General features: G+C 35.1%; 47 protein-coding genes and 3 pseudogenes (2 of these 50 cut by a window edge). 7 read left to right on the top strand and 43 right to left on the bottom strand.

Annotated elements, in window-relative coordinates; all coding sequences use genetic code 11:
- From ACYTR8_RS01530 to ACYTR8_RS01515, 4 genes are all read right to left on the bottom strand, one after another.
- On the bottom strand, window positions 1–764 hold the 5' portion of the coding sequence (locus tag ACYTR8_RS01530) for a nucleoside phosphorylase (RefSeq protein ID WP_443597492.1). It extends 31 nt beyond the left edge of the window; the window shows 764 of its 795 coding nt (coding positions 1–764); the start codon lies at window positions 762–764; its stop codon lies off the left edge, out of view.
- A gap of 146 nt (window positions 765–910) precedes the next feature.
- A complete protein-coding gene (locus ACYTR8_RS01525; protein WP_269760505.1) occupies window positions 911–1,750 on the bottom strand; it encodes a MetQ/NlpA family ABC transporter substrate-binding protein in 840 nt (279 codons plus the stop codon).
- 750 nt (window positions 1,751–2,500) lie between these two features.
- A complete protein-coding gene (locus ACYTR8_RS01520) occupies window positions 2,501–2,962 on the bottom strand; it encodes a hypothetical protein (protein ID WP_479641553.1) in 462 nt (153 codons plus the stop codon).
- A gap of 178 nt (window positions 2,963–3,140) precedes the next feature.
- Window positions 3,141–4,913, bottom strand: a complete 1,773-nt coding sequence (locus tag ACYTR8_RS01515) for a recombinase family protein (protein ID WP_479641552.1) — start codon at window positions 4,911–4,913, stop codon at window positions 3,141–3,143.
- A 234-nt stretch (window positions 4,914–5,147) separates the two neighbouring features.
- Here ACYTR8_RS01515 and ACYTR8_RS01510 point away from each other — a divergent pair, with 234 nt between their 5' ends.
- Entirely contained in the window at window positions 5,148–5,306 is a 159-nt protein-coding gene (locus ACYTR8_RS01510) for a hypothetical protein (RefSeq protein ID WP_158185283.1), read from the top strand.
- A gap of 67 nt (window positions 5,307–5,373) precedes the next feature.
- On the opposite strand, the gene ACYTR8_RS01505 is transcribed toward ACYTR8_RS01510, so the two are convergent.
- The 24 genes and pseudogenes from ACYTR8_RS01505 to ACYTR8_RS01390 all read right to left on the bottom strand — a co-directional run bounded on the left by ACYTR8_RS01505 (window position 5,374) and on the right by ACYTR8_RS01390 (window position 28,919).
- Complete coding sequence (locus ACYTR8_RS01505; protein WP_268734249.1) at window positions 5,374–5,598, bottom strand: helix-turn-helix domain-containing protein; 225 nt, start codon at window positions 5,596–5,598, stop codon at window positions 5,374–5,376.
- Window positions 5,599–5,845: 247 nt separating this feature from the next.
- Window positions 5,846–6,725: pseudogene (locus ACYTR8_RS01500) on the bottom strand (aldose epimerase family protein).
- Window positions 6,726–6,804: 79 nt separating this feature from the next.
- A pseudogene (locus ACYTR8_RS01495) lies at window positions 6,805–7,888 on the bottom strand (family 1 glycosylhydrolase); the annotation flags it as partial.
- Between the two features lie 50 nt (window positions 7,889–7,938).
- The gene (locus tag ACYTR8_RS01490; protein WP_479641551.1) at window positions 7,939–8,724 is read right to left on the bottom strand and encodes an ABC transporter permease; all 786 of its coding nucleotides are present in this window, start codon (window positions 8,722–8,724) and stop codon (window positions 7,939–7,941) included.
- A 1-nt stretch (window position 8,725) separates the two neighbouring features.
- Window positions 8,726–9,544, bottom strand: a complete 819-nt coding sequence (locus ACYTR8_RS01485; RefSeq protein WP_479641550.1) for an ABC transporter permease — start codon at window positions 9,542–9,544, stop codon at window positions 8,726–8,728.
- A gap of 1 nt (window position 9,545) precedes the next feature.
- The gene (locus tag ACYTR8_RS01480; protein WP_136119234.1) at window positions 9,546–10,538 is read right to left on the bottom strand and encodes an ABC transporter ATP-binding protein; all 993 of its coding nucleotides are present in this window, start codon (window positions 10,536–10,538) and stop codon (window positions 9,546–9,548) included.
- Window positions 10,539–10,945: 407 nt separating this feature from the next.
- Complete coding sequence (locus tag ACYTR8_RS01475) at window positions 10,946–12,316, bottom strand: hypothetical protein (protein ID WP_479641549.1); 1,371 nt, start codon at window positions 12,314–12,316, stop codon at window positions 10,946–10,948.
- Between the two features lie 236 nt (window positions 12,317–12,552).
- Window positions 12,553–12,792: a phosphopantetheine-binding protein gene (locus tag ACYTR8_RS01470; RefSeq protein ID WP_000872900.1), complete on the bottom strand. Its 240-nt coding sequence runs from the start codon at window positions 12,790–12,792 to the stop codon at window positions 12,553–12,555.
- Between the two features lie 126 nt (window positions 12,793–12,918).
- Window positions 12,919–13,968: a nucleotidyltransferase family protein gene (locus ACYTR8_RS01465; RefSeq protein ID WP_479641548.1), complete on the bottom strand. Its 1,050-nt coding sequence runs from the start codon at window positions 13,966–13,968 to the stop codon at window positions 12,919–12,921.
- Window positions 13,968–14,759: an aminoacyl--tRNA ligase-related protein gene (locus ACYTR8_RS01460; RefSeq protein WP_479641547.1), complete on the bottom strand. Its 792-nt coding sequence runs from the start codon at window positions 14,757–14,759 to the stop codon at window positions 13,968–13,970. Before ACYTR8_RS01460 ends, ACYTR8_RS01465 begins: the two co-directional genes overlap by 1 nt.
- Window position 14,760: 1 nt before the next feature.
- On the bottom strand, window positions 14,761–15,858 hold the full coding sequence (locus ACYTR8_RS01455) for a thiamine pyrophosphate-dependent enzyme (RefSeq protein WP_479641546.1): 1,098 nt from the start codon (window positions 15,856–15,858) through the stop codon (window positions 14,761–14,763).
- Entirely contained in the window at window positions 15,848–16,723 is an 876-nt protein-coding gene (locus tag ACYTR8_RS01450) for an isocitrate lyase/phosphoenolpyruvate mutase family protein (RefSeq protein WP_227874937.1), read from the bottom strand. Before ACYTR8_RS01450 ends, ACYTR8_RS01455 begins: the two co-directional genes overlap by 11 nt.
- Before the next feature lie 58 nt (window positions 16,724–16,781).
- The gene (locus tag ACYTR8_RS01445; RefSeq protein WP_479641545.1) at window positions 16,782–18,143 is read right to left on the bottom strand and encodes a hypothetical protein; all 1,362 of its coding nucleotides are present in this window, start codon (window positions 18,141–18,143) and stop codon (window positions 16,782–16,784) included.
- Window positions 18,103–19,287, bottom strand: a complete 1,185-nt coding sequence (locus tag ACYTR8_RS01440; RefSeq protein WP_479641544.1) for a histone-lysine N-methyltransferase — start codon at window positions 19,285–19,287, stop codon at window positions 18,103–18,105. The genes ACYTR8_RS01445 and ACYTR8_RS01440 overlap by 41 nt, the downstream gene beginning before the upstream one ends.
- 2 nt (window positions 19,288–19,289) lie before the next feature.
- Window positions 19,290–20,084: a nucleoside-diphosphate kinase gene (locus tag ACYTR8_RS01435; protein WP_479641543.1), complete on the bottom strand. Its 795-nt coding sequence runs from the start codon at window positions 20,082–20,084 to the stop codon at window positions 19,290–19,292.
- Window positions 20,074–21,282: an aminotransferase class III-fold pyridoxal phosphate-dependent enzyme gene (locus ACYTR8_RS01430; protein ID WP_479641542.1), complete on the bottom strand. Its 1,209-nt coding sequence runs from the start codon at window positions 21,280–21,282 to the stop codon at window positions 20,074–20,076. Before ACYTR8_RS01430 ends, ACYTR8_RS01435 begins: the two co-directional genes overlap by 11 nt.
- On the bottom strand, window positions 21,254–22,165 hold the full coding sequence (locus ACYTR8_RS01425; protein ID WP_479641541.1) for a transketolase family protein: 912 nt from the start codon (window positions 22,163–22,165) through the stop codon (window positions 21,254–21,256). Before ACYTR8_RS01425 ends, ACYTR8_RS01430 begins: the two co-directional genes overlap by 29 nt.
- Window positions 22,162–22,974 (bottom strand): 1-deoxy-D-xylulose-5-phosphate synthase N-terminal domain-containing protein, encoded by an 813-nt coding sequence (locus tag ACYTR8_RS01420; RefSeq protein WP_268734238.1) that lies wholly within the window; start codon window positions 22,972–22,974, stop codon window positions 22,162–22,164. Before ACYTR8_RS01420 ends, ACYTR8_RS01425 begins: the two co-directional genes overlap by 4 nt.
- The gene (locus ACYTR8_RS01415; RefSeq protein WP_479641540.1) at window positions 22,971–23,864 is read right to left on the bottom strand and encodes an aminotransferase class IV; all 894 of its coding nucleotides are present in this window, start codon (window positions 23,862–23,864) and stop codon (window positions 22,971–22,973) included. The genes ACYTR8_RS01420 and ACYTR8_RS01415 overlap by 4 nt, the downstream gene beginning before the upstream one ends.
- Entirely contained in the window at window positions 23,857–25,065 is a 1,209-nt protein-coding gene (locus tag ACYTR8_RS01410; protein WP_479641539.1) for an enolase-like domain-containing protein, read from the bottom strand. The genes ACYTR8_RS01415 and ACYTR8_RS01410 overlap by 8 nt, the downstream gene beginning before the upstream one ends.
- Before the next feature lie 64 nt (window positions 25,066–25,129).
- Window positions 25,130–26,095 (bottom strand): D-alanine--D-alanine ligase family protein, encoded by a 966-nt coding sequence (locus tag ACYTR8_RS01405; protein WP_479641538.1) that lies wholly within the window; start codon window positions 26,093–26,095, stop codon window positions 25,130–25,132.
- Window positions 26,096–26,347: 252 nt separating this feature from the next.
- Window positions 26,348–28,198, bottom strand: coding sequence for an SAG1250 family conjugative relaxase (locus ACYTR8_RS01400; RefSeq protein WP_479641537.1), 1,851 nt, complete (start codon window positions 28,196–28,198; stop codon window positions 26,348–26,350).
- Entirely contained in the window at window positions 28,185–28,550 is a 366-nt protein-coding gene (gene mobC / locus ACYTR8_RS01395; protein WP_479641536.1) for a plasmid mobilization relaxosome protein MobC, read from the bottom strand. Before mobC ends, ACYTR8_RS01400 begins: the two co-directional genes overlap by 14 nt.
- Before the next feature lie 9 nt (window positions 28,551–28,559).
- Window positions 28,560–28,919 (bottom strand): SAG1252 family conjugative relaxosome accessory protein, encoded by a 360-nt coding sequence (locus ACYTR8_RS01390; protein WP_449449129.1) that lies wholly within the window; start codon window positions 28,917–28,919, stop codon window positions 28,560–28,562.
- Between the two features lie 326 nt (window positions 28,920–29,245).
- Between ACYTR8_RS01390 and ACYTR8_RS01385 the strand changes: the two genes are divergently transcribed.
- The 6 genes from ACYTR8_RS01385 to ACYTR8_RS01360 all read left to right on the top strand — a co-directional run bounded on the left by ACYTR8_RS01385 (window position 29,246) and on the right by ACYTR8_RS01360 (window position 34,081).
- Entirely contained in the window at window positions 29,246–31,003 is a 1,758-nt protein-coding gene (locus tag ACYTR8_RS01385; RefSeq protein WP_479641535.1) for a hypothetical protein, read from the top strand.
- 177 nt (window positions 31,004–31,180) lie between these two features.
- Entirely contained in the window at window positions 31,181–31,873 is a 693-nt protein-coding gene (locus ACYTR8_RS01380; RefSeq protein ID WP_479641534.1) for a helix-turn-helix domain-containing protein, read from the top strand.
- A 2-nt stretch (window positions 31,874–31,875) separates the two neighbouring features.
- Complete coding sequence (locus tag ACYTR8_RS01375) at window positions 31,876–32,010, top strand: hypothetical protein (protein WP_479641533.1); 135 nt, start codon at window positions 31,876–31,878, stop codon at window positions 32,008–32,010.
- Between the two features lie 4 nt (window positions 32,011–32,014).
- The gene (locus ACYTR8_RS01370) at window positions 32,015–33,430 is read left to right on the top strand and encodes a Y-family DNA polymerase (RefSeq protein ID WP_479641560.1); all 1,416 of its coding nucleotides are present in this window, start codon (window positions 32,015–32,017) and stop codon (window positions 33,428–33,430) included.
- Window positions 33,427–33,795, top strand: a complete 369-nt coding sequence (locus ACYTR8_RS01365; RefSeq protein WP_479641532.1) for a hypothetical protein — start codon at window positions 33,427–33,429, stop codon at window positions 33,793–33,795. The genes ACYTR8_RS01370 and ACYTR8_RS01365 overlap by 4 nt, the downstream gene beginning before the upstream one ends.
- On the top strand, window positions 33,782–34,081 hold the full coding sequence (locus ACYTR8_RS01360) for a DUF5960 family protein (protein ID WP_001072431.1): 300 nt from the start codon (window positions 33,782–33,784) through the stop codon (window positions 34,079–34,081). The genes ACYTR8_RS01365 and ACYTR8_RS01360 overlap by 14 nt, the downstream gene beginning before the upstream one ends.
- Window positions 34,082–34,107: 26 nt before the next feature.
- On the opposite strand, the gene ACYTR8_RS01355 is transcribed toward ACYTR8_RS01360, so the two are convergent.
- The 15 genes and pseudogenes from ACYTR8_RS01355 to ACYTR8_RS01285 form a co-directional block, all read right to left on the bottom strand.
- The gene (locus ACYTR8_RS01355) at window positions 34,108–34,395 is read right to left on the bottom strand and encodes a hypothetical protein (RefSeq protein WP_479641531.1); all 288 of its coding nucleotides are present in this window, start codon (window positions 34,393–34,395) and stop codon (window positions 34,108–34,110) included.
- A 44-nt stretch (window positions 34,396–34,439) separates the two neighbouring features.
- Window positions 34,440–34,835, bottom strand: coding sequence for a DUF5945 family protein (locus ACYTR8_RS01350; protein WP_479641530.1), 396 nt, complete (start codon window positions 34,833–34,835; stop codon window positions 34,440–34,442).
- A gap of 3 nt (window positions 34,836–34,838) precedes the next feature.
- Window positions 34,839–35,066, bottom strand: coding sequence for a DUF5965 family protein (locus tag ACYTR8_RS01345; protein ID WP_010730311.1), 228 nt, complete (start codon window positions 35,064–35,066; stop codon window positions 34,839–34,841).
- 53 nt (window positions 35,067–35,119) lie between these two features.
- The gene (locus ACYTR8_RS01340; RefSeq protein ID WP_479641529.1) at window positions 35,120–36,208 is read right to left on the bottom strand and encodes a DNA primase; all 1,089 of its coding nucleotides are present in this window, start codon (window positions 36,206–36,208) and stop codon (window positions 35,120–35,122) included.
- Between the two features lie 39 nt (window positions 36,209–36,247).
- Window positions 36,248–36,886 carry a peptidylprolyl isomerase gene (locus ACYTR8_RS01335; RefSeq protein WP_439944076.1) on the bottom strand — a complete coding sequence of 213 codons (639 nt, stop codon included), beginning with the start codon at window positions 36,884–36,886 and terminating at the stop codon, window positions 36,248–36,250.
- A gap of 139 nt (window positions 36,887–37,025) precedes the next feature.
- Entirely contained in the window at window positions 37,026–39,701 is a 2,676-nt protein-coding gene (locus tag ACYTR8_RS01330) for a hypothetical protein (RefSeq protein ID WP_479641528.1), read from the bottom strand.
- Between the two features lie 124 nt (window positions 39,702–39,825).
- Entirely contained in the window at window positions 39,826–40,116 is a 291-nt protein-coding gene (locus ACYTR8_RS01325; RefSeq protein WP_479641527.1) for a DUF5966 family protein, read from the bottom strand.
- A gap of 14 nt (window positions 40,117–40,130) precedes the next feature.
- A complete protein-coding gene (locus ACYTR8_RS01320; protein WP_479641526.1) occupies window positions 40,131–40,430 on the bottom strand; it encodes a DUF5962 family protein in 300 nt (99 codons plus the stop codon).
- A gap of 69 nt (window positions 40,431–40,499) precedes the next feature.
- On the bottom strand, window positions 40,500–47,321 hold the full coding sequence (locus tag ACYTR8_RS01315; protein ID WP_479641525.1) for a DEAD/DEAH box helicase family protein: 6,822 nt from the start codon (window positions 47,319–47,321) through the stop codon (window positions 40,500–40,502).
- A gap of 50 nt (window positions 47,322–47,371) precedes the next feature.
- Window positions 47,372–47,921: pseudogene (locus ACYTR8_RS01310) on the bottom strand (hypothetical protein).
- Complete coding sequence (locus tag ACYTR8_RS01305) at window positions 47,905–48,096, bottom strand: calcium-binding protein (RefSeq protein ID WP_479641524.1); 192 nt, start codon at window positions 48,094–48,096, stop codon at window positions 47,905–47,907. Before ACYTR8_RS01305 ends, ACYTR8_RS01310 begins: the two are co-directional and overlap by 17 nt.
- On the bottom strand, window positions 48,097–53,001 hold the full coding sequence (locus ACYTR8_RS01300) for an SspB-related isopeptide-forming adhesin (protein WP_479641523.1): 4,905 nt from the start codon (window positions 52,999–53,001) through the stop codon (window positions 48,097–48,099).
- A gap of 159 nt (window positions 53,002–53,160) precedes the next feature.
- Entirely contained in the window at window positions 53,161–53,796 is a 636-nt protein-coding gene (locus tag ACYTR8_RS01295; protein WP_039692574.1) for a hypothetical protein, read from the bottom strand.
- A gap of 342 nt (window positions 53,797–54,138) precedes the next feature.
- Window positions 54,139–56,943: a phage tail tip lysozyme gene (locus ACYTR8_RS01290; protein WP_479641522.1), complete on the bottom strand. Its 2,805-nt coding sequence runs from the start codon at window positions 56,941–56,943 to the stop codon at window positions 54,139–54,141.
- A protein-coding gene (locus ACYTR8_RS01285; RefSeq protein WP_479641521.1) for a VirB4-like conjugal transfer ATPase, CD1110 family crosses the window boundary here: on the bottom strand, window positions 56,940–57,671 show its 3' portion. It continues 1,620 nt past the right edge of the window; 732 of the gene's 2,352 nt are visible here — the last part of the coding sequence; its start codon lies beyond the right edge, outside the window; its stop codon occupies window positions 56,940–56,942. The genes ACYTR8_RS01290 and ACYTR8_RS01285 overlap by 4 nt, the downstream gene beginning before the upstream one ends.

Below are 57,671 nucleotides of genomic sequence, written 5' to 3'. Positions count from 1 at the left end.
AGTGTATGGAGTACCTCTAAACATAAATTGAGGGCAAAGGTAAAGGAATCTGCTCCCCAGTTGCGTTGATCGTATGCTTCGATATCTGCTAGTGTATCTGCTGTAAATAAGAGTTGCCCCCAAAGAACCTTCCTGAGCTGAGCTACTGCTGCTAGGGCAGAACATTCCATCTCAACAACCGAACAACCTTCTTCCCGGCGATAAGCCACTTTCTCTTTTGTCTCCCGGTAAAAACCGTCCGTTGACCAAGCGATGACCTCTTGGTAGGCTAGTCCATTTGCTAAAAGAGTTTGCTCAATCAGACGGAGCATAATAGGATTGATGGCTATATAACGCGATGGTGCCACATAATGATAACTTGTTCCTTCATCTCGTAAAGCCTTAGTTGGTACTAAAAAACGATTTTCCTCGATAGGCACCAAAACACCACAAGTTCCTGTACTCATGATTTCTTTGACCCCATAACCAATCAGCCAGTCCATAAATTGCGCGGCAGGAGCCGATCCAACAGGAGCCTGAGCTAAACAGATATCTTGGTCTTTATAAGTTAACAGATAAACAGGGTAAACCTTAGTAGCTGAAACGAATTCTGCGATTTTTTTCCCTTGATGATCTAACGCAAAGGCTTCAATCTCGTCTTCTAAGAAAGCATAGACACACTTAGGTGGAAGCTGAATATCTAGTCCTTCATGGGTAGGCATAATGACGGCTGATGGATCACTGTCAAATTCTAAAAGAGGAATCTCGTGTTTGGTAATAGGCATACGGCTCTCCTTACTGTTATCATGTTCTAGGCATACGGCTAGTTCTTTTTATTGTAACAGCTTATCTTCAAAAAGCAAGGACTCTCTATCACAAAAACTCTTCTAACACATGGCTAGAAGAGTTTTTGACAGTTTATTGGTATGATTTAGAAAGCAACCTTGGCATGACCGTTTAACTTATCCTCGATAAAGGCTTTAATTTCCTTGCTTGTCAATGCTTGTTGAACGGCTTTAACAGCTTTGCTATCTTTGTTGTCTTCACGCGCAACAAGTGACACGGCAAAGAAATGATCCTTACCTTCTTCAACTAATACACCATCTTTTTCTGGTGTTAAATTGAGCTTGGCAATATAAGTTGGGTAGTTGAAAATCATGTCTTTTTCCTTGTATGCTTCATTGAGATTAAGTAATGACACTGGTGAAAAAATGAGATTTTTTGGATTTTCTGTAATGTCTTCAACAGTTACTGACATACTCTTTGGATCACGCAGGCTAATCACCTTATGCTCTGCTAATAAGCGGAGGGCACGAGTCATATTGGTTGGATCATTTGGAATGGCAACATCCGCTCCTTCTTTAAGGTCCTTGATGTCTTTAAGGTCTTTCCCATAGAAAGACACAATTGCATCGTAGATTGGCTGTACTTGAACAAGATTGGCGTCATTTCCTTTATTGAACATTTCCATGAATGGCTTATGCTGGAAAAAATTAGCATCAACTTCTTTATTTTTTAAAGCGACATTAGCCTGAATATTATCAGTAACAGTGACCACTTCAAGCTTATAGCCTTCTTTAGCTAAATTATCTTTTACTGCTTCAAGCATATCCGTCATAGGGCTTGTGTGAGCAGCTACTTTAACAACGGTCATATCCTTTGCTTTCGTAGATGATGATGTTTCAGAATCACCTTGCTTTGCTTGTGACCCACAAGCCACCAAACTAAAACCAGCTAAAAGCGTCAGAACAAGTGACAACAGTTTTTTCATTAGAAGAATCTCCTTTTCTCAATCAATCAGTTACAAAACTGACAACAACGACAACTCCCTAGCCTGACCAATGACTTCTAAACCAGAAAAACACTAGTAACCACGCTAATCATTTTTTCATTTCAAAGAAACCTCAGGCGCCTATAACAGTTCTCTCAGAAAGACAATCTCATTGTAACAGAACACCCTTAAGAAAATCAAACCATGTGACTCATAAAAAACAAAAAAGCATTAAACCATATTGTTTAGCGCTTTCTTGAAATGTTAAATATTAACTGATACAGTTATTAAAGAAAATACGACTGTACCATTTTTGATGCCATCAAAGTAGTTAGGATAGGTTCCGCCTTACTCGTTAGCTCCCTGAGAAGCTTAGTTGATTAAAAAAACCTAATCCGTTAAAGTGGTAAAAAACAATTATCTTTTTGCTAATCAGTAAAAATATTTCATATACCAAATAGCCCTGCACAATAACTAAGGCATAATTCCTGAGGTATCCTTTACTTTTTAGCTAGTAAAAGCAAAGTCCTGCCTTATATTAATAACATTTATCTTGTTACTTCAAACTCCACCATGTGATGGAAGAAGAGATAGGTAACAGCAAGCCTATCTTTCAAAAAAGAATAAACTAGAACGGTCCTCTCTTCAAAACATTAGATTCTTATCCAAGCACTACAGTTGGCAAAGAGGCTGAATGCTCATATAGATTGGTTTCATTTGCTATTTTTTTACTCAACCAAATCTTAAAAATTAAATCTCTTCCATAATATCTTCCACAGAAATCTCTGTGAAATGTCTACGATTAGTACTATCAACAATGAAGAAATAGAGTTTGTTCAGCTTTTTTTCGCCGATTAAATTACGGATAGTTTGTCGCATTACTTCTGATTCAACTTCTAAAATGATACTCTCATTTGGCCTTAGTACACTGGCATAACTAGCAGCTAAATTTTTTTCATTGAAAGTCCAATCCAATACACCATCAAATTCAGTTTCTGGATTAAAGAGGTTCCAATTAAATCGAGAAATCCCCTCATAAATCAGCCTTGTTGGAACTTTACCAACATTAATAATCTCAAAAATATACTTTACTGCCCCACTTTCTTGTGAATAACCAATACATGAATGGAGATAAAGGTTAGTTTTTTCAGTACGACTTGCTAGCCATAGGGAGACTATCACAGCTCCAACTGTACCTAATGCGGATAACATTTCCCAAAAATTGCCAAAAATTGCCAAAATCAATGGTAATTGTCATACATTAATTCCATTTCTCCAATAAACTCACACACTCCACGTGATGCGTCTGCGGGAGTCAAAAGGTCCAGTGGACCTTTTGAGCGTCTCATCTTGAAATAATAGAGTGAGACGGACTCTTTAACTACCTTTCTCAAGTAAACTCACACACTCCACATGTGTTGTCTGTCCCTTGAGAATACAATTTTTTGTCCTCGTCACAGTTTTGAGGACACAATTTATCTGGTTCTAGTTTAGCATTTTTACGTTTACTTTTAAATTGTTTACCGTCCTTATTTTGAGTTTCTCCTGTTTTGAAAATTATGGTTAACATTGCAGGATCAATTTCACCATCGCTACTAACACCACCTACAATAATTTTCTCAACGATGCTCTCAAAAACTGTACGATCAAACTCAGTAAGCATTTTCTGTGAAGATAGTAATTGTTTAAACTCAGTTAGTCTTTTTTTAACATCAATTTCTGACTTCAATGTTGTTTCAACATTTACTTTTTCTTCTGCAAGATATTCTTTTTCTAAGGAGAGCTCATTATATTTTTCATTATAAATAGAATCACTTATTTTCCCTTCTAGTTTTAAATTTACAAGATTCTCCTCTTTTTTTAGTAAAGTGCGAAGCTTATTAGTAATCTTTTTTAGTTCCTTATTGAGGCTATTGTCATTTAATTCAGATTCAATCGTTTCAAGTAAATCTGACACTATATTTTCATTCGAATGATAGAGTTGTCTGTAAGCTTCCATGAAAGCTCCCTCAATAGCCAGTTCCTCTAATCCTTTACTATGTTTACAGTATTTTTTCCCTTTTTTTATCGAAGTAACACAATGCCACACAACTTTTCGATAATCTGAACGACAGTGCCAACTTCTCCTAGACAATAATGAACCACAAAAGCCACATTCTAACATACTACTAAAAGCATACATTTTTGAATAGCGTTCACGTTTTCCATTTACATTCGCAACTGTCTTTTTATTTCCTGCCCTACGCAACCTAATCTCCTGAGCTTTCTCAAAGTCTTCTTTAGATATTATAGGTTCATGGTTATCTTTGATGTAGTACTTATCTTCTTCACCAAAATTACTTAAACGTCTCTTGCTTATTGGATCCACTGTAAAAGTTTTTCCCATTAGAATATCGCCTTTATATTTTTCATTCTTTATGATTCCTAAGACTGTTGTATCATTCCAATGATCTAATCCTCTCGGAGATTTGTAACCTAGTTCATCAAGTTCCCTTGCTATAACTTTCCCTCCAATACCTTCTAAGTACCTTTCAAAGATATAACGGACTATTTTTGCTTCTTTTTTATTGATAGAAAGTTGTTTGGTTTCTACATCATAGTCATACCCCAAGCACCCTTGAAACCCTATCAGTTCACCACGTTGCATCTTCATTTTTAATCCCTTTTTCACATGTGCAGATGTATTTTCTACTTCTTGCTGTGCAACAGAGCTAAGAATGGTTAGAAGTAATTCTCCATCCATAGTAAGGGTATCAATGTTCTCTTCCTCAAAATAAACTCCAATTTGCATATCCTTTAACATTCTGACATACTTCAAAGTATCTAAGGTGTTTCTTGCAAATCTAGCAATTGCTTTTGTTACAATATAATCAATTTCGCCATTTACACAATCATTGATTAAGCGTTGAAAACCCTGTCTCTTTCCTGCTTGAGTTCCTGAAATCCCCTCATCTGCATAGATATCAGCGAGTTCCCAATCTGAACGCTGAGAAATGTAATCTTTATAATGTCTCACCTGAGATTCATAACTGTTCTTCTGATCCTCACTATCAGAACTCACTCGGCAATAAGCAGCAACCTTTTTTAAATGTCTTTCAACATTGACACCTCTACGTCGAACTAAAGAATCAGCTTTTATTATTTCAACATTATTTGTTTTCATAACTGAAATTCCTCCTTTTGATTCTATATTACCGCGTTCAAATAAAAAGGTCAGCTATTTTGTGTACTTAATACGCAGTCTATTTCTGATTTTTTCGTATTCATTTTTAGACAACAGTTCTTTAGAATATAAAAAATTAAGCATTGATAACTGCAGACTATATTTTACAACTGTTTGTTCCAATATTTTTCCTCCTGATAACGTGCTATTCTATAATTTCCTCAGTAGGTATGATTGGTTAAATCATTCATGGGCATTTCACCCGCTGTCCTTTTACGATGGCAACCTGAACGTTCAGAAGTATCATTGTCCTTATTTGTGGTCATGGCAGATAGAGAACCACTCTATTTTATAGCTAATAATTTTCGCTCCTATCACGGCGTATCTCACTAAATTGCTCGACAAATAAGAAAGTCCCACCTCGGTTTATTCAATTGTCAATGAACAAATCAAGGAGAGACTATTTTATTTTACGTTTTATCCTATCTGGACAATCTGTTAGTCCTAATAAGTAATCCGTACTAACGTCATAGAGTTTAGAAAGCTGCACAAGAACATCTGCCGTTAAGGCAACCTCTCCTCTCTCAATTTTTGCATAGTTTGTATGAGAAAAGGAAAGTAAATTTGCAACAAACTTTTGAGTGAGATCATGATCTTCCCTCAAATCTCTTATCCGTTGGTACATCTAGCTTTCTCCTAAGAAAAGTATATGTCACTTTCAGAAAAAAGCTGGGAAATTGTCATAATATGACAGTAATTATTGTTTAGTTAAAACCAACAATTATTTTTGTAAATATTTCAATACTATTTTGAATATATTCTAGATTGACTACTACTTCAGACCACCTTACATTAGATTATACAAATTTTATATTGGATTTTTGTAAATTTCTAAAGTCCCTATCTTTAGATTCCGTTCAGCTAACTTTAATTTACAAAATAGTAATATCGAATGATTTAATGCTAGTTTGACTCGGTTCTACAAATGTAACCCCCTGCTTCTCTTCCAATATATCTGATTCCTCTAATGATGTTGATAATCCACTCCATGGCTCTAAGGCTATAAATGGACTTTGATTAGTGGTAGACCTAATAATTAAATGTGGAAAATCTTTAAAATCCACCTTAATTCCCTTATTACTTTTTTAGACTTCGAACTGACACTACATGACTTTGGTTGATCTAGGGTAATAGCATCGTGTGAAAACAAAGAATAATCCCAATCTAATTCATTTTGATTTTCAAGAAAAGGGGTTCTATCTTGTAAATCAAGTAATCCAGTATCTGGGAAACTCTTTGGAATGCTATATATTAAATATTCAGAAAATTCTAAATGATAATCTTCGTATTTATAGTTATTTTCTAAAGGGCAATTAAATCCTGGGTGACCTCCATAAAGTAAGGAATAGAACGTTCAACTTCGCTAAACGTTACCTGATATTCCGTAGTTTTTGTAGAATCATACAAGCGATAAATTATATTCAAAACTAAGTGATATGGAAATTCTTGAAGAGTCTGCACGTTAGATTTATAGCTAAAAGAAATTGACGATTCACCTATCTTCTTATATGTAAAATTTTATTTTCTTACTAATCCACGTACAGTAATATTCCTATATTCCCCTTCTACGAGAACTTAATCATCTCTTACACTTACACAAATTGGAAATAGGGCTTGTGCTTGGCTACCCCAATATTCTGGATTACCTTGCCATAGGTATTCTACACCATCCTTATCTTTAATAGATGATAAGGCACCGTCAAACTACGAAAACTGCACTGTCAATCGCTCATGTTTTAATTCAATAACTATTTGATTTTTCCTCCCCGATACCAAACAAGAGCGTCCGTCTTAAACCCACACTCTTATCTTATGTTAGAAATTATATATACTATTCAATAAGTTGAGATTCTGCTACTTGGTTGTACTAGTAGGCACTCTTTCTTAGAGTAATATTCTTGTGTCTCAAAGTCCAGATAGAAGAGACTATAACATTTTTCTTAGCCATTTGGACATAAGAAAACATCCATCAACGACCAAATAAACTCCCCTTTAATATTTGCACCATCTGCAATCGCATCTGAAATCACTTCTAAGTGTTTCTTCACATAATCATAATCGATACGACCATCATCATAAACAGTATTATCAACAAATTCATCTTTATATCCCAAACTATTTTCAGTGATATAAATTTGATAATTTGGATAATCCCGTTTTACACGCATGATTTAATCATATGGACCTTGAGGATAAATAATCCAGTCCCAATCTGTCTTAGGTACATAAACTGGTACTTCACAACGTCCAGCTCCATTAATTTGATATTTAGAGCTATCTTTCTCACCTTTACCGTTATGAATAAATTCTGTTGATCCATCAAAGGCTTGCATCCAGTCACTCATTTAATAGCTAATACCAAGGAAGTCATTCAAAGCTTTAGCTACTTCTAACACTTAACAATTTCTCTGAGTAACCACCTAGATAAGTTATCAAAAATGAATTTATTATGGATGAGGCCTTCAAGTTCTACTGTATGAACATCATCAGGGTTATTTTTATCAAATGGTTATTTTGTCTGAAGAGCATGAACCACACTAATCTCACCCTTGTGACTACCACCTTTAAACAGTTTAATAGCACGAGTTTAGTAAATCATCATGCTATGGTGTGATTGAAAAACTTTTACAAGATCATATTTGATACCTGATGGAAATTTACTAACAAGATATTGTCCATCACCGATTAGACCAATTTCATTGAAAGTTGTCTAATAATTAACTTCTGTAAATTCTTTAAAACAGAACTCAGCATAGTGAACAACATGGCCAATATTTCCCGATTAAGGAAATCACCGTTTTAATGCAATGCTTCGAGAGTATCAAAATGATGAAGTATTACAAATGATTCAACGCCACGATTATAACACTCTGAAAAAAATTATGATAAAATTCAACTCCTTTTTCATTGACTTTTTGCAATATCCATAGCAATTATAATCTATAGATATTGAAATCTTTAGGAGCTATGATCCAGCACTTTCATATGCATCCAAACCTTTGTTCCATAATTTTAATGATATGGTGAAAAATATTAATGAAATAAGGATTAATCCACCAATATTAAACAATCCATCCTTATCTTTCAAGAAATAGCTAGCTGGGTAGTAGGCTGTAAAAGCAAAAGGAATAATAAAACTTATCAACCAACGTAAAAATGAATTGTAGATGACAACCGGATATTTTGCAAAATCATTGAACATATAAAAAATGTAAATCACTGCCCCAGATTGTTTGGTCCAGAAAGCTATGCTGGCTGTTGCAATTTTTAAGGAAGTATAAATCAAGGTGGCAAAAGGTATACTAATTAAAAATATAAAAACCTTCGTCCAAGTCCAAGTCAAGCTGGTTACCGTTGCTGATAGTAATGAAATACCTACTAACAATTCACCTAAAGCATCAATTTGAAAAGTTTCTACTAGAATATGAAATAAAGGATTAATGGGTCTTATCAGGTATTTATCAAATTCGCCCTTACGAACCAGGCGTTGCCCTAGAGCCCATAAATTATCAAAAAAGAGATGATCAATTCCCTTGGGAATTAGGGAAAAGCCATAGATAAAGGCAATCTGCTGAAAACTCCACCCATCCAGCGATGGGATGTTTTGAAATATAATATTAAGGAATAACAGGTTTAACCCTTGCGTTAAAAAAACGCCTAAAACGCCAACAACGAAATCAACCTTATACTCCACAATTTGCTTGAGGTATTGTCTGATAAAAATCAAGTGCATACGTTGATATTTCTTCATACTAACCTCCTTGAATAGTAATGTGGGACTGTACACGTTTCCAAATAATTTGGGACAAAGCAATCATAACAAGCAACCAAAATAATTGTAGCAAGACAGCTTGAATCATTTGACTAATGTTATACTTTCCTACAATAATCATCACTGGCGTATAAATTAAAGATGAAAATGGAAAAAAAGATAATATATCCGCAATGATTTTTGGAAAAAAAGACAAAGGAATCAAACTACCAGACATAAAGGCAACCAAAGAATTCTTTAGAAGATTTGACCCCCACAAATTTTTAAAAACAAAAGCGGAAAACCCAAAACAAATATTAAAGAAAAAATTAATCAAAAAAGCCAATATTAAGCTAAAAAGATAGGTCAAGGCCATTAGAGAAATTTGCAAGATAGGTTGTCCGGATAAGAGTTTTAAGCCTATAATTATGATTAAAAACGGCAAGCCAACACTAACAAAGACTAACCACCTAAATCCAATCTCTGTGAAAAGATAAGAAGCTGCAAAATGAACCGGACGAAGCAACCGCATAATAATTGAGCCGTCCTTTACTTCCTCGCCAATCATAAATGAGCTATCCGATTTTGTCAGCAAGTTAGTCACAAAACTCATGATGATATAAAAAGTCATATCAGATAAGCTAAATCCTCGAATCAAAGATTGATGCGACGAACTGAAAACGGCTCTCCATAAGTAAAAAGCAACAAATGCTCCCATAACATCCCCAATTCGGTAAAGAAAAAAATTGACACGATAAGTAATCAATTCCTGCATCCCAGCACTAATAAATAGTTTGTAGCGTTTCCATAATTTAACCATCTTAAAGCTCCTTTCGGTAGAAACGACGGATAATATCTTCAATATTTACATCGGTCATCTTTAAATCTCGAATGGCAAAATCAGAGAAGGTTTTTTGGATAATATCAGCTGTTTGATAACGCGAGCTATCATATTGAATATTTAGTAGCAACTCTTTTCGCGTAATATGAATATCCGAAATCCCTACAAACTGAGAGACAACATGATTTTGACCTGGACGTAGTTCAAAAGTAAGGGTCTTCATCTTTCCAAAAGTTTCTTTCAGTTGATTTACAGTGCCGTCAAAAATCTCTTGTCCTTTATCAATCATAAAAATACGATCACATAATTGTTCAATATCACTCAAATCATGAGTGGTTAAGAGTATTGTCGTCTCTTCTTCTTGATTTATCTGTGTGATCGCTCGTCGAATATTATCCTTGACAGAAACATCTAAACCAATGGTGGGCTCATCTAAAAAAAGGACTTTGGGATTATGCAATAAAGAAGCCGCAATATCAGCTCTCATACGTTGACCTAGCGATAGTGTCCGAACAGGATCCTTAATAAACTCTTTCAAGTCTAAAACATCATTTAAAAAATCCATGCGTTTTTGAAAGACTGCATCAGGGACATCATAAATTTCTTTTAAAACTGAGTATGTCTCTTGTAAAGCCAAATCCCACCAAAGCTGGGTGCGTTGCCCAAAAACAACACCAATATCCTTAACATAATCCTGACGATTTTCTTGAGGAATCTTCCCATTAATGCGACAAAAACCAGATGTCGGTTTTAAAATCCCTGTCAACATTTTAATAGTTGTTGACTTACCTGCCCCATTAGCACCAATAAAACCTAAAATTTGTCCCTTTGGAACCTCAAACGATAAATCCTTAACCGCTTCAAAAATTTGTTTTTCGGGATGGATAAAAGAACGTATGGCTCCTTTTAAGCCAGGTTCTTTAATTATCTTAACAAAATCTTTCCGAAGACAAGATACTTCAATCATTGCCATACTTTACTCTCCTTTTATCTATTTATATGGTAATCAGTGTTCAAATCCAAGTTTTTGTCCACTATAAAGCTATTTTAATCTTAATTATTAGAACACTTAAAACAATAACCTCACAATGTTGTTTTGCATCCACAGAAAATAAACTACTAAAATTTTTTTAAGGGGCCTTTACATATTTCAGTTATAAAAACAGTAAAAAATTGGTCTAAATGGATATAAATTTACTTTTTAAAGTTACCTAGAACGATAGCCAAGTTATAAAAGGTATCACTTTTTTAAATTTCACCATAATGGATAATTGTACATAAAAGAATATTTATACTAAGTATACCCCAACTTCTTATTCCTAGAATACACAAGTACTAGCTTTTCTGTTATAGAAAAGCTAGATAATTACCATTAAAAAGTTACCCAATTAAAAGATCCTCAAAATCTATACATAATGGCGTTGGCTTTGAGTAGGTTTTGCAACCAATTCCACAAGAAAAATGACAAGAACGAAGGTCTAAACTCGTTGCATAAAAATATGTAATTCCATCAACTGAATAGGAAAATTTACAACTATCCTCCTGTCTAGATATTTTTAAATAAACTTCCGAAGTCTCAAGTCGCTTTCTAAAAATTTCAGGATTTTTTCCCATTAAATCTAGGTTTATAAAATAATTTGAGTCCAAACCAAAATAATATAAATTATCATCGATAAAACAATATAGACCTGCAACAAATTTAGAATCCTTTTCTTTATGAATTACATTTATTTTCACTATAAGATAGTTTAAGTCTTGATTGATTCTTACCTTTGGACTATCATCATTAAACCATGAATTGTAAATTTTATCTCCGATAAAACTAAACCTAAATTTTCTGGAATTATCCTCAGTAATTGTAATAATTTTCCCACTATTTTGTATGCACTCAAATACTTCATTGTATCTATTTGAATTTGATGAAATGATTTCAAATAATCTTTCTTTATACCTAGAAGCTTGTTTGGAAAAAAAATCAAAAATCTTTTTTTCTTCTAGAACAAAAAAATCATAATTTACTAATTTAGTATCATTCTTCAAAATATTTTTAATACATCTATTAATAAATATAGTCCATTCCTCAAGAATAGTTTCCACTGTACTAGATAGATATAGTAATTCTTTATTAGAAATCAATTCATATACTCGAAGTTTCTCAAAAAAGATTGTAAAAAATAATTTCTTCTTTTTTGTAATATTCTTTAAATTAGCCAGTAATGTAAAATCCCTATTTGTCAATATTTTATATACCATCTCTAATTCTCTGGATGATATACTACTTTGGTTAAACAAATATTTAAATGTCTCGTGGAATATCTCAGTTTCGGTCAGTTCATTTACTACTGTAGTAACAACAAAAATATATTCTTTTTCTTTGTTTAAAATAGTCTGATGAAAATATGATTTATAGGCTCGTTCAAGAATTTCAAAAGTGATACAAAAATTTTGTTCCGTAAGTATATCTGAATATATCTGTGTAGCATCTATAATATAAAAGAGTTCCTTTTCCTTATCATAGCCATTTATTAAAAAAAGATGTGGCCAGTCTTGTTCTTTGTAATAAGTAGAGTAATAAATTTCTTTAAGATTTATTGGAACAAAAACAGAACCATATTTATTAATATTTTTGACGATGAATTCTGTTAAGGCATATTCATCAGAAATGTTAATTTTTTCACTCTCTATACAGAAAAAATTTCTTAGTATATGCATCTCTCTCTCAAAATCGTATTCATTTTTACTGTCATCCACCTTGTAACATCTATAAAAATTGTTAATCATATAAAATAAGTCACAATAGCTATTATTGATACTATTTAAGAAAATTCCCAATAATCTATCAAAACACGTAACTTCTTCCAATGAATAATAATTATCAACTGATTTTAATGAAGAATTTATATATTTCATATTAATATTATTTTCTTTCTTTATTCATATATCATTCAATTACAAAATTAGTTTCCTAATCTAGATATACGCTGCTATTACAACAATTCTTCAATAATAGAATTCAATTTTTTTATCGTATTTGATTTTGAAAAAACTAAATAGTTATCTGGAATCTCAATCTTAAAATAATCTTCCAAAGCAAGTATAATAGAAATATACTTTAACGAATCAACTCCATAATCAGTTAGAGCAACATTGTTGTCTATTTCATTGATATCAAACTCAAAATCTATATAATCTTTAATAACATTTTTTATTTCGCTGTCGTATTTCAATGTTTTATTCCTCTTTTTTTAATTAATTTAATATACTAAATTTCATCCGGTCGCAAAAATATTAACAATATTTTTAACATTCGCCTTAATTACTGACAAAAATCGAAAAATGGTTCATTAATAAAATTAATTAATGAATATCTTATCGCATGTTTTTACTTTTAATTTTAAATCAAAAACTCTATCTTCAATCGAAATAGGCCAATACTTAACCTTCTGATCTTTGTCAATATAACTATTAAACTCATCTTTCACTTTTAATTCTTCAGTATAATTATCCAAAATTGATAAATTGAGTTCCAATAATTGTTTAGTCACACCTATTGATGCAAAAACTTTATTATCACAATTCAATTTTCTAGAACTGTAAACTACTGAATTAAACTCTTCTTGCTTTAAGTCTTTAAGAATTAAAGCAATTTCAAATACTCTGCTTAACCGAATTTCCTTTGGATCTCCACCCAAAAAAGATCTATTCAATGCAAAATATCTCGCTTCATTATATAAATGACAACAAAGATGTATAAAATTCATCACCTTATCTAGAGTATTAATTTTTATTTTACTATCATAGATAATATCATTTTTTATATCATTGAATTCAATTTCTGAATCACTTAAACCTTTCCAAGAAAACAAAAAATTAATATCAACATTAATGAATACATTATCATTTTCTTTTTTCACTAAATTATATATCTCATGTGTAAAGAGTTTTTGATAGAGTATTTCTTCTCGAGTTGCATGATGAATTTCACCATTATCTTTGAGATGCCCAAAAACATAACCCAGTTGGTAAAATAATTTTTCTACCCCTGGTATCATTTCTCTAGCTACCAAAATATCTAAATCACTATAATATCTAATCCATGGTTCTTCATAATACTTTTCAGAGGTTTGAATTCCTTTTAAAAAAGCAACTTGTATAGATTGATTTTCAAATATAGCATTCAAGTCTCTTGCAACTTTTATATACTGACGATTTCTGCTTTCGATTACTTTTTTTCTAACTTCAAATTTTTCCATTAAAGGAGGTTCTATATTATTCTTTTTACATAAATAATAATAAAACATATCTAAATGTTGGTAAAGTAAGAAATTTTCATCAATTTCCACCCAATCTTGGGTATTTTCATTAAGATAAGCATGAAACAGCGATATGATTTGTTTTCTCATTATAACTTATAATCCTTTTCTAACTCTTTTATTAAACTTATCCATCTATCAATCCCTAATCCAACGCATCCTGTTACAATTGTATCATTACTATCAAAATTAAATTCTTTACTGAAATGATTGTTATGATAATTAAACGAAGCTACAGATACCTCCTTTCCTGAAATATGGACAATTAGTTCAAACTTTAGGTTATTATACTTTTGAAATTTTTGCTTAACTTTGTTTAGATTCGTCGGATAAAAATTGTCACAAGCATTTTGGATTTTGGCAGTTGAATCAAATCGAAGTGCTATAGCTAAGAATTTTTCTTTTAAATCTTCTAAGAATTCTTCCACAAATTTCGGATTTCCAATAGCAAGAAATTCTCTTACCGTAAACTCCCATTGACGAGTACCCATTGTAAAATTACCATTTTCATAACGGAACACATCAACTAAAGAACTATAAATACATTCTTTAACTTCTTTATGTTCTAACATAGGATAAAAATGTAAGCAGGCTGCCGGTGTCAAAAAATAATTTTCTGATGAACTATATTTAATTTCTTCTAATTCTCTGTTATTTCCCAGAGATTCTAGTTGAGAAACATCAATTATATCTACTTTAGATAGCTGATTTGGCATTGTAGAAAAATATCCACAACGCTTTAAAACTTCGCCACTGATTAAAGAGGGTAACTTATGGTATTCAACGTTATATTTACTATCTAACTGTGATATAAATAAAGTATCTAATTTCATGATATTATCATAGTCATTTTGACTATATTCAACGTATCTATCAGGCATATTAATTCTCCATATTAAATTGTTTTATTTCTTCGAAATTAAAATCCATTCTTTCTAATAATGAATAAGTCACTTCATTAGAACAAATTATTTCAATAAAATTCTTTCCTTGCTGATTTAATTTTTCCTCAAAATCAACCACTTCTAAATTATCACTAGAATATATATTATCAAAATTCATAGATTCAGCTAACTTAAAAAAATTACAGCTCGAAGCTAATGTGTTCTCTCCCCCAACTGATAGATGTTTATAGTTGTTTAACAAGATATATGTAACATCCAAATTATAATAATCAAATAACGCTAAAGAACCCATATGCATAAATAAGGAACCATCTCCATCTATAATATATATTTTCTTTTTTTTATTATTTATAGAAGTTCCCATACATATACCAGCACCGAAAGATATTGTTTGTCCTAATGAGCCTGGCACAGGTATATGAACAAAGTTCTTTTTATAAGTATCTTTTACATTCTCCATATGACGAGTTATATATCCTGTTGATGTGAGAACAATAGAGTCTTTCTCTTTTTCCAGAATAGCACATATTTTATTAAGTATATCGTTATAATCAGAAATTTGGTAATTTTTTATATTAACAATATCTGAAAAAAATTCTTTATCCACTAGAATGGCTGCGCTTTTATTCTTTTTTTTGATATTATCAATAATTCTTCTTATATCAGTATTAAGGGCGTTTGTAAAATAATCTTTTTCATATATATCAAATTGACTTATCTCCAAAAGCTTCTTTGTTACCTTACCACACTCAAAATGCTGAGGAGCATCATCTGTTCCTCCCCGAAATCCAATTATATAGAGCATAGGATGATTATAAACTGCTTGCCCCACTAAACTTTGTACAGGATCTAATATATTTCCTAATCCTGAATTTTGTAAAAAAATTACAGGCATCCTACTTGTTGTAATACTATATCCAAAAGCCATTGAAACTGCATTGCCCTCATTTGGTACAATTATCAATTCATCATTCGCTAATTGTGAAGTAATAGGATACAAGAAAGTATCTGGAACCCCAAAAAAACGAGTTACACCATTTAACTTCAAAGAACTTATTAAATCTTTACTTTTCATCTATCTCCCCCAATAATGGTATATAATTCAATATTTCACTTATAGGTAGTAACTTATTTTCTACCCCATTACTATAACCATCAATCAATATACTTTTTGCAATATATTCCATTGGTTTGATAATGCTTCTTAACAAATGGTTAGCATAGATAATTAAGTCTGCTCCGCTCTCAAATAATTCCTCTGCACAAACATATGGAAAATCTGTTGGGATAACAATAAGTGGTATTTCTGGAAAGTATCTCTTAAAATACTTAAGCGCTTGATATAGGTCATCTAATCTGGAATTCAATGCATGAATTACCAATGCTTCAGCACCAGCCTTTATATAACAGTTTCCTCTATATAGTAAATCTTCTAAACTTTTTCCAAGAACTAGACTCTCAATTCGAGCAATAATTGCTGTTTTACTATTTTTTCTCGATTTAACTGCAACCCTTATTTTTCTTTCAAAAGACTCTGTACTATCCTGTAATTGAGTGTTTTTCTCACCCAATAAAGAATTATACTTTTGGCCGATCTTATCTTCTATTACTATTCCTGCAATTTTTCTCAGTGTAATTTTTTCTATCAAAGAAGCTGTTTGTGCTAACGTACCTCCACTGTCAATATCTACTATAATATGTTTTTCAGTAACACATAAAATATCATCAATTGTTTGAAGTCGATCGGTTATATTTACGACTTCCATATCTGGCTTCCCTCGAATTATTGAATCACAGAGCGAACTAATCCAAATTCCATCATATTCAAAGATATCACCTTTATCAGAAGAATATTTAGTCTGGTCTATAATATAGGCACTTAGTGCATCATGTGCCTCAATAATTTTCATTTTTTTCTTTTTTAAAATATCAATAAACAATTTTATTCTCCATATTAATACAATTCTAATTATTAGTTCATTTCTAGTAAATTATCTATCAACGTAAATAAGATCGATATTTAATAGTTCTTTCTTTCACATTTTGATTTTCTCTTAGATATTGTTTCATAAAATCAGGAAAAATCACTTCTGAAGGTGAGGGAGATCCAAAATATGACTCAGCTTTTATAATAATTTTTGTATTTATTATTTTTTTCATTTCACGCATTATATATTTTTTTTCGTCTAATTTTAATTCATTTATTGACTCTAAAATATTAGTTACAACAAATTTTTCAAAGAAAAAATCTAATTGTTCATAGAAAGAGGTAACCGTTAATTCTTTTGACATATCAAAATCTTGAAAAATAAAACCAATTTGATTATCATAAATGCTTATCATTATATTTTGCATATGAAAATCATATGGAAAAATTAACCGTTTATACTTAATAGAGACATTTAAAAAGAATTCAAAACAATCAATTAAAGGAAAAAGTATGTTCAATAACAAGTAATCTGGTATATTTTGACTCGTATTTTTTCTAAGGTCATAAAAATGGGTAAAAAATGATTTTCCATTATCAAAAATTCTTTGCTGAAAGAAAGCGAATAACGGTGCTATGAACCCATTGAAAAACTTATTTCTCAGAACCATATTCCGTTTACCTATTCTAACATATGCATAATCATCAAAAATTTTTAATATCGGATTTTCGGAATTAGCTAATTCACTTTTTATGATTTCTGATGCTCGGATCCTCAACTCATTTCTAGTAAGGTTTCTGATAGAATTAGATATTTTATAAGGTACATCAATTTTAAAAAAGTCTGGAAATGTACTACTAAAAAATGTTCTATGACTTGCTGTAAAGTAATAATTTTCTGCTGTCATCCCCAAAGTATTTTCATAATATGGTATTATACTATCCTCGTTATTAATTGAAAAATACAATTTTTTTTCTAGAGTATTTTCAGCTTTATTGTCATCAGACAACTTATTAATATACATTAAAGAAACTATTGAGTTCTCAAATTCTTTTGATCCAATTCTATTAGTGAGTGCAAACTGTAAATCTCTATCTGATATTTCGAGAATATCCCTAACAGAATATATATTGAATTTCCCCAATAAATTTTTACAATTTTTATAAAAATTTCTTCTTCCTTCGATATTATCTTTTTGATGCTCCCAAAACAAATCATTTAACTGAGGGAATAATAAAGAAAGTTCTCCCAATGTTAAACACTCTTTTTCACAATATTTATACGATACATTATTATATCCATACCAAGTTAACGAAAAAGTATATTCCTTACTCTTAGGAAGTTCGAATCCCCAATTATATAAGCAGGAAATTATACTATCATTTTCGGATTTACTTATAGTCAAGTCTTTCCACTCTTTTTTGTTTAACATAATCAACAAATTCCTCTTCCCTAAAAAATAAGTCATTTTGTTTCACTAAGCCTAATATAGAAGTTATATTCTCCTGACTTAATTCTAAACCATATTTTCGACTTATATATTCAATACTGCTTCTCCCACTTTGAGAATTAATACCTACTGTCACCTCCCTACCAAAAATATTAGAATCATATGGTGAAAATATGATTGAAAAATTATTATCATTTTTAAGATATGATTTATAAAGTGATGATGCATGTGTTCCTGCGCAAGTGAAAAAGGAATCCATTCCAAAACACGGAGTCTTAGGCGATATTGGAAATTGTGATTTATTTTCTAAAATCTTTGCAACATCATACAAATATCTCGGTTTATAAGTTGCTCTTCTCCCACACTCACTTACAATAAGATTAATTATCAGTTGCTCTGTTGAAGTATTTCCACATCTTTCTCCAATCCCTAGAGTGCAAGTATGTACTATATCTGCACCCGATTCAATAGCAGATAAGGCGTTTGAGACAGCAAGTCCTAAATCATTATGACCATGCCACTCAATAGTTTTACTCAAAAATAAATTTTTTCTAAAAAAATATACCAGATCCCTAGTTGAATTATAATTACAAGTTCCGACAGTATCAGCAATGACGACACTCTCAACCAAAGGATAATTGTTTATTATTTCAATTAACTTCTTTAAAAAGCTTTTATCAGCTCTAGAAGCATCTTCAAATGCAATAGTTATTTTAGCATTTTCCATTTGGCAATAATTAAGAACGTCAATTATTTTCTCAATGATAATTTCTTCACTCCAATTCTCCACTTTCATCCTTATTGGGCTGACAGCAATATACGTGTACACCTTAAGTTGATTAAATGAATTGCATTGAACGATATTTTTAATTTCTTTAAAATCCTCAATCAGCAACCTACATAATACTGCTGGAACTATCTTCAGCTTATTAGTAATAATAAATTGGAACAATTCATTAATTTCATCATTTTCTTTTTTTGAGGAATTTATAAAACCAATACAACATCCTTCTATGCCAGCATTATCAAAATTCTTAATAACTTTCTTTTTATCCTCAGTATTCAACATTGAAAGTTCGCTACTCTGAATACCATCTCGTAAAGTTTCTTCATATATTTTTACCATATTTATTCTCCAGAGATTTCTTCAATTATTAAATGAGATAAGTATAAATCTCTTTCCAGCTTACTCCATAAAATAGATTCATTTTCTAAATATAAAATAACATCTTCAGGGGAACGATTTGATTTTATAAAATTAAGCTCTTCAGATATTTTTCTACTTTCTTCTTTCGTTTTAGAACTGAATAAATCAAAAATTCTTTGTTTCCAATAACACATTTTATTTACTTTATTCTCTAAATCACTATTAGATCGTATACCTCCTTTTTGAATTGAATCAAGCTCTAAAATAAAGTTTAGAATTTCTTCAAAAGTAATACCAATTTCTCCACAAAAGAAACTTTCAAGTTCTTTCTTAGAAAAATATAGTTCTGCCTCCTTAAGAGCTTCCTCAGCACTGTCTGAAGAATGCATAAGATTATATGTTGGATTAAACCCTCTAATCCTAATTTGATTTTGTCGGCATCGCTCAGGATAAGTGCTCCCCTTTATTTGGAGTATCTCATCAGATAAACTTTGCTTGTTTCCTTCCAATAAAATTAAAACAACTGATGAAGAAAATCTATTCCTAACAGCTGGCCAACCTAAAGAAGGAACTTGAGATTTTCCTTCCTTTCCATTCCAATTAATTAGATGTTCTCTATAGTGCTTAATTAGAGTAGTTTCATCTACTTTTGGCAACAATTTTATGATGGCTCGATTTACATCCAGTATTGACAATTTTTCCACAACTTCTTCTACTAAATTAAACGCAAAGGTTTCATTTGTAATTATGATAAATCCTAATTTTTTAATATCCATGTAGTACCTCCGTAATTGATTTTTCTAATATGTCTAACATAGAGGCTATTTGATTTTTACTTGTTATTAAGGGAGGACAAAAAGTCATATGATTATATTCTTCATACTCCAAATAAAGAAGCAAAAGACCATTATTATAACATTGTTTAAATACTTTACTAGCATTTACATTATTGCGGAAATGGATAGACCACATAAAGCCTTTTCCACTGACTTTACTAATGCATGGTAGTTTATTTTTTAGAACCTTTAATCTATATTCTATATAATTAGATAAGTTATTCACATGTTCAAATATACCATGTTCCTCTATGTAATCTAAAACAGTCATGGCAATTTTACAATCTATTGGCGATGCATTATATGTATGACCAAGAATATCTGCAGAATTAATAGAATCAATAATGTTACTTTTGACAATTACTGCACCTATATTCGCATACCCAACTCCTAAACCTTTAGATATACAAACTATATCTGGCGAAATTCCGCTATCCTCGAATCCAAAAAAGCAACCAAGTCGTCCAATTGATGTAGCAATTTCATCAATAATTGTTATAACGCCAGACTCTTTACATATTTGCATCAAATAATTTAGATAGTCTCTATCAATCATCTCAGAGCCTATTGGATTCGTAATCATACTATCCAATACAAACGCAGTAATATCTGTAAAATCCATTTCCCAGTCCAAGTTCCATCGCGTAGGAATAGTTAAATAATCACCAATATAGCCATTATATAATTTTTGAAATTTTCTATGACCAGATACACTTAACGCACCAAGTGTAGAACCGTGATAACTCCCTTCAAATGTGGCAAATCTAGTATTGGATCCTTGATTTCTTTTATTTTTTTGTTGATATAACACTGATATTCTGAGAGCAGCTTCAATACAATCCGAACCAGAAGTTGCAAAATACACTTTATAGTTACCGTAAGGTTTTATTATGTCATGCAATCTATTAGCTAACATCAATGATTCATAGGTTGTTCCTTTGCCTGTATGCATAAAATTAATTTTCCGTATTTGTTCATGAATCACCTTTTCAATCTCTAACACACCATAACCCAGATTGACATTCATTGAATTAGAACAACCATCTATTATCTCCTTATTATCATCAGTGTATAGATAAATCCCATCTGACTTAACGAAATTATCATCTTCAAATACTCTTTTCACTAGATTGTGCATGATTTATCCTTCTAATTTTCTCAAAAATCTTATCAGGGGAAAGCCCTTCGTTTGTAAGTAAGGTTTCATAATCACCAGTTTCTCCAAAGTGAGGTTTAATACCGAAAGAAATGATGTTTATTCCTAGTCCAAAAAAATAATTTTTAAATTGTTCTCCTAACCCACCTGTAAGGGTATTCTCTTCAATTATGTATACGCTTTCATATTTGCGTAAAAAAATTTCCCAATATTCCCAATCAATAGGTTTGATCTTACTTACTAAAATAAAATCAGCAAACTCCCTAATATCTGAATCTTCCATGTATTTTTTTGAGAGTAGCGAACCGAGATAGCCCATTGAGATAATTATGCTTTTATTTCCTTGACTGATATAGCGACTGACTACATCATTTAAAATTTTATTTTTATTAATTCTAATATAGGAGGAATAGTCATTATTTATGCTTTCGTTAATAGCAGTTTGAATCGAGGACTGATCATATGGACAGTAAATTGATATGTCTGGAAACGAACTTAATATCGAAATATCATTTAATAACTGGTGTGTTTCTCCTTCTTTTGAAGCTGAGTAACCCGAATAGCCTCCTACTAAAATCACTTTTTTCTTGTTCATTAGTATACTATCATTGATTTGTTCAAGCGCTCTTAGAATCAAATGTTTACTAAAAAGCATTACAAATGGAACAAATTCTAAAGTTCCTGCTATTCCTGCACTTATTCCTACAATATTAGCTTCACAGATACCTAAATTTAAATAATTTTCAGGAAAAATTTCTTTAAACTTACTAGCATACGTTGATCTTCCAACATCACCTGTTAATACTACTATATTCTGTTCTTCAATATTTTTATTTATTAACTCGTCAATAAATGTTTTTCTCATGCCATTTTATCTCCACCTAAACATTCCATTGCTCTCTTGTATAATACTTCCTTTTCACTCGATAAAATGTTATATGAATGAAATTCCGTCTTCCCTTCCATAAATTCTATTCCCTTTCCTTTTGTAGTGTTAGAAATAATCACATTAGTCTGGGAGTAATCTATATTATCAAGCACGTTTAATATTTCATCATAAGAATTACCGTTTACTTCAATAGGATTAGTTCCTAGAAAAGAACTAATCTTTTGAGCCAAATTCGGAAAATTAGCGACATCTTCACATTTACCATCCAATTGAAGAAAGTTCCTATCAATAATGAAAACTAAATTTTGAAGATTCAAATTTCTGCAAGTATAGAATGCTTCCCATACTTGTCCTTCATTTAATTCGCCATCCCCTAACATAACAAAAATTTTTTTATCAGATTTCTTTCTTTTATTTACCCAAGCCATCCCTACTCCTATAGAAGGACCTTGTCCTAAACTTCCTAAACCAAATTTAAGAGTCGGGATTCTATGATTTGGATGCCCGGTTAATAAACTTCGATATTCTCTAAACCCATAAATAAAATCTTTATCTAACACCCCAGATTCAATTAATTTTGCATATAAAGCAGGAGCTGCATGCCCTTTCGATAGTATAAATTCGGCATTTTCTGGAAAAACATAATTTTCATAAATGACATTAATAAAATCAACACTAGACAACGATGCGCCAAAATGACCAGATTCAGCCCCAAAAATCATATCAATAATAGTTCGCCTAATGATTTGAGCTCTTTCATTAAAATAATTTACATCCTTTATCATAATTTAACAAACCATTCTTTATATTTTTCTACCCCTTTTTTAGAAAATACTTCCTTATAATAATTTACTATCTCAGCCAATAGCAAATTATTTGTATCAAAATGTATATTTTTATCAATATTTCTAATAGGCGTAATCCCATTTGTTGTACCTACACAGAAAGCAGAATCAAAATCTGATAATTTGCTATAATTAAGTTCTTTTATCTCAATCAAAATATTATGTTCTTGGCATAAATCAATTATTAACTTTCGAGTGATGCCATCAAGTATACCACTTCCTAAATCTGGAGTATATACAGTTCTATCTTTTATTAAGAAAATATTTGAACGACTCAGCTCACAAATATTTTCTTTTTCGTTTACATATAAAATATCATCGAATTCAATATCTGAGTACAATTCTTTTCTCGCATTTATATAATGTGATGGAGACTTTATCATATAAAGATTATTATTAGAGGTTCTAATTAAATTTGACCTCTTTATTACTTTTGAACTAACACCTGATTTGCTTCGTATACCAATATCTAAATAAGATAATGTCAAAGTACATTCGACTTCACCTAACAGTTCACTTTCATAGGGACAAAAAACATTTATTCTCAAAGCATACGATTCCTGCCAAGGTACGAATTCAATAAATTTTTTTATGTCATATAAAAGTTTATTAGAATCCAAAGATAACTCTATATTTAAAAACTTGCAACTAGTTTTCAAACGATTAAAATAATCCTGAAATCGGAAAATATAGATATCTGAACCAAGTAAGAACATTTTGGGTGCCTCAAAGACACTAATTCCATATCTAATGGAAGCTGAGCTTATATTAACCTCTATATTTTTGTTATTAACAAGTGCCCCATCTGTACTGATTTTTCCATTATCCATTTCTTAATACCTCATTATATTTTGCAATTCTATCCAACCTGTCCAGACCTCCAGCTTTTAAATAAGAAGAAGTCACACTCATTGCTAAATGTGATATAATATTGTTCTCAGTCTCAGCAGTGCGTTGTGAAAAAGCCATACTAATCCCTGATTTCTCTGCATATTCCATCACCTCAAGTGTTTTACTCACTGAGCCAACTTGATTAGGCTTTATTACAATACCATCAGCACAATCTTTAAACTGTGAAATTCTTTCTAAGTTTGTTGCGTAAAAATCATCACCAAAAACTTGTAACTTTAGAGGTTTTATCAATTGAAATTTTCTCCAACTATCCAAATCTTCATCGGAAAATGGATCTTCAAGATAAACCAATGGATACTTAGCTCCCAAATCACAATAAGTATCCATAATTTCTGTGACTGTCTGTTGCTGACTAACACACCATGGTACTTTATATATGCCAAGTGAAGAATCGTAACGATCTGTCATTGCTAAATCTAAACCGATATCATATCTATTTTTGTATAATTTTAATGTCTCTAATAACGAATCCAAAATAATATAAAAATTATCCGTGTTAATTATTAATGCACCTTGATTAGAAATAGATGTGTAGAAACCTTGGTTTTTAAACTTTATCATTAACTCATTTTTTATGTTAGATATTTCTAATAATGATTGAAAAGTAATTTCTTTTTCAGATACTAAAAGAAATTCAAAACCTGCAAGTAAGCTATCTGGCTTTCCATCTATTATATTGACTAAATGTTTCACCTTTCCTTTTGATGCAGAACCTGGTTCAAAAAATAATTTCCATAAAGGTGATTTCTTATTTTTAGAAAACGCTTCCCAAATAGCATAGGAACAAGCTATTGCTACATTACCATAATTTTCTATTTCAGGAATATCAAATAAGTGCTTATCCAATTCTGTAATATCTTCAATATCTTCAACTTCCCTATTAATAATTCGGGGAAGGATGTTTTCATTGAAAAATTCTATATTTCCATCTGGTATTGGACTAAAGTTGTTTCCTCTAGGATAATACTCATTATATTGAATATCATAATGCCCAGTTGTAGACCCTCGTGGAGCAGCACCAATTCCAGTATCTCCACTATCAAGAAAAATCTCTACTTCAATTGTTGCGAACCCTTTTGAGTCAAAGATATATCTGCAAATACCATTAATTATTTTCATAGGCTTCCACTTTCTTTTTTATCATTGAAAATTACTTTTTTATAAATGTCGTCGATTTTATTTTCTATTGAGATCTAACTTCCCTACTCAGCTCAATAATACGTTCACATAGGTTTGGGAAATCTATACCAGCTGCTTTCGCTTCCTGTGGTAATAAACTTGTTTTAGTCATACCTGGTAAACTATTTGATTCAATAAAATATACATCCCCCTTCTCATCTACAATAAAATCAGTGCGTGAATAAACATTAAATCCAAGAGCCTTATGTATTTTATATGCGGATTTTTGTAAGGTATGAGTTAACTTTTCAGATATTTTTGCGGGAACGACTTCTTCAGCTGCACCAACAGTGTACTTGTTATTATAATCATAAAAACCATTTTTTACTTTTATTTCAATAACCGGTAAAACAGTTTCACCTAAAATACCTACCGAAAATTCTCTCCCCTTAATATACTTTTCTACAAAGAATGAGCCAAGTTCAGGATGCTCTTTATAATAAATGTCAAATTGTTTTTTATTTTGAAATATCTTAATACCTTTACTTGAACCACTTCTAATTGGCTTTATAACAATAGGAAAATCATTTGCTTGAATTCTATCAACCATCAAGTTCGAAGCACATTTTATTCCAACAGAACTAGCCACTATTTTTGATAATTTTTTATCCATGCTAATAGCTGTACTAAGAAACGAATTTCCTGTATAGTCTATTTTTTCTACATCAAAAATAGCCTGTAGTTTCCCATTCTCACCTATTCCACCATGAGTTGCTAAGAAAACTATATCAACCTTTCTACAAGCATCAATAACACCCGAACCAATCTCAACTTTTTGTTTATTTAATCCGCGCTCACTTTTTTCAATTTCTCCTATCTCATACGAATAGTCTTGAGATAAATCTATAGAAATCACATCATACCCCAATGTTAATAGACTTTTACTAATCTCCTTTGCAGAATTTTCTGACACCTCTCTCTCTTCGCTAAGGCCACCATATAGTACAACAATTTTTTTAATAATAGCCATTCACTTAACCTCCTTGTTAGAATCTTATTGAATAAAATGAAGTAATAGATATCTCAAAATATAAATAATAAATAATATAGTATTTATAAAATAATTTCTAATATCTGCAAAAGTGAGCGCTTTCATTTTTATTCTACGATTTTTTTATCCTATTGTCAAAAATTATTTGTGCTTAAACCATATGAGTGTGCTCCATGTATTGCAGTTCCTTAAATCAAGCATAATCCAGCAATTTCTAGCTTTATCCCTCCTCTAAAATTTGTCAATTACGAAAACATCTTTTTCCATATTTAACGTGCTTACAAAAATTTCTAATCTTATTGCTCTTTTCTCAAACTCATAAAGATAATAGTCTAAGTTTTCTTGCAATACTCTTATTTCTTCGTTCACATTTTTTAATGAAGTTGATTCTGTTAAGTTCAGTTTTGAAAAGTCATATCTGGCTAATTTTCTACCGATCTCATCTTCACTCTTCAGATTGATAAGCACTTCCGCCATCTTATTTAAGTTGGCGATTTTTTCATTGGTCTGATTTAGTTTGATATCTAGCTCTGCTATTTCTGCGACTAGTTCGTCTTTAATGTCTTGGTATTTCTTATCAGTTTCAGTTAATTCAATCAAGAGGTTAATCTCAGAAATCTTTTCTTGTAGACTCTCAACTGTTGGTCGTCTATATGGTATCATCCGACTATCATTAGTTAGCTGTCTAATTAAGGTCCGTCCTTTTATGTAACGGTTCATCTCAGAATTTTCTTTGTTATAGATAAAGTATGAGGTTGTCTCACGGATACAGACTTTATATTTTTTATGATTTTCTTCTTCCATAATATCCAATTGATAGTTGGGAATGAAAATAAGACCGCTCTGTTTGACACCGAAAGACACCTTGATATAGACGCCCTTATCAACTAACTTCTCTATTTGGTGCTCTGCAAGTTCCACTTCAAATTCATGGACTGCATCCCTCTTTTCCTTAAACTCCTCAAAGGCTTCCTCAATCTCTTCAGTGGAGGCCTTCTCCTTATCATGTTCTTCGTGAAAAGAATGATATTGTTCTTGAAGACTTTCAACTGTCTCTGAGGAAACAAACTCCTTGTCTTCAAAATAATTCTGAAAAAAATTGACATCATATAATTTCTTATCACTTATTTTTTTATGACTCAGACTGAATTGATTTCCATTGTCTTCAAGTATAAAGGTCACATTTTTTTGTTTTAAGTCAATGGTTAGATTCAATTCTTTTGCTTTTGTTAGTAACTCTTCTAAAGAATTAACACGGTTCAACAAAAATTCTAAACGACTTTCAATCTCTTGCTTGGCAAAATATGTACGAAAAAATTCTTCATCATATAAATCTCGTTTGCTGAGTTGGCGTCCTCGAATTGGTTTTGTCATTGCTCTATCCGTCATCATGAATCGACTATGCTTCTGACTAAAATCAATATGAATATGTAACTGCACCGCTTTTTCTAAAAAATCATCAAAGGACTTTGACTGCCGCATCAAAAAATAAAGACGTTGCTTTAATTCAAATTTATGACTAGACTGCCTATATTTTTGATAGTCACGGTAAGAGAAACGCTTTTCAACAATTTTTGCCCCCGCCATTTTAGAAATACGGTCTGAAATCATACGTAAATTTCGTTCTAAGGCATAATTCCATATCAATTTTTTATCTGAATTACTGTCTATGGCATTGATTAGAATGTGATTATGAACATGATTTTTGTCTGTATGAGTAGCTACGATGAAACGAAAACGGCCCCCTGTTAATTCCATTATGGTCTCATAACCAATGCGATTAATTTCTTCAGGTGTCAGATTATCTTCAGGAGAAAATGATTGGATGAGGTGATGGGCATGAATATTTTGTTGGTGTTTTTCTTGTCGGTCATTTCTAGATTCGTACAACTTGTCGTTATTGGTAAAGTTGACATTGTACATTTCTACCATTTCTTCATAGCTAGGGAAGTCTAAATAATTGCTCATGCCAAAATCAGATACCAATTTCAAATTGTCCGTTTTATCAGGATTGAGAATATACTTAATTAAACGCCTACGATATTTTTTTCCGTGTGTCGCAAAGTGTTTAGTGACAACCATGAAACTCCTTCAGTCTTTTCACTTCCACTTGAAATTCTCTATCCACTTCCTTAATTAACTCTCCGACTCCTTTACTCAATTCTTGTAACTGGTCCTGAGAAATCAGATGGCTTTGATTAATGGCACGCGCAATTTGATTAATGTTATTTCCAATCCGTCTCAATTCAAAAACTAACTGGTCATAAGTATCCGTGTTAATGGTGACAAATGACATATTGGGATTCAGCAACACTTTTCTGGCATAGACTGAAAAATTTTGACAGTGACTCTTAGCAATCCGTTCATTCAATTGATGTAATTCCGAATCAGTTAGAAATACTTTTTTGAGATTGGTACGATAGCGATAAACCATAGTAGCCTCCTATCTCATGTATTTTTCACGAAACTCACGACTGAGTGGCTGTACTTGATTGACTTCCGCAATCAATTCTTGAACGCAGGTCAATAAAATAGATACATGTTCTTGAGTCACTTGGTGATTTTCTCTTGCGACAACCAGAACTTCATGAACATTTCGACTAATCTGTTCAAACTTTTGAGATTGCCAAAGAGAGAACCATTCTTTAGCAGCTAACTGTTTATCATCTGTCATCAAAATTTTATCTCTGACAAATGGTGAAAAGTGCCGATAATTGCCAACCTCCATCATATTTTCAATCCGTTTTAGCTCATCAGCGGTTAGATTTACCTCTTTTCGAATGTCACGGTACTGTTCAGACATCTCTTTCCCTCACTTTCATCCTTTCTCGGGCAAGACCCGACCCCGTGTGTCATACGGGAAATTTCCTAAAGCCTTTGTTCGGTCTTTGCGAGCTCAGGCATTGTGGTCACAATACCCAAAAAATCATATCGCCAGCCGACCAAAACCTTCCAGTTTTGACAGCCAACGATAAGATAACTTGGTGGCTTCGCCCCCAAACCCCCAGTAGAAAATTCAAGACTTGATTTTCTTAGGAATGATATTAGGATAGCAAGGATAATTTGGAAAGGTTATCACAAAAATTGGTATAATGTTAGTATAAAATTACTTATTGAAAGAGGTTATTCATGGATAAATCATCTAAGCAAATTGAAGAAGATGCTGTCGATTTTTTGAAATTGGCATTAAAAAAATCTAAACATATTAACCGAGAAATTTCTGAAGGAGATAGAGAACCTATCTGGGACGGTCATATCTATTTTTACAAAAATGTAAAAAAACAAAATATCGATTTAGTTGAAAGAATCCCTATTCAAGTAAAGGGTAAAGATAGCTTATATAATGAAAAAGAAGGATATCCAATAAAAAGGAGTAATCTAGAACATTACCTAAATGAAGGTGGGGTACTTTATTTTGTTGTTTACCTGAGAGACGATATTCCCACTGTTACCTATGCTTCATTAACACCCAAAGTAATTAAGAAAATTTTACTCGCTAGCGATAAGAAAAAACCGAATATAAAAAGTATTTCCGTTTCTATGAAACTTCTCCCCGATAATGAAAAGGAATTAAATTTTATATTCTTTAACTTTATTGAGAAACGAAAACACCAAAAAGGTTTTACCCATATGGAATGGAGAAGTCACAACTCACTATTTGATAGTTCTGGGAATTTAGATGGAGAGCTGCAGCTTAAATTTATCGGTAAAGAATATCTAGATATTCTTGAATATGCAAAATCCGGGGAACTAGATCTTTATTACAAACCTAAAGGAGCTGTAATCCCAGAACCTCTAATAGACGACATTTCTAAATTACAGTTATTTGAAGAAAAAGAAATGTTAGTTCAAATTCAAGGAAAAGAGCGTGTATATAAGACAATTTTTTCTTACGAAACCAAGAATGACTTCACTATAGATTTTCGGAATGGTTGTTCAATAACAGTACATAAAGGACCTGATTTAGTAACGCTAACTTTTAATTACTCGCTTTCAAATATTCTCTCAAAAAGACTAGATGGATTAGAATTTATTTTAGAGCTTCAAAAAAATAAAGGAATAATTTTAAACAGAAAAAGACTAGAGTTTAGTAATGAAAATATAGCTAAACTTGATTTCAATTTTCTGAAAAAAGCGTTTAATGCGAACATACGTTTGAAAGAATTAGTAGATAAACTTAAAATTTCTACCGACCTTGACAGCACGGGATGGTCACAAAAAGATGCTAGAACAATTGAATTACTGTATGATGGTATCGTAAATGAACAAACAGTTACTCTAGATCGTGTAGACTATAATCCTACTCAAGTCATTCAATTTGCTAATATACATGTATTACTATTTTTAATTCCAGAAAACGAAGGGACTAAAAGCTATAAGCTATATAACTTTAGTGATTACGATATGGTACTAATCAACGAAGATAAACAGTTATTTTCAAAATATGAAACAGTTGAATTAGAGCAGTTACTACTTATTGATAATTTTAATATCTCTGATTATCTTTCATCATATTTGTCAAGTGAAAGTAAAATCGAAAATATAGATCTTGGACTATTAAAACTAATAAACTATGCTGATTCTAAACACGACCCTAATGTCCTACAGTCCTGTTTAAAATTTGCTCAAAAGCTTGTAGATATGGATAAATCTAAAAATAACATTCTCAATCTACTACAAATTAAAAAGCGTTTAAATAATTTAACACAAAAAGACAGTTCCTATCTCCATTCTTTAATGAATCACAACTCAGTAGAAATTAGATTTGCTACAAATTGTATTTTAGGCTACAAAGATCAAGCAATCTACTTATTCGAAAATGAATTTTCCGATGAACAAAGGGAACGTTTTATTGAATATCCTATATACAATCTCTTAAATCTTTGATTACGATACAATATATTCTAAAAACAGAGGAAGCGTATCTCTGTTTTTTGTTGTTTCAAATAAAATAGTACTACTAAATATTTGTTAAACATTTCGTGTTAAAAAAGCTCTACTACTTGCATCTTGAAAATATTTTGATATAATTGTTGCATAATAAAGCAACAGAGGTTTTGATTTATGTTTTCTGGTAGCCGTCTTAAAGAACTTAGAATGGAAAAGCAGTATTCTCAATCAGAGTTAGCTAATCTGTTAAAAATCAATAGAGCTTCATACAATAAATGGGAATCTGGTAAATCTGTTCCTAATCAAAAAAATCTTTCTGCCCTTGCAAGAATACTTGATGTTCCAACAACCTATTTTGAATCGGAATACAAGATTGTGAATACCTATCTCCAACTCTCTTCAGAAAATCAAGGAAAGGTTGATGAGTATGCAGAAGGATTGCTTCAAGAGCAAGAATCACATGATAATGTTACTCCATTGTTTGCTGTGGAAGTATTATCTGATGTTTCACTTTCTGCTGGTCTTGGGGAATCACTCTTTGATGAATACGAGACAGAGATCGTCTATGCTGAGGCAGAACAGTATGGTTATGATATTGCTGCTTGGATTAAAGGAGACTCTATGGAACCCATCTATCTTGATGGCGAAGTAGCTCTTATCCGTGCTAGTGGGTTTGATTACGATGGTGCAGTCTACGCCCTATCCTGGAATGATTCTGTCTATATCAAAAAACTTTATCGAGAAGAACATGGCTTTAGAATGGTATCCCTCAACGATAACTACCAGGATAAATGGATTCCTTATGAAGACAATCCTCGTATCGTGGGACTTGTCGTAAGTCACTTTATGCCTGTTATAGGAGCTTAAATATGTCAGTCAATATTAAAGAAATGATTTATCTCAGAGACAACCGTATCTATTTTACACCCTATCTCAAAGAGTATGATATTACTGATCATATTCAAGAACTCATGGAACAATTAGAAGCACTAAAAAGAGGTTAAGATGATGGGCTATATCGATTATTCAAAAGAACCTCAGTCTGATATAGCTTTCGTTGATATGAAATCATTCTATGCTTCGGTTGAATGTGTGGATAGAGGATTGAATCCCCTCCATACCTCTCTCTGTGTCATGAGTCGAGCAGATAACGCTGGAGGCTTAATTTTAGCTTCTTCTCCCATGTTCAAAAAAGTCTTTGGAAAAAATAATGTCGGACGTGCCTACGATTTGCCTTTTGATATCACCACAAGAAAATTTGACTACTATAATGCCAAACGTCAAGGCTTAGATACATCACCACGCTATGTTTCCTATATTGAACATTGGGCTAAGCGAACGCTTATTGTCCCTCCACGTATGGAACGCTATATCGAAAAGAATATTGACATTCAACACATTTTCCAAGATTATGCTGCCCCTGAAGATATTCTCCCCTACTCCATTGATGAAGGATTTATTGATTTAAGCTCCTCGCTCAATTACTTTGTGAATGATAAACAGATGGATAGAAAGGCAAAATTAGACGTGGTCTCTGCCAAACTACAACATGATATCTGGAAAAAGACTGGTATCTATTCTACCATTGGTATGAGTAACGCTAACCCATTATTGGCCAAACTCGCTCTAGACAATGAAGCCAAGCGTACACCTACCATGCGTGCCAATTGGTCCTACGAAGATGTAGAAACAAAAGTCTGGTCAATCCCTCATCTAACTGGTTTTTGGGGAATTGGTTCTAGAACCGAGAAACGCCTTCACAAACTAGGGATTACCTCTATCAAGGAACTTGCCAATAGTAATCCAGACCTATTGAAAAAAGAATTTGGAAAGGTTGGGGTACAGTTGTGGTTTCATGCTAATGGTGTTGACGAGAGTAATGTTCATCAACCCTATAAACCAAAATCACACAGGCTTGGCAACTCTCAGGTGCTACCTCGTGACTATGTCAAGCAGCGTGATATTGAGATTGTTCTTAGTGAAATGGCTGAACAAGTTGCCATCCGAATGAGGCGAGAACATCAGAAAGCTACTATTGTTTCCATCTTTGTGACCTACTCTAAAACAGAAATGAAACAGCCAATCAACGCTCAAATGAAGATAGAACCTACTAATCATACACGACTGCTTACCGATACCGTATTAACGCTTTTTCGTAAAAAATACACGTCAGGAGCCGTTCGGGGTATTGCAGTCAATTACTCAGGATTTGTCGATGAAAACTATGCCTTAATCTCATTATTTGATGATATCGAAGCAACCGAAAAAGAAGAAAAGTTACAACAAACTATTGACCATATTAGAGACCAATTCGGTTTTTTAGCGGTTCAAAAAGGAACTGCCCTCTTAGACAGTTCCAGGAATATTGCAAGAAGTAAACTAATAGGAGGCCACTCAGCAGGTGTCTTGGAGGGATTACAATGATTGACCGATCATACTTACCATTTCAATCCGCAAGAGACTATCAAGACGTTAACATGCAAAAGTGGATGGGGTTCTTTTTATCGGAACATACCTCTGCCTTATCAGATGATGATAAGCAAGTCAGCTACCTTTCTGACCTATCGCTGAATCAAAAATTAATGTTACTCAGTCAGAGTTACGCTAATCAATTGACCATACAGCTGACTAGAAAACAGAAAAATGACTATCAAACTATTAACGGAACCATTCCGACACTATCAACAAATGAAGTCATTCTAAAAACCAATGACGGACATATCGCTATCGCTTTAGAAGATATTATGCCCATCACATTAGTTGAGGAGGTCTACCATGAATCAGCTTGACTTTTATAAAAACGAATTACAGATGGACTACTTCAGTGAAAATTACCGTAAATTTGAAAGTGACTTCTATCGCTACTCAGCACTTGATACACCACTGACTTTTCTAACAGATGATATCATGTTAGCAATGGCGAAATCTGCTAAAAACTATTTCAAGCTCAATAAAGAAAATGCTAAAGACAATCGTGATCATTATTTTATCTTTGACATAGAAAACCTAAATGATAGTAAATTGACAAAAAAATATGTGTATCAGCGAACAACAAGCATCAGACAAAAAGATTAGGCCTTCATCACAATGCCTAATCTTTTTTACTCATTTTTAGGTTTCTTCGCCTGCCTAAACTGCTCTATCCGCTTTTCAAGTTGCTCAGTCTTCAATTTATTCTTAGCTTCAGTTATGGTCTCATCTAATATAGGCTCCTTTAGCAATATTTCAGGAGACTTTTTTTCATCTTCGATAGTTTGACGTGTAGCGTCAAAAACGACATCTAATAATTGGTTGACCTTATGTAAGTCAGCTTCAGACATTCCTGATAAGCGATGAATGAGACATTTAAAACTATCTTGGTTGTGTCTTTGCTTTTGGAATAACCTCATCTTATCTCCTTATAAAAAGCAGCCCTTGTAAGGACTGCCCGTACTTATAAGTCATCAATAGCTGCTGAAATGGCTTGTAATTTCTTATTTTGCTTATTTTTGTCATCAATCAACTGGTGCAGCTCTTCGATTTTCTTCTGACTTTGACGAATGTCTTCATTATTCTGAGCCATCACATCAGCTAGATGTTGCTTGTAGTCACTGGTAATGGTTGAGGAGGGCTTATCTTCTGGTATGGATTGATCTTGAGTTTTTTGCTGTGGAGCCATCTGATTTTTAGATTTTTGTTGTTCCATTTCAAAGGCTGCCACATAGTCAACGTCTTCTACGCTCTCTTGGTTTTCTTTATGAAATAGTGCCGCAATTTTCGCACGTTCTTCTGTGGAAGATGTCGGTGTGTTATCATCTAGTGGTTGGTCAAAGGTCCAATCTTTTGTCATGTGTTATTCCTCATTTCTATTATCTGATGGTTTGAGTTCTTGTTCATCTTGGCCAAAGGCTTGCGTCAATGCTTCATCAAATGTCCAGGGACTATTTTGTTGGCGTTTGATAAAGGCTTGATACATCGCTGTTTGTAATTGACTGCGATAGGTTTCTAATTTTTCCGTTTCTTTCGCAACTTTTTCCTCTTGCCTAGCTACTCTTTCGGCTAGGCGTTCAATCACACTCATAGGGTGTCCTCCTTATCACTTTCTAGATTAAGCTAAGAAACTTGATTTTGTTATCACAACTCTAAAGCGGTATTTTTTCTAGGCGGAGGATTGTTTCGGATAACTTGTAACTTGGCAAATTGTATCACGTCCTTTAGAGAATGATTACTATGACCTTTCACAACATCATTCCAATCTGCTTTAGTTTCCAGTTCCTGTAATGGTGGTAAGTCTGTTTCAATGGGAAGTCCTTTCTCAGATAATTTCTGACAAAAGTCTCGCCCTGCTTCATCATTATCAACAGCTAAGGTTAATAAGCCTGGGTGCGTCTGAAAGAAGGTAGTCGTCTCTTGTATAGCATGAAGGTAATGCGTTAATCGACTTGGTTTTACAGTATCTAAAAACTCAAGTTTGCCTTGTTCCTCAGCTGCTAATCGTAGGGTCTGATAAGCAATCACAGAGAGTTTTAAGCCCTCCATAGAAACTAAACGCACATCTGATAACTGCTTCTGATGGAGTTGATAATAACTCATCATATCAATCACCGATTCACAAAAGATAAGGCGTTTCGGTTTTCCAATATCAAAGCTCATTCCCACATATCCATGAGAGTCTTTCATAATTTTTTTAAGATAGCCTCGATCATGTCTCTGATCATTTTTGACAAGCCCTTGAAGACTTGCCCCCTCTAGTTGTCCATGATGATTGTAACTCTTAAAGACAAGGACTGATTCCTGAAAGATCTTTGTCTGGTAATGAGCCTGTGCTAATAGACCTTGTCTGCCAAAAGCATTTATAGTCTTGTCACTTAAACCACGAATGTCATTCAGATATATCCGTGCTTGGTCAAATGGTTCTTCCCTTAGATAATAACGAAAGGGTTGATAGGTCTCTTCGACTACCTTAGCTTGTTCAAAGTCTCCAGTTTCAAGGTACAACATGGCTTCTTTAAAAGACACTCCTGTCATTAACTGAACGAAATCAATCACATCTCCCTGGATGTCACGTGAAAACCATTTAAAAGTATTGGTATCCGCAAAAATCCTAAAAGAATCGTGTTCTGGATGTTCATAGACTTGCCCTGATAGTCGTTTAAAAGAATAGCCTAGACTTTCTGCCACCTCTAGAATTGCCTTTTGTTTCACTGCTTCAATTCTTGTCATCTCATCTCCCTATCAAAAAAAGCAGAAGAGTAACTCCTGCTAGTTGGTCTCACTTGTAGTAGTGCCTTGAATCTTTGGAATGCTTGAGTTAACTCCCTCAGAAGTTTCTTTTAAATCTTCTAGTTTCCCATTCCAAATGGTTACCTGATTGACAAGGAGTTTATCTGACAATTTGGCATAAGATAATTTAAGAGTTCTTGTTTCTGTCTGTGTACTTCTCTGAGCCTTATCACTGACATCTGACACGTAAACAACCTGATAAGACACTTCCGCAAAAGCTTCATTTTCTTCTGTATTGACATAGATATTGGCAGACTCAAAGCGATAATCCAACATATAGTCTTTATAGACTTGGTTAATGGAATCTTCTTGACGAGATACCTCTTCCTTAAAGGCAGAATCTGTCATATAGGGCTTGATACGGTTGTTGTTCTCGCCTAACTTTTCCTTTGTATAGTATTGCGTGAGAAATTCCTTGACCAATTCATCAGAAAGGACATTTCCTTTTTCCTTTTCTTTCTCTTTGGTCAACAGTTTATGAGCCTCAGTCTGAATTTGTTTCTGTGTATGATTGGTTACAGACTGAGAACCAATAGTATAGCCCATCATCACCACAAAGCTGGTGACTGCTAGACCACCGAAGCCAATGAGTAACCGAGCCTTCATTTTGTTTAACATCACTAGTGCTACCTCCTTTTTCATAAGATAGCACCATCATAACAAGATGGACTTGAAAAAGTTATCACAAACAAAAAGGATTACCTAATTTAGGTAATCCAATAATTATTATTATGAAGTCTATATTTTATAATAGCAACTATTCAAGTGATAAATAATTTTCAAAAATTATTTTTTCTACCTCTTTTTTAATTAATTCTTTTTCATAAATACCAATCATTACACTATCATATTTTTTAAGTTCATCAGCAATTCCATCTAAATACGTATCTAGTGTCAATTGATTTCTATTAAGATGATTAAGTAAAGCAAACTTAAATTCTTTTTTAAAATCTTTATCATTAACAATTCTTAAATATTGATTTCCTTGACCTTCTGTCAATTTTAAAGTGAAAAATTTCAATAAAGACCCATCGAGGCTATACTTATAACCACTCAATCTATATTCAACTTCTTCTTTTATAAGATTAACCATAAATTCTTGTTCATCGTGCTTATTATCTCCCCACCACTTCCAATGTAAAAGTTTTTCGAACAACAAAATTGAACTTAAAGGTAACTGTCCAAAATCATAAGAGTTTAGTAACTCCATATTCTTCAATAAAAACTCACTCATAGATGAATTCAAAGTCTTATTATCATCAGTGTAGCTAGGAAATAATTTAGGGGTTATAGAAAGCCCTCTTATGTATTGTTCAACTAAATCTTGTTTTTCCCATCCGTCTTGCAACTCCACTCTTCTAAAACCATATGTATTGGTAGACAATATACTTTGAACTACTATGAGTTTTAATTTAGGAATCCCTTTGAAATCTTTCAAAAACTCATCATCAATCAGTTCAATATCTCTTGTCTTAAATACCTTTCCAAGAACTTCCGAACCAAGACTCTTACCATATTTAATCTCATTGATTATTGAAACCATATCATTATAGATTTTTTCTCTCTCTTCTTTTCTTGGTGGTAAAACTTCTGATAGAATCTCTATGTAACTTTCAACACTCGAATCCCAATTCGAATTTTCTGGATAAAGCAATTGGTACAAAGCAAATGCTCCACGATAATCAGCAGACATGGTTTTTACCATTTCTAACAAATTCGTAAATTGTGAGTTATTGTTATCGATATATTCAAAGTGATCAGTTAGGTACTTGAAGCAAGTTTTGGAATAACCAATCTTATTATCATAGTCTCGGATGGTTACTTCATCACTATCTCCAAAAGAACCTAATATAATTTCAGGTTCTCTTAAATTAGGAAGAAATACATCTGATAGATTATCCGAATCTCTAAATTTATCAAAAAGAATATTCCAAGCATTTTCTTCATATTCATCATAATAGTCTCTAATCTCATTACGTTTAATATAATACTGTCTTCCGTCTTTAAAATGGAATTCAATTTTAAGTATATTTGGATACAAAGAAATATATATATTATTACTATCAGATTTATATTTAATCTCGGAATAGTATGATGAATAAAATACATCTATCTTTTCGATTTCCTCATAACAACTTTTAGAAATTCGGAGATTAGAAGTAGAGATTGTTTTTTCAAAAATAAATGCACCGCCTGGGCTATCCGTTTCCCAATAATTTTCCCTAATATTATTTTGAGAAATCTTTTCCTGAATTAGGTGTACCATCTGAGAAATTGATTGTTTATTTTTAGCCATTTTCGATATTTTTTTAAACATGTAAATATGTATATTATTAATCTCACTAAATTCATACGAATTAAGTGATAATCGTTTGATTTTATGGTTACACTCTACATCTAGAATAGGTTTCTTATTAAAAATACCACCCATGGATTCAAAGATACATTCACTCTCTATCCAGCGTGTATCCTTTTTAATCAATTTATCAAATATTTGAGCATCTAATTTAAATAAAGTAATAGCAAAAGAAATCAATTTGTCATCTTTAAAATCAATATTAGATATTAAATCGTATTTCTCTTTTATAAAGTACTTATAATTGACGATATCTCTATCTTCAAATTTGTCAAGAAGTTCAGTATCTATAATTTTTAAGTAAATAACTTTTAAAAATATAATTTTGTCTGTGTTATTGTCAATATTAGACAAATCCATCTTGACTTGTCTAAAATAACTCTTCCTTGCTCCGTAGGAAAATTTTTGCTTGATTAATTTATTAAAGTATTTATTATATCTATTTTCAATATCCGATTTAATAACTTCTTTCAGACCTCCATCTGTTTTTTTGTTAATAAATATGGTTATTTTTGCGACTTTTAAACTAAACTTCAAAAGAAAAATAAATAAAATCAGTAGGAACCCAACTACAGACTGCCAAATATATTGATAGTGAATAGCAACTGATAAGTTGACTTTAACCATGAGAGGAAGAACAATTGATAGTAATAATGAACCAAAGAATTCCCAACTATTTGTTAAATGGTACCAAACATTGCTTTTTGTCAAAAAATCCATTTTTTGATAGCCTAAGTAGGTTCCATTCTCTTTATTATCATACCCAGCCATGAATTGTAGAAAACCGACATAAACTCCAAAACTTGCCCATATTGTCAAGACTAGAGAAAATAGTGATAATAAATCTAAATTGTTATCGCTAGTTTGAAATAATAAAATCTCATATTGATTGCATACCCAATAAATATAACTCACAATTGACCAAAATAATATATGGGAAAAAATTTTGATTTTAACACCTGAAATTAATTCATCTATAAAAATTGAAAATCTAAGCCAAAAAAACTTCATTATATAGGACAGTACAAAAATAATTATTGGGAAATATAGGATTAATTTTTCAAGCAAGCAAAACACCTCTTCTTTTTTCTAATCAATAATGATTATACCTGATATATAGAAGGCACACAATCACTATTACGAGTTCGTTTCAAAAATAATCTATAGAAAAGGACTACCTAACTTAGGTAATCCCATTATGTCATGCCATCCGACTTCTAACAACTTTTCTAACAAGTCCAAAGACAAGTAAAAGATTAAAAATAATATAGAAAGTGGTAAAGCTCAAAATACCATTGGTGGCTAAATCTTCCACATAGAGGTATCGTTCTGTAAAAAAGAGGTAAATCCCATAGACTTCTGTGAAAGCTAAAAATCCGATTAAACCAATGACAAATAAGCTTCCAAGCATCTTCGCAATCTGGTAAAGGACAAGTAAAATCAGCCCTGTTACTGCAATAATGAAAAGACTTTGAATAATTTGTTCAATCATATCTGTACCTCTTTCTACGCTAATTGCTTACGATAATAATCTGCCTGTCCCTTGTCTATATTATCAAGTTGTTCAACCAGGTCTAGATACTCTCCTTTAGTCATTTCATCTAAGTCTGGAAAGTCATTCTCACGAGTCGTGATAATTACCTCTAATTGACCAATGATTTCTCGCTTTGAAAAGCTGTAATCAAGGGTTTCATCTTCATATTGTTCCTTTAGGACTTGATAGTTAGCTCGGTCTTCGGAGCTTGTAAAACCTTGTGCTAACCATTCTTCTAATTGGTAACGTATATCTTCTACTGTCTGGATCATAATCAATTCTCCTTTGATGATTTCTTAATGTCATTTTACCGCGTTCATTATTTTTTGTCAGCCTTTTTCTTAAAAATCAAGCGAAAGTTGTTGGTCCTGTTGCGGTTGGATCGTTTCATTGAACTTAGCTAGGGCTGCATCAATTTCCTCAACCTCTGCTTCTTGTTCAACCAAAGGGGCAAGGATGTCATATTTGGCTTTAACCAGCTGATAATCCTCTTCTTTAGGAAAGACCTTTTCCACTTCAACCCTTGCGACTGATAGCTTATCTTTCAAATTGTTAGCCATTTCTTCTGTCTTTTCTTGGTCTTCTAGGATATGGTCAATGGCATTAGTAATGCGTTGAATCGTTCCCACGTCTGATTTCAAGTCTAAAGAGACAGAATACTGGTTGCTGCCTGAAATGGTTAAAGCCACCATATCTGGTAAGGGCTCACTAGGACTTCTGGTTGCCATTTTAAGCTCAAACCCTCTAAAGGTCGCAAGCGTTCTTACTTCTTTGGTTTCCGAACGGTTGTAGGTAATGAGTTTACGTAGATAGTCTCCAGCTTCTGCACGGTTATCCATCATTTGATTGTCAAACCGCATGATAAAATCTTGTGACTTAGTTGCTAAGGATTGGGCAATATCACGGTCATATTGGCTAAGGCGTTTCTCTAATACAGGGAGGTTCTGCTCACAGTAAGAAATGGTATGGCGATACTCATCTTTGGAGCGATTAAAGGCACGCTTCTGATTGTCCAATACCGTCAACTCATTCTCTAGTTCCATTTTCAGTTTGAGATAAGGATTACCAGTTGCTAAAGCCTTAAAATCTGAAGCAGTCATGGTTTGTTCATCAATGTCTTCTGCCGACCGTACAGGATCTTTAGAGGTCATGATTTGCGTGATATATTTGAGTTTATTCTCCTGAGTTTGCCAGAGGTAGTTGTCGAAGCTCCCTTTCGTAATGTAATGGTAAATATCTACCTCTTGGTGCATATTGCCTTGACGAATTAACCTACCGTTTCGCTGCACAATATCAGAGGGACGCCAGGGAACATCTAAGTGGTGGACAGCTTTCATGCGTGATTGCACGTTTAAACCTGTTCCACCTTTTTCCGTTGAAGCCATAAGAATCCTGACTTCCCCACTATTGACCTTGCGTGATAGAGAGTTCTTTTTCTCATCCGTATTAGCGTCATGGACAAAGGCAATTGCTTCTTTGGGAATCCCTCTATCCACTAAGAGGTCTTTCAATTCATTGTAAACATCAAACCCTTCTTCCTTGCTTTTAGGGGTACCAATATCAGAGAAAATCATCTGGGTAGCCTTATCAAGCTCACCCTCACGGTAAATGCGTTCCACATTGTCCACTACTTGAAGAATCTTCTGATTGTCCGATAAGGTATAGGCTGGGTCAATGAGACGCATGTCAATAGCTAGTTTTCTAGCTTCCCCAGTTATCTTTAACATGTTATCGACACTAGGGTCAACGCTGCCAGACTTGATAGCGTCTGAACGGTCAACCAACTCTTCAAGGTAGTATTTCTGAGCTTCCGTCAATTCGCTCTCCACCGCAATAACTTTAGCTTCAGGTACAGGTAAATCAAGCATATCTGAGGTCTGAATATCAGCTGTTTCCTTATAAATCCGCATGAGTTCAGGCAGGTTTACAAACTTCTTAAAGCGTTTCTTGGGTTGGTATTTATCCCCTGTTGGGGCAAGTTCCATAGAATTTTCGATATTCCCAAAAGCCCCTACCCATGAATCAAAATTAGAGAATTGATAGCGTTCTAAGACATCGGGTTGAATATAGCTCATCATGGTATAGAGTTCACTAATAGAGTTAGAGACTGGTGTTCCTGTCGCAAAGACCACATTACGATAGTCGTGTTCTCCTTGAACCTGTCTGACTTTCATCTCCATATCCACGTTCTTTTTAGAAGTCGTGTTGGTAATCCCTGCGACATTCCCAAGGCCTGTAATGGGTCTGATATTCTTAAAATGGTGAGCTTCGTCCACAAAGAGGAAGTCAATCCCAAGGTTTTCAAATTCAATAAAGGTATCACGTTCCAACTTTTGAAGTTCTTCCAATTGGTGCTCTAAGCCCTTAATGGAACGCTCTGCTTCTTTAACAGTATAATCACTATCACTACCTTGCTTGATGTCACGAAGTTGTTGTAACTTATCTTGAATATAGGTCACTTGCTTTTCATGACTCATGGGAATTTTCTCAAACTGGGAATCCCCAATGACAATGGCATCGTAGTCCCCTGTGATAATCCGTGAGACAAACTGCTTGCGTTTGGCTTTCGCAAAATCTTTCTTGGTCGTCACATAGACATTCTTGGTTGGGAAGAACTTCATGATTTCTTGGCCAAACTGAGCGGTCAGACTTGATGGCACCACATAAAGAGGCTTATGCACCATACCGAGCTCCTTCAATTTGAAGCCTGCTCCAAGCATGGTTAAGGTCTTACCTGAACCCACTTCATGAGCTAGAAGCGCTCGTTTTTCTTCCACAATGCGTTGAATAGCATTCTTTTGGTGAGAGCGTAAGGAAATATTCTGGGCAAGCCCATCAATGGTTAAATGGCTGCCATCATAAACTTTTGAGACTGTACGATTATAAAGGCTATTATAGGTCTCTTCAATCATCTGTTGCACCTCTGGGTAACTAGCCACAAAATCTTGGAAGAGTTCTTGAAGTTGTGTTTCCTTTGCACGAAGAACCGTTGTCTTCTCCACGTCCGTCACATGCTTTTTCTTATCCCCATCTTCCACTTGTTTGGTGATGGTTGGTTGATTGGAATTAAGTAGGTTTTCAAAGATTTTTCGGCCACTATCATAGCGTGACCCAGGCACACCTAAACTTCTATCCGTTGCGGTAGAATACCTAAAGGCAAACTTGGATTGGTAAGACATTGTCCCATCAATCGGACTGACTTCAAGAACAGTTGATACTTCTTGGTCAGTCAGGTCAAAAGTTTGTCCCATAAAGGTTTCTTGGGCAAATTTACCATAAACGGCTAGAGGAATCCAACGTGAGCCAATCCGATAATCAATATCAGCTAAGGTCACACGTGGTGGTTTCACGTCTTCTAAGAGACTTTGATAATAGACCCAAGGAAAATCAGAGTTGTCTGCTTTAATGAGTAAGTCCACAACCTCTAACTTAGTCACCACATCTCCTGATAAGAAGTCCTGCCGAGACACATAGACCACTTCCCTATCGTTTAGATAGCGTTCTGGGTCTGGAATAATAGCGTCTCCTAATTCCTCAATCAAAGACGCTTTAGAATCCGTCTGATAAATAGACATCATGTAATCCAAATCGACCCCACGACCATCTGCTAGACTAGAATTGAGAGCGTCAAGGGAAGAAGAAACTGCCATCACTTCCTTTTCAGGACGAACCAAGGCTTTTTCAAAGGCAAGTGACTTGGTATAGATAACTGTCTTCCCACTTGGATCAAGACTTTCATCTTCTAAACTCGCAAGGAGCGAATACTTATCATCACTATCAAAGAGGTTACGGTTTACGGCACTATTTACATAGCCAAAGCGTTTCACAAAACTATCATAGGTGCGATTGAGCTTTCCTAACAAGTGATTGAACTCGTCTTTGTCATAGTTATAGTAGCGCTGTATAGCAATCACCTCTTGGTAGGCGTTCCGAATATCAATCATCCCTTTAATCCGTGCTACTTCTTTCTCAGACAAGGGAGCTTCATAGAAAACAGTCTTTTTGAAGTAGCCCTTAAATTGTCCACGTTTAGCGGCTTCTTCTGTCACATACACATCAAGAGCGGTGCTATCAGTCACCTCTAAAGCATTAAAACGGTCAATCTGTTTTTGAGAATGCTTGGTATCCCAATCCTTAAAGTTACCCTCTTCGTCCACATAGTAGCTAATCTCCTCAGTTTTTGTCCCTACACGAATGCCCTTATGATCACGGTAGTAAACCGTAGAATCTTTATAGCCAAAGCTATACTGTTCTAAGCTTTCTCTGATGTCAGAAGGAATCGAGGTATCAATAACCTGTCTTTTTATCACATTAGGACTAATGAAGATATCAGAAGGGTCAACAGTTCTAGGCGCTTTAACCTGTTTAAGAGCAGTCTGAACATCTGCTAGCAAATTATCAGAAGTTCCTTTAACAGACAGTGTCCCACCGTTAAAGTTTCTTACCTCATAGGTCCCAAGAACCTGACTATTGTAGTCCCCATCAAAGTAAGGATTCAGCCAAATACGATCATCCTTGTCATAGCGAATAGAACCTGAAAAAGCTAAATAATCTGCCACATATCCCTTATCCATATGCTTCTGGAAGAACAACATGTCCGTTGTGACATTGGTGCCTGCAATGGCCTTAAAGGCGCTATCTGGTAAACGCACACCACCGAGAAAATCAGTCGTCTCACGAATGTCCTGGAGAATGTTTTCTGTCCGTTTATCCATGGTTCCTGTGGAGGAAATAATAGCCACTTGCCCACCGTCATGCGCCAAATCAAGGGATTTTTTAACAAAATAATCATGAATCATATAGGGTTTGTCATAGCGACTATCCGCAATCCTGATATTGGCAAAAGGCACATTTGAGAGAACCAAATCAAAACTATTGTCATTAAAGGCAACAGTCTCAAAGCCCTTTACTTCAATATGGCTATTTGGATGAAGGTGTTTGGCAATAGCCCCTGTAATCGTGTCTAGCTCTACACCATACAACTCACTATTTTCTCTCAGGTGTTTAGGCATTGCCGCAAAGAAATTCCCTGTTCCCATAGACGGGTCAAGAATTTTACCACCTGTAAAGCCATCACGTTCTAACTTCTCCCACATCTGACGAATAAGAGTGGGATCCGTGTAATAGGCAGTCAGAGAAGATTGTTTCATGTCTGAATACTCTTTATCGGTGACTAGCGTTTTTAATTCCTCACGTTCCTTAGAAAACTTTGGGTTGTACTCGTCAAAGAACTCGTTAGCTAAGCCTCCCCAGCCCACGTATTTGGCAAGGAGTTCTTGTTCACTAGGTGTGGCTTGACGGTGTTCAGATTCAAGACTTTTCACCAAACGAACAGCAGCCACGTTGGTTTCAACCTTATCTCTTGTTGTCTTAGGGTAAAAGTCTGTTAGATCTTCTGGGAAGTGAAAATCAGTGGTCGGGGGCGTCTCAGTGACTTCTGGTTCCAACTCATCTTCTGACAATGCTTCTTCTTGTTTAGCCTCTCTCTTATTTGATGATAGAGATGTTGTCACTTGAGAAACCGGCTCTTGAGATTCTTCCATATCCATAAAAGATAAGAGGTCTAATTCTTGGCTAGGTTCTTCCACTTCCTCTTTTTCTTCGACAGAAGGAACATGAAGAGCTTGAGTGATGTCTTCTAATGTCCGTAAGAAAAGAACTGGATTTTGCTCAATCACATCTGTGAAGTCATTTTGTAGTTCAACCCGTATCAAGTTATTAACGCCTGACTCCTCAATGGCCATTACCTGAAACTCTTGCCCCTTATAAGTCACTCTAGAATCAATCGGGTAGCGTTTAAGGGCTTCTTCTACGATAGGATTTGGTAGTTTTTCTTGAGTCTCAATGATTTCAGGTTCTGTTTGCGATAGGTGTTCCCGCCATTCTCTAAAAGATATATCTAGTTGGGACTGTTTGGCTCTTTCAAAGGTTCTAGCTTCTTCAAGAGTGAGGTCTTCATGTAAGAAGGCGTAGGCAATGGACCTTGCTTCTTCTAAGTCTAGCTGACTGGTCAAGAAAAATTCTACTTTATCGTGTGACAATCCCATCTGAAGTAATTCTGTCGCAAGGGCTAATTGAGTAACGGTTGCTTTAGGATAGCCCCCTAATAAGGCTAGGTCCGCATTCTTCAAATGAAAACGCCCTGCAGCATCTATCAGTATCCCACGTTGCTGCTCATCAACGTCAGCTAAGTCTATCCCTAAACGAGTCAGTTTTTCGGTATTTTCAGCCAAAATGGTTTGACCCATTTCAGTTAAGATTACTTCTTCTTGAGGTGTTATAGGACGTTGTAAGTCATAGGCTGTCCCATCTGCTTCTAAATAGCTTAATAGCTCATTGCCCGCATAGATTGGCGTCATTTCCATTTCATGGTCAAACTCCCCACGTCTCAAGTTTGGTAGTTTTGGACGGCTATTTCGCACTTGGTCAAAGTGACTTAATATTTCAAATTTTTGGGACAAGTTTAGATGTTCATAAGCCGATAAATGTTCTGTTTGCCCTGTTCGTAAATCGAGTTGTGATAAATCTTCCTCAAGACTTGCAATGACGATACCCCCTTCTTCACGAAAGGTGATGTCTTGAGGAGGTTCTGGAACTACTTTTTCTTCAGCTGCACCCTCTCTTTCCTCTACCGTTTCCTGGGTGCTTATTAGTTCAGGTTCATAAGTGAGAAGAAATTGTTCAATATCACGGCTAATACGGTCAGACAAATTATTAGCCACTCGGTAGACATTAACCAAATTAGCAGCTTTGCTTTTATCCAAAAGAGAAGCTACCGAAATGGACTGATAGGCGCCTTCTTGGTCTAAGAGCTGAAAGCGAGTGGCTAGGTTAAAGAGGGCTACCTCAATCACCAAGGCTTTCTCATCACTATTTAACTGAGGTAACTTCTTTAAGCCAGCCTGACCAAAGGTCTGTGTGTAGCTGCTTAGGTCTGTTGCCTCGTCAAAGGGGCTTGCCTCTACAAAAGCAGAAACTTCTGTTTCAAAGCGAACCACTTGAACAGGTGAGGTGACTACTCCTCTTTGGGATGTAAAATTTTGGATAAGGCTATCCCAATCCTCATCAAAATGGACTGCTTGATAGCGTAAAAAGGATTCCAAAAGAATCTGGTCACGTGGCAATCTTGCCCGCAACATTTCAAGTAATTGTTCTTGAGTCATATGTTCCTCCAATATAAAAAGGGGCTGAGAAAGGTTCTCAGCCCACTGCTTTAGTCTAGGACCAAGTCTCTTTGGTCTTTTTCTTGTGGCAACTTATCCATTAAAGTTGTCACATACTGTTGTAAGAAATGGCTTTTCTGGTCTAACAAATCCTTCTGCAGGGCGAGATAGGTCACATCTCCAAAATAATCTTGACTCGTTAAAGACAACTCCTTTTGGATAATGTCCTGCAAGTTCTCTAAGGTGAAAGACGAGTAATCCTCCTCATTCAAAACCTCATACTGAGCAAGGGTCTCAGAAATGTTGTTGGACGCAATCACTTCCATAATGAAACTAGCTCCCTCACCTGTTCGATAGAGTTTATCCAAGAGGTCCGTCACTTCTTCTTGAAGCTGTTCCTGATAACCGTCTGCTCTTAGACGTAAGTCATCACTAACTAAAGACAAGTCATCAATGCCCATAAAGTCTTGATAGAGCGTATCAAGAAGTGACTTGTTTTTGATACTCAACTCCATGGCTAAAAAGGCTTTAACCATGTCTTCATAGTTTTCTAGTGCCATATCAGAGAGTTTTTGAAATCGTGTCATAATTCCAAGCCATAACTGCTCTCCTTACGCTGTTGAATTGGATTCAAGCCTTGTTGGACTTCTTCAAGGTCTGTCAGTCCGTCACTATCCGTATCACTGCTAAAAGGATTGGTGCCTAGAGCTAACTCTTGAGCATCCGTTAAGCCATCTTGGTCTGAATCCATTGTGTAAATGTTTTTGGGTTCCATTTAGTTGTCCTCCATTTTGCGTTTAGAAAGTCCATAAGCTAGGCCTAAAAGAAGTCCTCCACCAACCAGTGCCAAGAGGGATTGACTCTCTCCTGTACTTGGTAAGACACTTGCTGGAACTGGTGGTTCTTGTGTTGGAATAGGTGGTTGGGGTGGTGTTGGTTGATTCGGAGTTGGTGACTCTGGTTCAGGAGTAGTTGTCTTAACCGTGTTTGAACTGATGGTATAGCCATTCACGGTATGTAGTACCGTATTTTCTACTTCACCTGAAGCGATTCGTTTCATTTGCAAGTAAACATCAGCCTGAAACTCGGATTCTTCTGCTAGTTTTTCAAGGAATTCCTTATCAAAACTGATGGTAACCGTTCCTTTTGACGTGTCGACCTGTTGTAGCGTGTACTTAGTCACTTCTGTCCCTTTTGGTAAAACCGTTCCATCTTTTAGAGTCACATCTACTAAGGTATAAGCCTTGTAAACACCATTATAGTCGTCATGGCTTTCATCGTAATCATCGTCAAAGCGGTACTCGATGAGTGGTGTCGCACGATTACCAGGAATAAGTGCTCCCACCAAGCGGTAGTTAAAGACCTGATTCAAAGCAACTTCTTTTCCATCAAGACTTTTCTCCTTTTGTGACAAATCAATCACCACATCTTTTTGTGGGTCTAGTTTTGGCACATTATTAACCACAGTCTCTGTCACATAAGCCAAACCAAAGTCAATCTGATAAGCGGTGTTTTCATACTTCCCACCAGTTTTTGTCAGCTCATTCTTAATAGTCATTGGAAGGGTCACCACTAAGGTTTGACCAGTTTTAACATAAGCCTCATAAAATGCCTTTGGATCATCAGCGTTTAAAACTTGAATGGCTCCTTTTGGTGTGAACTGCCGTTTGGCCATAGCGTCTTGAACCACTTTAGGCGCTTCTGACAATGAGGCATAGGCTTTCACCGAAATCCCTTTGACAAGATTTCCTGCCTTATCCATCACTTGGATACCATCTGCATTGAGGCTAAGCGCTGCTTCAGGGTAATCATCCACCATGTAAAAGCCTTTGGTAAGGACATCATCTGTCACTACCAAGTCCTTATACTGACTATAATCAAGAACTATCTTATAGTAATTGACAGTGTTAGGAAGAACGGTCTTCCCATCAATAGACACGCCTTCTTTATTGGTATTAGTTTTATGTGGTGTTACTTTTGGCACGTGATTCGTTACCGTATTGGTTTCATAGGCTTGTCCAAAGTCTACTTGATAAGCTACATTGTCATAAGACTTTCCTGAATTAAGCATAGACTCACGGACAGTCATAGGGGTGATGATGGTGATGTTTTGACCTTGCGTTACATAAGAATCATAGAAGGCTTGCGGATCTTCTGCCATAAAGACTTGGAAGGCTCCTTTAGGTGCAATCTTGCGTTTTGAAAGAGCTACTTGTAGGTTTTTAGGAGCTTCTGATAAGCTCGTATAAGTTTTTACCGTAACACCTGTGACAGCTTTGCCATCAATTGTCACAAGTTGAATGCCTGCTTCATCTGGTAATAGAGCTTCTTCGGGATAATCATCCACAAAGTAAAACCCTTGTGCAATCTGAGCCTTATCAGCCTTAATGCCACGGTATTGGTCCAAGTCCCATGACAAGGTATAGTGGTTTTGTGAACCGACTACCATCGGTTTGCCATTGATATCCACCTTATCCTTATTTAGGTTTTGTTTTTTAGGTGATGGGCTTACAAGGGTATTCGTCACCTCATCGGTTTCATAGCCATTGCCAAAATCCACTTGGTAGGCCTTGTTTCGATAAGGCTTCGTCTGACCATAAAGACTATCTTTGACCGTCATTTTGGTGACAAGGTTCAAAGAGGTTCCTGTTTTAACATACTGGTCATAAAAAGCCTGATTGTCATTCGGCATAAAGACTTGGAAAGCCCCTTTTGGAGAAATCTTAGCATGAGCGAGTTTATCTTGAAGGTCTTTAGGAGTTTCTGACAGCGACGCATAAGCCTTAACAATAATCCCTGATACGGATTTGCCATCAGGAGTGGTGATACTTGTTCCCTTGTCTACTAAGTCCAACACTTCTTCTGGGTAATCATCTACGAAGAAGAAACCACGAGCAATCGTCTCTTTAGAAGACCTATCGCCTTTATATTGATCTAAATCCCAGGTCAAACGGTAATGATTAGTTGTTCCTAAAGCCACTACCGTATCGTTAATGACCACACCATCTTCATTTTCATTTTTCTTCTGCGGCTCAATACGGCTAGTGGTTGTCCCATCACCAGGCGTACGCACTGTCACAATATTAGAAGTCACTGTATAGGCATTTAGGGTTCCCTTATTGATGAGGAGCTTATAACTGTTGGAATAGGTTGCCCCATCGTTTTGAAGGCTACCGTAAAGTTTCGGAGCCACCAGTTGGTAAGACTTGGTGAGGTCTTGGTTGACCTCTTGAAGCAAGGCTTCCTTGGCGGTCAAGGTAACAAAGTTCTTAGCAGCATCAAAGCTGAGGGTGTAATTTCCATTTTCTGCCTGCGTTTTTTCTTTGTCAAAGGCATAGCCTGCTGGAAGGTAATCTTCAAAGGTGAGGCTTGTGGTTTTGGCTCGATTTGGAGAAAAAGCGTCTACGGTTAAAGGGTAAATGACCGTTGAATCTTTTGCGACCGTTTTGTCATGAAGGTTCACTTGGTCGGTATTGATAACTTCCTTAACAATTTCAGGAGTCGTTGTCAGACGATAGTCGTGATAATGAACCGTTGGCACTTGTGGTGCTTTTGGTAACGGTTCTGGCGTAGGGTCTTTAGGCAAGGTGACCTTGGTAAGTGTTAGGCTAGGCTGAGTGACTTTCTCTAATGGTTTTTCCTTAAAGCTCACAGGTGGCTCTGGGGTAAAAGTCTTTGGGGTAAAAGTTTTTGGCACAACCTTAATCGGTTCTGGAATTGGCTCTAACTTTGGTGTCACATGAGGTTTTGGACTATAAGGTTTGACCGTCCGTGCAACTGGTAGGGTATTTAAGGCAAACCAATAAGAGAGACCAACATTTTGGGGCATATCCCCTTGACCAAAGGTCACTGTATAAGTGTTGCCTGATGTAACCGTTGAGACAATTGCTCCTTTATAGGCATACTTACTATATGTCGTATCCCATTCTTCAGGAAGCTTCAAATCACTGGCACGGTTTGACCCAAGTGAACGAGCTAGACCTTCGTTAGTCACTTGAATGGTTGAGCCATTGATAGGGACAAACTTGCCTGATGTGTCTTTTACATACTCTAAACCGATATCATTGTGGTTGAGTGAGGAATGAGTAAAGACACCTGGTTTTTCCTTGGTGAAGCTGACTTGTGAGCCATCTGCTAAGAAGTACTTGGCTTTGACACGAAACTCCATCTTGTCTGTTCGCCAATTACCTGTTCCATCATTACGGTAGGCAATAAAGCCTTCTGTTGGGTCATTTGGTACAACCAACTGCACGGCATTAGTTCCAGCTGGAGAAACAAGGTTTGTAATGTCATAGGCCACTTTTGTGATTTTCTTACCATCAAAGCGAGCATTTTGAAGATTTTGATAGGTAAAGGAAAGGGTTTCTCCCGTTTTGAAAGTATCATAGACAAAGAAACCAGTAGAATCTAGGATTTTAGAATACCCACCAAGCATAACGTCACCCTTAGCAACGATACGATTAGGATTTCTGGTATCAGCTGAATGACGTGCTTGCGGTTCTCCATTATTCAAGTTGAGTGCCTGAGCAAGAGCTTGAGAGATATAGCCTTCTTCTCCTTTTGAAATCTCAGCTAAGTCACGTTTATAGCGCTCCATTTCTTTGGCGTTGTAGGCGTCAATGGCAGCATTTTCTTTCTTGGCGGCTTCTTTTTTTTCCTTATTACGTTTCGTGATAGCAGCAATCTCAGCTTCACGGTCTGTCACCAATTTCTGTTGGTCTTTATTGTAGGCATCCACAGCAGCTTGACCTGCCTTATTTTCATCATCCACTGCTTTTTGTCCAGCTTGATTGCGTTTGTCAATCGCTTCATTATCAGCTTTTGCTTTAGCAAGACCCGCTTCATTTTCCTTTTGAATCTGAAGGTTCTTTGCGACAATGGCGTCTGCGGCTTTTTTCTTCGATTCATACTCAGCTAGATTGTCCTTATTTTGCTTATCAATAGCAGCTACCGCAGAGGTATAATCCTGATAGCCTGAAACCGTTGAACCATCTCCTGATGTTACGGTTTGACTTGTAACGGTCACATTAGCCGACTGATCTTGGCCTTTGATTTTTGAAACTGTGCTATCCACTGAATGGTTCAAGGCCTTTCCTGCTTGAGTGGCTTCTTTATGACTAGCAGCCAACGCAGCATTCCCTTGTTCAACACGAGTTTTATCTTGTTCATAGGCGGCTTTATCTGCTTTATAGGTATTGGTCACCTGAGTGATGGCTTCAGCCTGCTTAGCAGCATCCGCTTCCGCCTTATCCAATTGCTTACTGGTCTCACTCGCAGAAGTTGTATTTCCCAAGTCCATAGGTTGGTCTTGAACAGTAGTAACTCCTTCAGCAGTTGCTTGATTGACAGCCTGTGTCACAACATCATGAGGAACCGTAACCGTGATAGCCCCATGTGATTGACCAGTTGACGCAAGGCTATCCGCCTGTTCAACAACAGTAGTTGGCTGAGCTTCTGGTAAGTTGGTCGCAGGATTATCTGTCAACTGAACGGTTTTATCTTGCGAGGGTGTTACCACTTCGTCAGCTTGTGCTACTTGGCCACCCCAAGCGACAACAGCTGTCACCATGGTTCCAAGTGCTACCGAACAGAGCGTACGATACTTCTTACTTTTACGGAAGACGTGTTTTTCTGCTTTTTCCTGATTGACTAAAAAGTGATGATGACATTGTTTGGTCATAAAAAGTCCTTCTTTTCTTTTGATAAGTAGCAACAATCTGTCACTCTCTCCTCATCATAAAAAAGAAGGCTTGATTTTGGTATCACATCAAAAATGGATAAAGAAAAAGGCCACCCACAAAAAGTGGATGACCCAATGATTATCATATCAATATTTCTATTAAGACGGCCAATTAACCTTTCTAGCTTTAGCGGTCTTAAAGCGTTTCTTGTCAACAAGTTTCAGCTCTATTTCTCTACAATTTGTAATTAAGGTGTCGTTGATTTTAAGACTTCTTGGAAAGTATTGGTTCCCTTGTTCACGCGATAATTCAACGGTATAACTAATACCATTACTTAATTTGAAGACCACAAAATAAATATTATCTCTTCTAAATCGTTTGCCAACTTTTCTATTCAAAATACCATCCGTTGTGTAGAATTTACATTCCATCACATGTAACATTTGATAAAGTAATAATGTTCCAACGATTTTGAATTTATTTTCGTTAAACCAACCATTATCAGCCTTATTTAGACGCTCCAACGTCCAATCATCCTTTAATCCTTCAAAAATACTCCCTGCGTTATTAGTTGGTAAATTAACATGATGATCTCTTGATAAGCCTAATAAATGGGGAATAGAGGAATTTGGGACAGAAAGAACAATTTCAGGATAGTTCTCCATATTTGTCTGATAAACGTATTTGTACTGAGAAACATATTTCTCAATAGTATTGGCTAGACAAGACATATCGACATTGAGAATATCAATTTCTCCATCAAAGGTCTCGAGCCATTCCAAAGTATATGTCATTCTATTTTTCTCCTAAAAAAGAGAAGGAAGCAGGTGCTTCCTTCTCTTCCACGTATTGAGTTTCACCTCACGCTAGATATGCCCTATCTATTCCTCAAGGGTAGGCAGTCCTGCTATTCTTTTTCTCAACAAACAGTTTGAACTGAGTGCGGAGCCCACAGGCGGGTGCAGACCATATCCACTAGCCCACAAGTAATTTATAACCTTTATTTACTATTATTATACGGGATAATTCCTTATTTGTCAACACCTATGTTCACGCTTAAAGTTTAGATGAGATGATTACTTTGTCCCAAATATCATATAACATTTGGTACAAGAAGACAAGTATTCTAATATTTTTTATTTCGTCGTATAGGCAAAACTAATCGTACTATCGACTCCTGATAATTTACGGAATGTATAGTTAGGATTACCATTAACATTGGTCTCTGAGATGAGGAAAGAACCATCAGGGTAAACCTTCTCGACAAAGGCGACATGACCGTATTCTGTTGGCGATCCATGACCTCCTCCCGCAAAGGAAATAATCGCTCCTGCTTTTGGTTGCTTGCCTGTATCTCCACCAAGACGTGCTGCTGTTGCCACCCAATCTTGACCATTACCCATGGTACTGATAATTGGGATTTTTTCACCGTTTCGGCCTTTGAGTTTCAAGCCCAATTGGTTGATACGTGCGGCCACTCCCCACGTACATTGCCCATAGGCATAACCCATACCGTCACCTCCACCTGGAACGGAGTTGTCATAAAGGTCTCCTCGAACAGCTTCAAGTGCTTTTGGATCACTTTGAGCAGTTCCACCATTTGGTTGGCTAAAGCCTTTCTCAATTTGGTAATACCACTCTGTAGCTCTCGTTTGACGTTCTAGGAGTTTATCACCACTATTTCCCTCCCAATAAATGAGAAAAACTTGGGCAAGACTGGCAGGACTTCCTGAGTTTTTGAAGAAATCTTTTAACCAGTTGGTATAGTAAGGATTGTCCCCATGGAGCATAAAATCCAGTTGTAAACCTAAGTCATACCACTTCTGCTTTTTTCGTTTGGCATACTCTAATAATAAGGTATGTCTGCGTGACCCATCTGCTGTATCTGTCCACTGCCCCAAGCCTAAGCCACGTCTTAAAATATTCGGGTACCTGCCATTATAGATAGCTGGACCATTAAGGGACAACCAGCCCTCATCGTCCCAAGAACTATCCGTTGCCCCAACAGGAGGAGATAAGTAGTCGCCTTCAGATCGTTTAGGATTGATAGAGGATTCTACTGACCAGTTTCCTAAAATAGCCGCAATCGCTTGATTAGTCGCCCCTTGACTCTTCAAATACTCATAGATAGCTTTGGCTCTCGCAAACTCATCGCCTCCAAATTGACCAATGGTAGGTAGAATCGTCGTTTGGAGTTGAATGACTTTAGGAAAGTAAAAGGCTGGATTAACGTAAACCAGTTTCTCTGAATCATCGTCAACCTTTTGATAGGTCACTTTTAGACCAGCACCATCCTTGGTTTGACCAATCACTTCACCTGCTTGGACTTTCTGACCGTCTGTCACTCGACCACTATGACTATTAAATAGGGTCAGCTGAGCTTTATTCAGTCCCTTACCTGACGTGATGATAATGTTCTCACCATCTAGGGAAACCTTACCATCCATGGGAGCCACAATCACTTGATTTTCTTTAGCTTCTAGAATGATATGATGATGAAGCGTTGGCTTGTCATCAATCACCTCATAGCCATAGCGGACTGTCATGGTAAGCGCATCGTCTTCAGTCTGTCCCTGAAATGGATTATCCAATTCTTGAAGGGCAAGGTAGGTGCCTTCCTCACTTAATTCCTTTAAGTCTTCTCTATCGTCATCAGAGAGTTTGTAGGCAAGCTCCTTACTTAACTCAAGCATGGATTTTAAAGAATCCCCACCGTTTAAGTCCTGCCAAAGTTGACTCAAATAGGCTTGATAGGTTTTATCCCCTTCTTCCATGATTTCTTCTAAAGCATAATCTTGATACTTGAGATTCATAAAGCCCATGACGTCATCAATCTTGGTATAGTAGGTAATGCCAGTGGGATTGGTTCGGGTGTTTTCCGCATCTTCCCACGTCATGTGCGTATAGGCTTTTGTCAATTCACTCTCATCCTGTTGGATGAGAGTGGTTCCTGAAATTCCTATCACAAAACTCATCATCAAAAGCAAGAAAAACAAGAGGCCTGACACGACCCAAGTCATAGGATTAAGGGCAATCGATGAAAAGAAGGTCAGGCTATTCTTAATCGCTTGAATAACCCCTCTGATTCCTGACACACTCTGTTTTCTAGCTTGTTTGAGAAAGGTCTGGTAACGTCTTCTTGGTTTAAAGGGCTTCTGACGAGTAAAACCTTTCCCCTTTTTAAAGTTCTGATACCGCTCCTTACTATGAGCGACTTTCGTCTTAGTAAACCGAAGACCAGTCTGCCCACTTTGGACAAGGAGTTTCCCTGACTGATAAGTAAATCTCCCATAGCGTCTTCCTTTAATCACAGACTCTTTTAGGGTTCTGATTCCCTCTAAGTCATCATCTTGAGCGACTACATCAAGTGATTCTGAAGCGACATAGCGTAACCCGCGTTTGACCTTGGTCGAGGGGTTCTTAAACTGATGTGCTTTTTTCAGTTGTTTCACGTCACGCTTAGCTGATTTGACCTCTTTTTCTGCCTGAAGGCGTTCAAGAGGTTTCTCTTTTTGAAACTGAAACCGTGACGTTTTTGATTCGGTTGGCTTTTTCTGATCGGTAAACTTATAAGTAACAGCCTCCTCTTTTTCGGCCATCTTGACCTCTGCCAAGTGTTTTCTTGCTACTGCTAGGCGCTGTCTGGCTTGAGGAAGCCGATACTTCTTAATTTCCCTAGCCTTTAGCCATCTGGGAGACACATAGGCAATCGCTTCCTTAAAGGTATCTGTCGCTAGATCTTTTTCCTCTTGATAGGTTTGCTTCAAAGTCTGACGTTGTTCCCTTGTTTCAGCTTTCTCAGCTCGGCGCATGATAAAGCGTCGTTTAGGAACTGAGCGTTTTAACCCCTTCTTCTCCCTACGGTAATGGATACGACTAGCCTTTAAACTACTCTGAAAGGTTTTACGGGCTACCTTGACCTTCTGTTGTTCTCTTGTCATTGTTCAGTCCTCATCTTTTCTGGATCGGTACTCATGATGTCAAAGAGTTGGGTTTGAAGTGGGATTTTATTTCTAAAGGGAACAACCGTTGAGCCTGCCTTAATCAATCCTGAACCCTTTTCTGGGTTAACCAAATATTTCTCAAGCTCTTTAGATAACCCTAAGAGGTGTACCAACTCTTCTCGGTCACTTTTAGCTTGTTTTAGAAGTATCATGAACTCGCTATTAGCGATAATACGTCTCCCGTTGGCATCAAGCAGTAAGGTTTCTACGTTTTGAGTAATGCCTGTTGGAATGGCTCCATACTTACGGACACGGCTCCAGAGCTTAAAGAAGAAGTCTGAAGCGTACTTATCCAACAACAACAGCTGCATTTCATCAAAGTAAATCCATGTCTTCTTGCCACGTTTTTGGTTTTTAACCACACGGTTCCAAATCTGGTCAAAGATAACCATGAGGGCAATTTGCTTTAATTCATCCCCCAACTTTTTGACATTGTAAATGAGGAAATGGCTATCCGTTTTAATATTAGTGCGGTGTGAGAAAATGTCGAGTGAGCCTTCCACATAGAGTTCCATATCAAGGGCTAAGTCCTTGGCTTCTTGTTCAGGCTGTTTAGAGAGAACAAAGACCCATTCCACGAGAGATGGTGTCTCAAAATGCTTATAGGTTAACCGTGTAACACGGTCAATCAGTGACTTTTCTCGACCATCCATTTTTCGGTCTAA

This window comes from Streptococcus sp. F2 (genome assembly GCF_056500955.1).
The sequence above is the reverse complement of the archived record's forward strand: the minus strand, read 5'-3'. Positions and strand labels throughout refer to the sequence as shown.

What these genes read in the sequence shown, in the direction of transcription:
- ACYTR8_RS01460 (WP_479641547.1), bottom strand. Translation starts at nt 14,759, where the DNA reads ATGCCTGATAGATACGTTGAATATAGTCAAAATGACTATGATAATATC.
- ACYTR8_RS01305 (WP_479641524.1), bottom strand. Translation starts at nt 48,096, where the DNA reads ATGGAACCCAAAAACATTTACACAATGGATTCAGACCAAGATGGCTTA.
- ACYTR8_RS01380 (WP_479641534.1), top strand. Translation starts at nt 31,181, where the DNA reads ATGTTTTCTGGTAGCCGTCTTAAAGAACTTAGAATGGAAAAGCAGTAT.
- ACYTR8_RS01415 (WP_479641540.1), bottom strand. Translation starts at nt 23,864, where the DNA reads ATGGATAATGGAAAAATCAGTACAGATGGGGCACTTGTTAATAACAAA.
- ACYTR8_RS01350 (WP_479641530.1), bottom strand. Translation starts at nt 34,835, where the DNA reads ATGACAAAAGATTGGACCTTTGACCAACCACTAGATGATAACACACCG.
- ACYTR8_RS01465 (WP_479641548.1), bottom strand. Translation starts at nt 13,968, where the DNA reads ATGAGAAAACAAATCATATCGCTGTTTCATGCTTATCTTAATGAAAAT.
- ACYTR8_RS01375 (WP_479641533.1), top strand. Translation starts at nt 31,876, where the DNA reads ATGTCAGTCAATATTAAAGAAATGATTTATCTCAGAGACAACCGTATC.
- ACYTR8_RS01485 (WP_479641550.1), bottom strand. Translation starts at nt 9,544, where the DNA reads ATGGTTAAATTATGGAAACGCTACAAACTATTTATTAGTGCTGGGATG.
- ACYTR8_RS01335 (WP_439944076.1), bottom strand. Translation starts at nt 36,886, where the DNA reads ATGTTAAACAAAATGAAGGCTCGGTTACTCATTGGCTTCGGTGGTCTA.
- ACYTR8_RS01440 (WP_479641544.1), bottom strand. Translation starts at nt 19,287, where the DNA reads ATGGTAAAAATATATGAAGAAACTTTACGAGATGGTATTCAGAGTAGC.
- ACYTR8_RS01390 (WP_449449129.1), bottom strand. Translation starts at nt 28,919, where the DNA reads ATGTCTGAACAGTACCGTGACATTCGAAAAGAGGTAAATCTAACCGCT.
- ACYTR8_RS01340 (WP_479641529.1), bottom strand. Translation starts at nt 36,208, where the DNA reads ATGACAAGAATTGAAGCAGTGAAACAAAAGGCAATTCTAGAGGTGGCA.
- ACYTR8_RS01370 (WP_479641560.1), top strand. Translation starts at nt 32,015, where the DNA reads ATGGGCTATATCGATTATTCAAAAGAACCTCAGTCTGATATAGCTTTC.
- ACYTR8_RS01320 (WP_479641526.1), bottom strand. Translation starts at nt 40,430, where the DNA reads ATGATCCAGACAGTAGAAGATATACGTTACCAATTAGAAGAATGGTTA.
- ACYTR8_RS01520 (WP_479641553.1), bottom strand. Translation starts at nt 2,962, where the DNA reads ATGTTATCCGCATTAGGTACAGTTGGAGCTGTGATAGTCTCCCTATGG.
- ACYTR8_RS01385 (WP_479641535.1), top strand. Translation starts at nt 29,246, where the DNA reads ATGGATAAATCATCTAAGCAAATTGAAGAAGATGCTGTCGATTTTTTG.
- ACYTR8_RS01360 (WP_001072431.1), top strand. Translation starts at nt 33,782, where the DNA reads ATGAATCAGCTTGACTTTTATAAAAACGAATTACAGATGGACTACTTC.
- ACYTR8_RS01325 (WP_479641527.1), bottom strand. Translation starts at nt 40,116, where the DNA reads ATGATTGAACAAATTATTCAAAGTCTTTTCATTATTGCAGTAACAGGG.
- ACYTR8_RS01315 (WP_479641525.1), bottom strand. Translation starts at nt 47,321, where the DNA reads ATGACTCAAGAACAATTACTTGAAATGTTGCGGGCAAGATTGCCACGT.
- ACYTR8_RS01355 (WP_479641531.1), bottom strand. Translation starts at nt 34,395, where the DNA reads ATGAGGTTATTCCAAAAGCAAAGACACAACCAAGATAGTTTTAAATGT.
- ACYTR8_RS01480 (WP_136119234.1), bottom strand. Translation starts at nt 10,538, where the DNA reads ATGGCAATGATTGAAGTATCTTGTCTTCGGAAAGATTTTGTTAAGATA.
- ACYTR8_RS01300 (WP_479641523.1), bottom strand. Translation starts at nt 53,001, where the DNA reads ATGACCAAACAATGTCATCATCACTTTTTAGTCAATCAGGAAAAAGCA.
- ACYTR8_RS01410 (WP_479641539.1), bottom strand. Translation starts at nt 25,065, where the DNA reads ATGAAAATAATTAATGGTATTTGCAGATATATCTTTGACTCAAAAGGG.
- ACYTR8_RS01430 (WP_479641542.1), bottom strand. Translation starts at nt 21,282, where the DNA reads ATGCACAATCTAGTGAAAAGAGTATTTGAAGATGATAATTTCGTTAAG.
- ACYTR8_RS01490 (WP_479641551.1), bottom strand. Translation starts at nt 8,724, where the DNA reads ATGAAGAAATATCAACGTATGCACTTGATTTTTATCAGACAATACCTC.
- ACYTR8_RS01435 (WP_479641543.1), bottom strand. Translation starts at nt 20,084, where the DNA reads ATGGATATTAAAAAATTAGGATTTATCATAATTACAAATGAAACCTTT.
- ACYTR8_RS01525 (WP_269760505.1), bottom strand. Translation starts at nt 1,750, where the DNA reads ATGAAAAAACTGTTGTCACTTGTTCTGACGCTTTTAGCTGGTTTTAGT.
- ACYTR8_RS01420 (WP_268734238.1), bottom strand. Translation starts at nt 22,974, where the DNA reads ATGATAAAGGATGTAAATTATTTTAATGAAAGAGCTCAAATCATTAGG.
- ACYTR8_RS01505 (WP_268734249.1), bottom strand. Translation starts at nt 5,598, where the DNA reads ATGTACCAACGGATAAGAGATTTGAGGGAAGATCATGATCTCACTCAA.
- ACYTR8_RS01455 (WP_479641546.1), bottom strand. Translation starts at nt 15,858, where the DNA reads ATGAAAAGTAAAGATTTAATAAGTTCTTTGAAGTTAAATGGTGTAACT.
- ACYTR8_RS01425 (WP_479641541.1), bottom strand. Translation starts at nt 22,165, where the DNA reads ATGAGAAAAACATTTATTGACGAGTTAATAAATAAAAATATTGAAGAA.
- ACYTR8_RS01400 (WP_479641537.1), bottom strand. Translation starts at nt 28,198, where the DNA reads ATGGTTGTCACTAAACACTTTGCGACACACGGAAAAAAATATCGTAGG.
- ACYTR8_RS01405 (WP_479641538.1), bottom strand. Translation starts at nt 26,095, where the DNA reads ATGGCTATTATTAAAAAAATTGTTGTACTATATGGTGGCCTTAGCGAA.
- mobC (WP_479641536.1), bottom strand. Translation starts at nt 28,550, where the DNA reads ATGGTTTATCGCTATCGTACCAATCTCAAAAAAGTATTTCTAACTGAT.
- ACYTR8_RS01445 (WP_479641545.1), bottom strand. Translation starts at nt 18,143, where the DNA reads ATGTTAAACAAAAAAGAGTGGAAAGACTTGACTATAAGTAAATCCGAA.
- ACYTR8_RS01290 (WP_479641522.1), bottom strand. Translation starts at nt 56,943, where the DNA reads ATGACAAGAGAACAACAGAAGGTCAAGGTAGCCCGTAAAACCTTTCAG.
- ACYTR8_RS01515 (WP_479641552.1), bottom strand. Translation starts at nt 4,913, where the DNA reads ATGAAAACAAATAATGTTGAAATAATAAAAGCTGATTCTTTAGTTCGA.
- ACYTR8_RS01365 (WP_479641532.1), top strand. Translation starts at nt 33,427, where the DNA reads ATGATTGACCGATCATACTTACCATTTCAATCCGCAAGAGACTATCAA.
- ACYTR8_RS01345 (WP_010730311.1), bottom strand. Translation starts at nt 35,066, where the DNA reads ATGAGTGTGATTGAACGCCTAGCCGAAAGAGTAGCTAGGCAAGAGGAA.
- ACYTR8_RS01295 (WP_039692574.1), bottom strand. Translation starts at nt 53,796, where the DNA reads ATGACATATACTTTGGAATGGCTCGAGACCTTTGATGGAGAAATTGAT.